Source organism: Bradyrhizobium sp. 4 (assembly GCF_023100905.1).
In the GTDB taxonomy this organism is placed as follows: Bacteria; Pseudomonadota; Alphaproteobacteria; order Rhizobiales; family Xanthobacteraceae; genus Bradyrhizobium.
Map to the genome: position 1 here is coordinate 7418050 of NZ_CP064686.1, position 57671 is coordinate 7475720.

Genomic DNA, 57671 nt, shown 5'->3' on the forward strand with positions numbered 1-57671 from the left:
TCGACGATGTCGACGGCATCGAGCGTATCCGCGTGCACAAGGGCGTCGCGCCCGAGATGAATGCGCCGACCGTGCGTCAGATCAGCATCCCGACCACGATCGCCGGCGGTGAGTTCAGCTCGATCGCAGGCGTCACCGACCGCACCGCCCATGTGAAACAGATGCTGCGGCATCCGCTCAGCGTTCCGCGCGCGACCATCCTCGATCCTGCCATCACCGTGCACACGCCGGAATGGCTGTTCCTCTCGACCGGCATCCGCGCCATCGATCATTGCGTCGAGGCGATCTGCTCGCGCGAGACGCATCCCTATGCCGACGCGCAGTCGGTGAAGGGCCTCGCGATGCTCGCCGACGCGCTGCCGCGGGTGAAGGCTGACCCTGCTGACCTCGACGCGCGCATGGATGCGCAGATCGGCACCTGGCTGTCGATGGGCGCCCTCGCCGCCGGCGTGCCGATGGGGGCGAGCCACGGCATCGGCTACGTGCTGGGTGCAGCCTTCGACGTGCCGCATGGCTACACCTCCTGCATCATGCTGCCGGCCGTGATGCGCTGGAATGCGCCCGACAATGCCGAGCGCCAGATGATCGTCGCGGCCGCGATGGGCTTTCCCGGTCACAAGGCGGCCGATGTGCTGGACGCCTTCATCCGCTCGCTCGGCGTGCCGCGCAGCCTCGCCGATGTACGCGTCTCGCCGGAGCATTTCGACGCCATCGCGGACGCTGCGATGCGCACGAACTGGATTCCGCGCAACCCGCGCAAGATCGACGGCCCCGCTCAGGTGCGCGAAATCCTGCTTCTTGCCGCATGATCTAAAGCCGGAGGACCGATGTACCCAGGTCAGCATGCCCGCCTGCGCCCGCTCCAGCCCGCCTTCATCATGGCGGCGACTGGCGAGGCCGTCACCTATCGCGAGCTCGATGCGCGCAGCAATCGGCTGGCGCATTTGTTCCGCAAACACGGCTTGAAGCGGCTCGACCATTATTCGATCTTCATGGAGAACAATTCGCGCTACCTCGAAGCCTGCGGCGCGGGCGAGCGCTCCGGCCTCTACTACACTTGCATCAACTCGTTCCTGACGCCGGGCGAGCTCGCTTATCTCCTGGTCAACAGCCAGTCGAAAATCCTGATCACGTCGGTTGCGAAGCTTGAGATCGCGCGCGAGGCGATCAAGGTCTGCCCCGACATCAAACTGTGCATCGTCGCCGACGGCCCGGGCGAGAGCGAGCGCATCGTCGGCCTCACCGAGGTGACCGCCAATCTGCCGAAGACGCCGATCCCGGACGAATGGCTCGGCACCGCCATGCTGTATTCATCGGGCACGACGGGACGGCCAAAAGGGATTCTGCGACCCCTTCCGGAGGAGCCGCCAAAGCACAATCTGCCGTTGTTCGATTTCCTGACCAAGCTTTGGCGATACCGCGAGGGCATGATCTACCTCTCGCCGGCGCCGCTCTATCACTCCGCGCCGCAGGCCGCCGTGAACCTCACGATCCGGATGGGCGGCACCGTCATCATCATGGAAACGTTCGATCCCGAGCGTTACCTCCAGCTCGTGCAGCAATGGGGCATTACTCATACCCAGTTGGTGCCGACGATGTTCTCGCGCATGCTCAAGCTGCCGGAGGAGGTGCGCACGCGCTATGACCTGTCGTCGCTCGAAATCGCGGTCCACGCCGCCGCCCCCTGCCCGGCCCTGGTGAAGGACGACATGATCAAATGGTGGGGACCGATCATCCACGAATATTACGGCGCGACCGAAGGCCTTGGCTTCACCGCCTGCGACAGCGCGGAATGGCTCGCCCATCGCGGCACCGTCGGCAAGGTGCTGCTCGGCGAGCTCCATATTCTCGACGAGACCATGAAACCATGCCCCACCGGCACGCCAGGACAGGTCTGGTTCAAGACGGCCTCGCCTTTTGAATATTTCAACGACCCGGAGAAGACCAAGGAGGCGCGATCGGCCGACGGCAGCATGAGCACGGTCGGCGACGTCGGCTATGTCGACGAGGACCGCTTCCTTCATCTAACAGACCGCGCGACCTTCATGATCATCTCCGGCGGAGTGAACATCTATCCGCAGGAGTGCGAGAATTTATTGATCACCCATCCAAAGGTTGCGGACGCCGCGGTGTTCGGCGTGCCCAATCCCGACCTCGGCGAAGAGGTGAAGGCGGTGGTGCAGCCGATGCCCGGCATCGTGCCGGGCGAGGCGCTCGCCGCAGAGCTGATCGCGTTCTGCGGGGCGTCGCTGTCGCGGCAGAAGGTGCCGCGCTCGGTCGATTTCGAAAAGGAGTTGCCGCGGCTGCCGACGGGGAAGCTGTACAAGCGGCTGCTGCGGGACCGCTATTGGGGGAACAAGGCGTCCATGATCGTGTGAGGGGCTTGGCCGACGCGCGCCACACACTTGGTGTCGTCCCGGCCTAGTGCGCAATTGCGCACGGGGGCCGGGACCCATAACCACAGCGAGTGGTTTGGCGAAGATTCGTCGTTTGGTACTCCTGATGACTGTATCGATAGATCACGCGTTATGGGTCCCGGCCCCCGTGCGCAATTGCGCACTAGGCCGGGACGATGGTGGAGTTAGTGGCCAGAGATTGGGCTCCCTCACTTTGTGAGAGAAAACCCCTGCGGCCGTCCGTCATCCGAATTGCCAAGAGAGTAGCAGACCTTGCCGGTTGCCTCACCGCGCGCGCGTCGCTATCGTCCCCTCAAACAGGCCGCAAAAGGCCTAAAAGACAAGATGTCCAGGGAGGACGAGGATGCGGAGCGTACGAGCGCTCGCCGCGACGGCGGCGCTATCTTTGCTTGCGTTTTCGACCATTGCACTCGCCGGCGAGCCCAAGCAGGGCGGCATTTTGCGGATGTACCACCGCGACAGTCCCGGCAACGCCTCGATCCACGAAGGCGCGACCTACTCGCTCAACGTTCCCTTCATGCCGGTGTTCAACAACCTCGTCATCTACAAGCAGGACGTGGCGCAGAACAGCATGGACACCATCGTGCCCGAGCTCGCCGAGAGCTGGGCCTGGGTCAACGACAACAAGACACTGACCTTCAAATTGCGCCAGGGCGTGAAGTGGCACGACGGCAAGCCGTTCACCTCGGCGGACGTCAAATGCACCTTCGACATGCTGATGGGCAAGTCGCAGCAGAAGTTCCGGCAGAACCCGCGCAAGAGCTGGTACGAACAGGTCAACGATGTCTCCACCAACGGCGATCTCGAGGTCTCCTTCAACCTGAAGCGGCCGCAGCCTTCGCTAATTGCACTGCTCGCCTCGGGCTACACGCCGGTCTATCCCTGCCACGTCTCACCCGGCGACATGCGCACGCACCCGATCGGCACTGGCCCGTTCAAGTTCGTCGAGTTCAAGGCCAATGAATCGATCAAGCTGACTCGCAATCCCGATTATTGGCGCAAGGGGCGGCCCTATCTCGACGGCATCGAGTTCACCATCATCCCGAACCGCTCGACCGCCATTCTCGCCTTCGTCGCCGGCAAGTTCGACATGGCCTTCCCGACCGAAGTGAGCATCCCGCTTCTCAAGGACGTCAAATCGCAGGCGCCGAACGCGGTCTGCGTGGTCGAACCCAACAATGTCGCGACCAACATCATCGTCAATTCGTCTGCGCCGCCGTTCGACAATATCGACATCCGCCGCGCCATGGCGCTGTCGCTCGACCGCAAGGCCTTCATCTCGATCATGTTCGAGGGCCAGGGCGACGTCGGCGGGACCATGCTGCCGCCGCCGAATGGGCTGTGGGGCATGCCGAAGGAGATGCTCGAGACCATTCCGGGCTACGGCCCCGACATCAACGCCAACCGCGAGGACGCAAAAAAGCTGATGCAGAAGGCCGGTTACGGACCGGACAAGCATCTCGCGGTCAAGGTCTCGACCCGCAACATCCCGGTCTATCGCGATCCCGCGGTGATCCTGATCGACCAGCTCAAGAGTATTTATATCGACGGGGAGCTCGACGTGGTCGAGACCGCAAACTGGTTCCCGAAGATCGCGCGCAAGGACTACATGCTCGGGCTCAATTTGACCGGCAATGCCGTCGACGATCCCGACCAGTCCTTCTACGAGAATTATTCCTGCGGCTCCGAGCGCAACTACACCAATTACTGCAACAAGGAGATCGAAAAGCTGTTCGATGTGCAGTCCCAAGAGACCGACATCAACAAGCGCAAGAAGCTGGTGTGGGACATCGACAAGAAGTTGCAGGAGGACGTCGCCCGCCCGATCATCTTCCACGCACGGACCGGCAGTTGCTGGCAACCTTACGTCAAGGGCGTGACGGTGATGTCCAACAGCTCCTACAATGGCTATCGTTACGAGGATGTCTGGATGGACAAGTAGCGCGGGCGACTGACGGGTTCGACGGGAGGCGATGCATGTTTGCCTATCTGGTGCGGCGCCTGTTGCTGATGCTCGTGACCCTGTTCGGGATCTCGATCGTCATCTTCTTCCTGCTGCGCATCGTCCCCGGCAACATCGTCGACATTCTGTTTGCCGCGGCCGGCTATATCGATCCCGCCGACAAGGCCAATTTGGAAAAAGAGCTCGGCATCGACCAGCCGCTGGTGGTGCAATATTGGCACTGGATCAGCGGCTTCCTGCGCGGCGATTTCGGCTACTCCTACGTCTCCGAAAAGCCGGCGCTCCAGGAGATCCTGCCACGGATTCCGATCACCGCACGGCTCGCCGGGCTGGCGCTGTTGTTCTCGGCGTCCATCGGCATTCCTCTGGGCGTGATCAGCGCAGTGAAGCAGGGAACGAGGCTCGACTACGCGTTACGTGTGGTGAGCCTCAGCGGATTGTCGCTGCCATCGTTCTGGCTGGGCCTGCTTATCCTCACCGCCTCGGTCGCGATGTTCAACCAGATGCCGATCTTCAACCCGAATCCGGCGACCTGGCTGGAAGCCTTCGCGACCTATGCCGTGCCCGCCGCCGCCGTCGGCTTCCGCAGCGCGGCGCTGACCATGCGCATCACGCGGTCCTCGATGCTGGAGGTCCTGCGGCAGGACTATATCCGCACCGCGCGTGCCAAGGGCGCATCGGATGCCGCCGTGAACTATCAGCATGCGCTGAAGAATGCGATTCTGCCCGTCATCACCGTGATCGGCATCGAGGCGGCGTTCCTGATCGGCGGCCTCATCGTGACAGAGACGGTGTTCAACATCCCCGGCGTCGCGCGCTTCCTGGTCGAGGCGATTCGCTGGCGCGATTATCCGATCGTGCAGAACCTGGTGATGCTGATTGCCATCGTCGTGGTAAGCGCGAACTTCATCGTCGACATGCTGTACGCCGTGTTCGACCCGCGCATCAGGTACACGGATTAGGAGAACCTGTTGGCCGCAATCGACTATGACGTTGAACTGAGGCGCGCCGGGGCGCACGCGACCGTCGGCTGGCGGCGCGTGCTGTTTTTGGCGCAGCGGCATGTGCTGGGCGCGGCCGGGCTCGTCATCATGACCCTGTTCGTGTTCACCGCGATCTTCGCCGACTTCATCGCGCGTTACGATCCGCTGACGATCGATGCCGCCCGGGCACTGGCGCGTCCAAGCCTGGCACACTGGATGGGGACGGATTCCTTCGGCCGCGATGTCTTCAGCCGCATCATTCATGGCGCGCGGATCTCGCTCGCGGTCGGCATCGGCTCGACCGCACTCGGTGGCTCGATCGGCGTCATCGTCGGCCTCACCTCCGGCTATCTCTCCGGCTGGGTCGATCTCGTGTTTCAGCGTGTCTCCGATGTCCTGCAGGCGCTGCCGCTGCTGGTGCTGGCCCTGATCATGACCGCGGCGCTTGGGCCGTCCTTGCCGAACGTCATCATTGCGATCGCCATTCCGCTGATCCCGACCGTCTCGCGCGTCATCCGCGCCAACACGCTGGCGCTGCGCGAGCTGCCATTCATCGAGGCCGCCAAGTCGATCGGCATGAGCGAGGTACGCATCGCGCTCCGTCACGTGCTGCCGAACACGCTGGCGCCGCTGATCGTGCTTGCGACCGCCCAGCTCGGCTCGACCATCCTCACCGAAGCCTCGCTCTCCTTCCTCGGCCTCGGCATTCCCGAGCCGTACCCGTCGTGGGGCCGCATGCTCTCTGAATCCGCCGCCGAATATGTCCGCACCGCGCCCTGGCTGGTGATCTTCCCGGGCATCGCCATCAGCCTCGCGGTGTTCGGCGCCAATCTGTTCGGCGACGCCTTGCGCGACATCCTCGATCCCCGGCAGCGCGGCTGATGACTGACAAATCCGATCTCGTGCTCGAGGTGAAAAACCTGAAGACGGTGTTCTTCACCAACTCCGGTCTGTTCAAGGCCGTCGATGATGTGTCCTTCACGGTGAAGCGCGGCGAGACGCTGGCGATCGTCGGCGAATCCGGCTGCGGCAAGAGCGTCACTGCGCTGTCGCTGATGCGGCTGGTGCCTGATCCCCCCGGCCGCATCGTCGGCGGCTCCGTCACGCTTGAAGGCACCGATCTTCTGACGCTGGACGAAGCAGAGATGCGCGCCGTCAGAGGCAACCGCATCTCGATGATCTTCCAGGAGCCGATGACCTCGCTCAATCCGGTGATGCGGATCGGCGACCAGATCGTCGAGGCCGTGCGGCTGCACCGGAACATGTCGAGCAAGGAGGCCCGGGACATCGCGATCGAGATGCTGCGCCTGGTGCGCATCCCTGAACCGGCTCGGCGCGCGCGGGAATATCCGCATCAACTGTCCGGCGGCATGCGCCAGCGCGCCATGATCGCGATGGCGCTGGCGTGCCGGCCGGCGCTGCTGATCGCGGACGAGCCCACGACCGCGCTCGACGTCACCATCCAGGCGCAGATCCTGGCGTTGATCCTGGACCTTCAGAAAGAGCTCGGCACTGGGCTCGTGCTGATCACCCATGATCTCGGCGTCGTCGCGCAGACCGCGCAGCGGGTCATCGTGATGTATGCGGGACGGAAGGTCGAGGAAGCGAGCGTCGAGGCACTGTTCGCCGCGCCGAAACATCCCTACACGCGCGGATTGATGGCCTCGATCCCGGCGGTGCCGGCGCCGGGCGTCGCCGCGCCAGCACGGCTGAACGAAATTCCCGGCACGGTGCCGTCGCTGGTGCGGCTGCCCAAGGGTTGCGCGTTTGCGCCTCGCTGCAAGCTCGCGATCAAGCGCTGTGAGGCCGAATATCCGCCGCTCACCGATTGGGGCGGTGGCCATCTCGCGGCATGCTGGCGGGCGGCCGAAGTGGCGGAGGTGGCATGACCGAGGCGCTGCTCGAAGTCACCGATCTCAAGAAGCACTATCCGGTGCGCGCCGGTGTGTTGCGCCGACAAATCGGCACAGTGCATGCAGTCGACGGCGTCTCATTTTCGGTTGGGGTGGGCGAGACGCTGGGCCTCGTCGGCGAATCCGGCTGCGGCAAGTCGACGGTGGCGCGCAGCGTGCTGCGGCTGGTCGAACCGACCTCGGGCCAGATCCGCCTCGAAGGCGAAGACATCACGCATCTGTCCAAGTCCGCGCTGCGGCCGCACCGCCGTTCGATGCAGATCGTGTTCCAGGATCCTTTCGCCTCTCTAAATCCGCGGATGACTGCCGGAGACATCGTGGGCGAGCCGCTGTTCGTGCACGGGCTCGCGACCGGCAAAGCGCTGGAGGCGCGTACCGCAAACCTGTTCGAGCAGGTCGGCTTGCGGCCCGACCAGATGCACAATTTCCCGCATCAATTCTCTGGCGGCCAGCGCCAGCGCATCTGCATCGCCCGCGCGCTGGCGCTGGGGCCGCGGCTGATCGTCTGCGACGAGCCGGTCTCCGCGCTCGACGTCTCGATCCAGGCGCAGGTGATCAATCTCCTGATTGACCTGCAGCGCGAGCACGGTTTCTCCTACCTCTTCATCGCGCATGACCTCGCGGTGGTCGCCCATATCAGTCACCGCGTCGCCGTGATGTATCTCGGCCGCATCGTCGAGATCGCCGACAAGGACGAGCTGTTTGCAAATCCGCGCCATCCCTACACGCAGGCCCTGCTCGCCTCGGTGCCGGTCGCCAATCCGCTCGCCAAAAAGCTCGTGCCACTGGTCGACGGCGACGTGCCAAGCCCGGTCAATCCGCCGCCGGGATGCGCATTTCACACCCGCTGCCGGTTTGCGATGGAGCGATGCAGGACGGAGCGGCCGGCGCTGGTGGATGCGGGCGACGAGCACCAGGTCGCGTGTTTGCTCAACGACGGGACGGGGCGACCAAATGCGATGCCGTAGGGTGGGCAAAGCGAAGCGTGCCCACCATTCAATCGCAATTGCCGCACGATGGTGGGCACGGCGCTGCGCGCCTTTGCCCATCCTACGATAGCTACGATTGCCGCTCTACCTCGGCCCGATCTCGGCCACGATCCGGCCCGTCGTCACCTGCTCGCCCTCGGCGACGTCGATCGCGGCGACCACGCCGTCGATGCCGGCCTTGTGGACGTGCTCCATCTTCATCGCTTCCAGCGTCATCACCGGCTGACCGGCACTGACGCGGTCGCCCGGCTGGACCAGGACGGCAACGACGCGGCCGTTCATGGCGGCACGAACCTTGCCGTCGCCGCCGTTGCTTGCGGCGGCCTTCGGCGCGGCGAGCGTGAGATCGGACGCCGCGAGCGGGATGCCGCGGCGCTGGAGGTGGAGCCGGTCGCCATCGCGCAGGAATTTGGCGCTGTCCATCACGCCGTCATGACGGAAGCGGATCATGTCGAGATCGAGCCGGTCGATCTCGAACTTGTCCTGCCGGCGGTCGCTGGCGACAATGTAGCTGCCATCGCGTTCGCGCCAGACTTCAAGCTCATACGCCTGGCCTGCGATCTCGATCTTCGCCGGTAGCGGGAACGTTGCCGCGAGGCTCCGTCCGCGGCGCCACGACGGTGCCTGCGGGTTCGTGGCATAGAGCAGCAGGCCGGCCAAAGCGACATCGAATGCGGCGTCCGTGCCCGGCGCCAGCAACTCGTCGCGATGCGCGCCAATGAAGGCCGTGGTCGCCTCGCCCTTGGCGAAGCCGGGATGACGCAGGCACGACATCAGGAACGCCTGATTGGTGGTCACGCCGAAAGCGGTGAGCTGTTCGAGGCCGACGATCAGGCGCCCCCTCGCCTCCTCTCGTGTCGCGCCATGGCCGATCACCTTGGCGATCATGGAATCGTAGAACGGCGGAATCTCGGAGCCGGATTGCAGCGCATGTTCGACGCGGATGCCATCCGGCACCTGCCAGCACGCCATGCGCCCGGACTGCGGCATGAAATCATGCGCGGCGTCCTCCGAGCACAGCCGCACCTCGATGGCATGGCCTGTGAAGCGAATGTCCTGCTGCTTCACCGGCAACGGCTCGCCGCGCGCGACGCGCAGCTGCAATTCGACGAGATCGAGCCCGGTGATCGCCTCGGTGACGGGATGCTCGACCTGGAGCCGCGTATTCATCTCCATGAAGTAGAATTCGCCGCTCGCATCGAGCAGAAATTCGAGCGTGCCGGCGCCCTCGTAGCGCAGCGCCTTCACCGCGGCGACCGCGACGTCGCCCATCTTCGCGCGCAGTTCCGGCGTCACAGCGGGCGACGGTGCCTCCTCGATCAGCTTCTGGTGGCGCCGCTGCACCGAGCAATCGCGTTCGCCGAGATGGATGGCGTTGCCATGGCTGTCGCCGAACACCTGAATTTCGATGTGACGGGGATTCTGGATGGCGCGTTCGAGGATCACGGTCGGATCGCCAAACGCCGCCTTCGCCTCGGACCGCGCGCTACGCAGCGCATCAGGAAACGACGACGCGTCCGTCACGAGCCGCATGCCGCGTCCACCGCCGCCGGCGACCGCCTTGATCATCACGGGAAAGCCGATCTCTCTCGCCTCCGCGAGCATGACCTCATCGCCCTGATCGGCGCCCTGATAGCCGGGCACGATGGGCACGCCGGCCTTTTTCATGATCTCCTTGGCACCGGCCTTGTTGCCCATTGTTTCGATCGCCTGCGGCGACGGGCCGATGAAGACGAGGCCGGCATCCTTGCAGGCCTGCGCAAACTCCTCGTTTTCGGCGAGGAAGCCATAGCCGGGATGAACGGCATCCGCGCCGCTGGCCTTTGCGGCCGCAACGATCGCGGGAATGTTGAGGTAGGATTGCCTCGGCAGCGGCTCGCCGATGCGCACGGCCTGGTCGGCCTGTTGCACATGGAGCGCGTCGCGATCCGCATCCGAATAGACCGCGACGACACCGAGCCCGAGCTTCCGCGCACTGCGCATCACCCGTAACGCGACCTCGCCGCGATTGGCAATCAAGACCCTGAAGAACGGTCGGTGCTGCGTTGATCCGTTCCTCATGGGCGGGCCACCGAGAATTGCATCCGCTGGGGCGTGCGCGCATCGCCCTCGCGGCAAATCGCGAGCACTTCCGACAGCAGCGCGCGGGTGTCGCGCGGATCGATCACGCCGTCGTCGAGCACGCGCGCGCTGGTCGAGAACACGTCCATCTGGCCGTCGAACACGCCGACGATCTGCGCCTTCATGGCATCAAGCTTTTCCTTTTCGACCGGCTTGCCGCGGCGGGCGGCGGCGGCTTCGGTGACGATTGCCATGGTCTCGGCGGCCTGCTCACCGCCCATCACGGCAGTCTTGGCGTTGGGCCAGGAGAAGCAGAAGCGCGGATGGAAGCCGCGCCCGCACATGCCGTAATTGCCGGCGCCGAACGAGGCGCCGCAATAGATGGTGATCTGCGGTACCGTCGCCGACGTCACCGCCTGGATCATCTTGGAGCCGTGCTTGATCATGCCGGCTTCTTCGTAAGCTTTGCCGACCATGTAGCCGGTGGTGTTGTTCAGATACAGCAATGGCGTACGGGTTTGACAGCAAGCCTGGATGAAATGCGTCGCCTTGTTGGCGCCCGCGGGATCGAGCGGACCGTTGTTGGTGATGATGCCGATGGCTTGGCCCTCGATGCGGGCATGGCCGCAGACGGTGGCCGGGCCGTAGTTCGGCGCCATCTCGGTGAAGTCGGAATCGTCGACGATGCGCGCGATGACCTGCTTCATGTCCACGGCGCGCTTGTGGTCCATCGGCATGATGCCGAGCAGCTCGTCCTGGTCGTAGCGCGGCGGCTTGTATTGCGCAGCTCCCTGGTCCGGCCGCTCCCATTCCAGCGCCGCCATGATCTCGCGCGCGATGCGCAGGGCGTCGCGGTCATCCTCGGCCAGGTAGTCGCCAAGTCCCGACACCTGCGTGTGCATCTCGGCCCCGCCAAGTTCCTCCTCGGTCGCGATCTCGCCGGTGGCGGCCTTCAGCAGCGGCGGGCCGGCGAGGAAGGCGCGGGTGCGGCCACGGACCATGACGATGTAGTCGGACAGGCCGGTCTGATAGGCGCCGCCGGCGGTCGAGGAGCCATGCGTCACGGTGACGACGGGCAGCCCCGCCGCCGAGAGCCGCGCGAGGTTGCGGAAGATGTTGCCGCCGCGAACAAAATCCTCGACGCGATAGCGCAACAGATTGGCACCGGCGCTTTCGACCAGCTGGACATAGGGCAGCTTGTTCTCCAGCGCGAGCTCCTGCACCCGCAGCGTCTTGTCGAGGCCGTAGGGCTGGAGCGCGCCGGCATCGATGCCGGAATCGTTGGCGCTGACCATGCAACGGATGCCCGAGACGAAGCCGATGCCGGCGATGACGCCGCCGCCGGGCACGCTTTTGTCCGGATCCGATACGTCGAACATGAAGCCGGCGAGCGTGGACAGCTCGATGAAGGGCGCGCCGGGATCGAGCACCAGCGCGACGCGTTCACGCGGCAACAGCTGGCCGCGCTTGTGGAAGCGGTCTTTCGCCGCGGCTGATGCCGCACGCGTGCGCTCTTCCAGCGCGCGCATGCGGTCAATCAGGCCAAGCATGCCGTCGCGATTGGCGCGGTAGGCGGCGCTGCCGGGGGAGATGGCGTTTTCGAGAATGGACATAACTCAATCCTGCTCGTCATTGCGAGGAGCGAAGCGACGAAGCAATCCAGGCTGCATCCACCGAGAGATTCTGGATTGCTTCGCTTGCTCGCGATGACGGTTGAGGCGATAATTTACCTATTCGTCCCAAAAATCTTTCGCGCTTCCGCCGGGCTCGCTATCTCGCGGCCCGCACGGCGGGCGCAGGCGGCGATGGCCTCGATCAGCTGGCCGTTCGACGTCACCTTCTTGCCGTCGGCGAGATAGAAGGCATCCTCGAGACCGGTGCGCAGATGACCGCCGAGCTCCGCACAGCGCTGGTGCAGCGGCCAGATCTCTTCGCGGCCGATCGCGGTGACCTGAAATTGCGCCTCGGGACGCTTCAGCTTGATCAGGATCGGCAGCAGATCGGGATCCGACGGCATGCCGGAGGCGACGCCCATCACAAAGTTATACTCGAGCGGGCCCTTGTACATGCCGACCTGGCGGTACATGCCGACGCAGCGGACGATGCCGACGTCAAAACATTCGAATTCGGGGATGGTACCGACCGCGTTCATGACGTCGAGATAGTCCTTCACCTTCTCGACCGCATTGTCGAACATCATCGGCGGCCAGGCCCAGCTGTTGTCGGCCTTCACCTTCAGATAGTTCAGCGAGCCGGCATTGCAGGCGGCGATCTCCGGCCTGGTCTCACGGATGCAATCCAGCGCACCGCTGTAGTTCGGCCCGGAGACGCCGGAGGTGTGGTTGATGATCACGCCGGGGCAGGCTTCGCGGATCGCCTGCTGGATCTCCTTGCTGACGCTGACCTCCCAGGACGGCAGATGCCCCTTGTCCGGCGCCTGCTGACGCAGATGGATGTGCATGATGGACGCGCCGGCATCGAACGCAGCCTTGGCCTCGCGCGCCATCTGCTCGGGCGTCACAGGCACGTTGTGCTGCTTCGGGTCGGTGAGCACGCCGTTCAGCGCGCAGGTGATGACGGCCTTGTCGCTCATGCCTTGAATGTCTCGCACGTTGATAATTCAACGCTTGCGATCATGTGATGGGCGGCATGCGGCTTCTTGCGCGGAGAAGCTGGAATGGGGCCAGATGTCGTAAGGTGGGCAAAGGCGCTCTTGCGCCGTGCCCACCCTGTCTCAGCATGGATCGAAGAAGGTGGGCACGCTTCGCTTTGCCCACTCTACGAGAGCATCCTACGATGCCTCCGCAAGCCTCACCGTCTCGCTGCTGCGATAAATCGCAAGATCGCGCGAGCCGACGAAGATCGCGCGCGGCTTCAGGCCGTAGAAGCGGCGGATCGAGTGGCTGAAATGGGTGGAATCGGGATAGCCGATGTCCTGCGCGAGATGGGCCAGATTGAGGTCCTGGTTGGCGAAGTGCAGCAGATGCCGCGCGCGCTTCCAGGCGCGGAAGGAGCGGAACGAGATGCCGGTCTCTTCCTTGAACAGATGCAGGAAACGCGAAGCGGAAAGTCCGGCGTCCGCCGCGCACGTGTCCGCCGTCACGGGCTCACCTGTGAAGCGGCCGATACGGGCGACCGCACGCGTCACGCGGGGGTCGAGCACCCGGCGCGGCAGCGCTTCGCCAAAACACATCTCGTCGAATTCGGCGGTGGTGATGTCGCCGTAGCGACGCTGGCGCAGCAGCGTGTAGGCGGCGAGGATCTTGCGGGCATAGACGGCCTTGTCGGGTCCGGTGAGCCGCTCGGCCAAGACCTCGATCACGCCATCAGGCATGCTCTCCGGCTCCAGCGTGACGCTGATCGCGGTGCGATAGTCGCTGGCAATGGAATGCCGCTGGTTCGGCAGGGTGACGAACAGCTCGCCAGTGGCGAAGGCATCATCGATCGTCAGATGCAGGCTGCCCTTGACCGCGACATAGACGTGACAGCAGCCGGGGGTCCGCTTGCGGGGGCGGCCGAGCAGGCCGGCATAGAATACCCGCTCCGGCGTGATCAGCATCAAATGGTCGGATTCGCGACCGTTATCTTCCATTGGGATCCTCCTCGCGCGGCTCTTTGGCCGCTGCGGACGGAGGTCACCTTAGCGGAAATCTGGGCGCTGTCACGGCGGGATAGCGCTATCATGAAGCGCAAAACGGCGGCAGTCCGGGACGGATGGCGGACGACCTGGAACTCCTGGCGATATCGTCGTCCCGGCTTTCGCCAGGACGACAGCTAAGCCCTCACCCTTGGCGCGACGTTCTGCTCGACGCCGGCCTGTTGCTCCGCAGCAACCGCGCGCTTGAAACCATCCCGCTGCTGCAAGCGGGCCCAATAGGCTGCGACATTTGGCCCAAAATCCTTGGCGAGCCCGATAGTATCGGCGAGGCGGAGCGCGTAGCCGATCACGATGTCGGCGGCCGTGAAGCGGCCGGCGCACAAAGCCTCGGTAGTTGCGGTGGCTGCCTCGACGGCGCGCAGCCGGCCCAAGAACCATTTGGCATAGTCGCCGGCGACCTGCGGATTGCGGCGCTCTTCCGGCTCGAGCTGGGTGTATCGAAGCACCAGCGTCTGCGGGAAGGTTAACGTGGCGTCGCTGAAATACATCCAGTTCAGGAACGCGCCATAGGCGGGATCCTCCGGCCCGACCATCAGTGGCGTCGGTCCATGTCTGACGCCGAGATAGTGGCAGATGCCGGACGATTCCGTCATCCTGGTCTCGCCATCAACCATGAAGGGAATGGTGCCCAGCGGATTGAGCGCGAGGTATTCCTTGGCGAAGACCCGCGGCGGGAACGGCAGCATCTTCAATTCGTAGGGAAGTCCCATTTCCTCCAGCATCCAGAGCGGACGGAACGAGCGCGCGCCGTCGCAGTGATAGAGCGTGATCATCAGGAAATTCCTTTGCTGCCGGGCAGCGTGCCCATCATCTTGCACAGGACCATCAGCATGACCTCGTCGGCGCCGCCGCCAATCGATGTCAGGCGGCTGTCGCGATAGGCTCGGCTGACCGGCGTCTCGTTGGTAAAGCCCATTCCGCCCCAATATTGCAAGCAGGCGTCGGTAAGCTCGCGGCCGAGCCGCCCGGCCTTCAGCTTGGCCATGGTCGCCAGTTTTGTGACATCCTCGCCCGCCACCAGCGCCTCGCCGGCACGGTAGATCAGCGCGCGCAACAGCTCGACCTCGGTCTGCATCTCGGCAAGCTTGAAATGGACGACCTGGTTGTCGAGGATCGACTTCCCGAAGGCCTTGCGGTTGCGGGTGTATTCGATGGTCTCGTTGATGATGTATTCATGCGCCTTCAGGCAGGCGGCCGCGCCCCAGAGGCGCTCCTCCTGGAACTGGATCATCTGATAGGTAAAGCCCTTGCCCTCCTCGCCGATCCGGTTGCGCTTGGGCACGCGGACATTGTCGAAGAAGATCTGCGCGGTGTCCGAGGAGCGCATCCCCATCTTGTCGAGCTTTCGCGCGACAGTGACGCCCTTGGTCTTCATGGGCACGCAGATCAGCGACTTGTTGCGGTGAACGGGCCCGTCGCCGGTGTTGGCGAGCAGGCAGATCCAGTCGGCCTGAGTGCCGTTGGTGATCCACATCTTGCCACCATCGATGACGTAATCGTCGCCGTCGGAGCGCGCATTGGTCTTGATCGAGGCGACGTCGGAGCCTGCTCCGGGCTCGGAGACGCCGATGCAGGCCACATAGTCGCCAGAGATCGAGGGCGCCAGGAATTCGCGCCGCACTTCATCGGAGCCGAACCGCGCCAGCGCCGGCGTCGCCATGTCGGTCTGCACCCCGATCGCCATCGGCACCCCGCCGCAATTGATGGCCCCAAGCTCCTCCGCCATCATCAGCGCGTAGGAATAGTCGAGGCCGGATCCGCCGAATTCGACCGGCTTGTTCAATCCGAGAAAGCCGAGGCTGCCCATCTTCCTGAACAGCTCATGCGCCGGGAAGATGTCGGCCTGCTCCCATTCATCGACGTGCGGATTGATCTCGTTGGCAATGAATTTCTGTAAGGAACGACGGATCTCGTCGTGGTCGGCGGTAAACAGCATTGCTTCCTCTCGTCGTCACAACCCCATCTGCCGCGACGCCAGATCCTTCATGATCTCCTCGGTGCCGCCGCCGATGGCGTTGACCTTGACCTCGCGATAGATGCGCTCGGCCTTGATGCCGCGCATGAAGCCGGCGCCGCCAAAAATCTGCACGGCTTCAGAGGCGCAGAATGCCATGGTCTGGGTCGCCTGGTTCTTCATCATGCAGATTTCGGCGACCGGGCTTTCACCCTGCTCCAGCCGCCAGGCCAGCATCTCCAGCATCGCTTGCGACGCGGCGACCTTCTGCGCCATGTCGACGATCTTGTGGCGGATCACCTGGTGCTGCGCGAGCGGCTTGCCGAATGTCTTGCGCTCCTTGGCGTAGGCAATGGCTTCGTCGAGGCAGACGCGCGCGAACGCGGTGCAGCCCGCCGCCATGCCCATGCGCTCGCTGTTAAAATTCCGCATGATGATCTTGAAGCCCTGGCCTTCCTCGCCGATCAAGTTTTCCGCCGGTACGCGGCACTCGTCGAAATGCAGGGTCGCGGTGTCAGAGGCCCACCAGCCCATCTTCTTCAGCTTTGTCCGGGACAGGCCCGGCGTATCCCCCTCGATCAGGAGCAGGCTGACGCCGCCGGCGCCCTCACCCCCGGTGCGCACCGCAACGGTCAGATAGTCGGCGCGCATACCCGAGGTGATGAAGGTCTTCTCGCCACTCACGACGTAGTGATCGCCATCGTGCCGCGCCTTGGTCCGGAGGCTCGCAACATCAGAACCGCCGCCCGGCTCGGTGATCGCGAGCGCGGAGATTTTCTCACCCGCGAGCACCTGAGGCAGCACGCGCGCCTTAACCTCGGGGCGCGCGGCCCGCGCGACCGGCGGCGAACCGATCGTATGGCTCATCAAGCTGGCGCTGACGCCGCCGGCGCCGGCCCGCGCCAGCTCCTGGCTGGCGACGATCTTCATGAACTGGTCGGCGGCGATCCCGCCATATTCCTCGGGGAAACCGAGCCCCAAGAGCCCGATCTCGGCCGCCTTGCGATAGAGCGCGCGCGGGAATTCGCCGGCCTCGTCCCACTCGTGGGCGAAGGGCGCAATCTCCTTGTCGACAAAGCGGCGCATCACGTCACGAAAGCCGTCATGTTCGGCGGTATAGAACGGGCTCATCATCGCACTCTCGCCCTGCTGGCGGATTCGTCTCGTGCACCATGGCCGGAACTTTGACGGCTCACTTGCGCGGAGTGGCTGGCCAAGGCTCCCCTCCGAGCAGGCTCGCTCTAGCAACTCAACGCAAGACGATTTTCATCGGTCGCGCGCCAACTCCGGATCAAAAAAAAGGCGTGGTGCACAAACTCCGGCTGGCCCCAGGGCCATGCCGGGCATGGTGCATGGCAATAGGGACGCGGGCGGCACCAGACCGCCGAGGGAGGAATTTTTGGCCGTTCGTTACTACGACTGGATCGCCCATTATGGCCGCCGCACGCCGCACAAGGTCGCGGCGATCGACCTCGCGAGCGAGCGCCGCTTCAGCTATGCGCAACTCGATGCGCGCATCTCTCGTCTCGCCTCATTTCTGCGTCATACGCTGAAGGTCTCGCGCGGCGAGCGGGTCGCGGTGCTGGCGCTGAACACGACCGATACGCTGGAGGTGCAATTCGCCTGCGGCCGGTTAGGTGCGATCTTCGTGCCGCTGAACACCCGGCTCACCGTTCCCGAACTCCAGTTCATCACCGGGGATTGCGCCCCGAAGGTGATGATCCACGACACCGATCTCGCCGAAACGGCGTTTGCCGTGGCGAAGCTCTGCGGCATTGAGACGAGCCTGCTGCTTGGTCCCGGCGGGCCTTATGAGGCCGGCATCGCCGCTGCAAAGCCACTCGAGAAAATCGAGGAGGTCACCCTCGATGATGTCTCGACCATCATGTACACCTCCGGCACGACGGGTCATCCCAAGGGCGCCACCATCACCCATGGCATGACCTTCTGGAATTGCGTCAATCTCGGCGGCCCCGCCTGCATCGGGCCATCCTCGGTGCTGCTCACCGTGCTGCCGCTGTTCCACACCGGCGGTTTGAATTGCTACACCAATCCGGTGCTGCATGCCGGCGGCACCGTGATGATCATGCGCGCCTTCGATCCCGGCACGGCGCTTGGCCTGATCAGCGACCCCGCACAGGGCATCAACGTGTTCTTCGGCGTGCCCGCGATCTACCAGTTCATGGCCCAGCATCCGGCCTTCGCGACCACCGACCTCGGCCGGCTGATCGTCGGCGGTGTCGGCGGCGCACCAATGCCGGTGCCGCTGCTCAAGGTGTGGGAGGCGCGTGGCGTCGCGCTTCAGCAGGGCTACGGCATGACCGAGACCTCGCCGGCCGTGCTGGTGCTCGACCGCGAGGATGCTGCACGGAAAGCCGGCTCCGCCGGCAAGCCGGTGTTGCACACCGAAGTGCGCATCGTGCGTCCTGATGGCAGCGACGCCGATATCGGCGAGCTTGGTGAGCTCTGGGTCAAGGGACCGAACATCACGCCCGGCTACTGGAACAGGCCGGAGGCGAACAAGACGTCGTTCACCGACGGATGGCTGCACACTGGCGACGCGACACGCGTCGACGAGGAAGGCTTTTACTACATCGTCGACCGCTGGAAGGACATGTACATCTCCGGCGGCGAGAACGTCTATCCGGCTGAGGTCGAGAACGTCCTGCACCAACTCGACGCCATCGCGGAAGCCGCCGTGATCGGCATTCCCGATCCGCAATGGGGCGAGGTTGGCCTCGCCATCGTCGCGGCGAAGCCGGGCCAGCGGTTGACCGAGGCCGATGTCTTCTCGCACTGCGCGGCGAATCTCGCGCGCTTCAAATGTCCGCGCCAGGTCCGCTTCGTCGATGCGTTACCACGCAACGCCACCGGCAAGATCCACAAGCCGACCTTGCGCAAGGAATTCTCGATCACTTCCGAAGTCGACAAGAAAGCCGCCAACGCCTGATCAAAGCGCCCCTCGCGGGCGCTTTTCTTTTTTGAAGTGCCAAAGTCAGAAGAAACCCCAAAGAAGCCCCAAGGAATTTACATGAACAAGAAACTCTCCCTGTTTGCCGCGGCAACGGCGATGACGCTGTTTGCGACCCACTCCGCGTATGCCCAAAAAGCGTACGACACCGGCGTCACCGACACCGAGATCAAGATCGGCAATGTCGAGGCCTATTCCGGGCCGGCTTCCGCCTACGGCGTCATCGGCAAGACCGAGGAAGCCTATTTCAAGATGATCAACGACCAGGGCGGCATCAACGGCCGCAAGATCAACTGGATCTCCTACGATGACGGCTACTCGCCGCCGAAGACGGTTGAGCAGATCCGCAAGCTGATCGAGAGCGACGAGGTCTTCCTGGTGTTCAACGCGCTGGGCACGCCGACCCAGACCGCCGTGCAGAAGTATCACAATTCCAAGAAGGTGCCGCAGCTGTTCCTCGCCACAGGCGCCAGCAAGTGGAACGACCCGAAGAATTTTCCCTGGACCATGGGCTTCCAGCCCAGCTACCGCGTCGAGGCACAGATCTTCGCCAAGTATATTTTGAAGGAGAAGCCGGACGGGAAGGTTGCGATCTTCTATGCCAACGATGATTTCGGCAAGGACTACCTCGCCGGCATCAAGGACGTGTTCGGCGACAGGGCATCGAAAATGATCGTGGCGGAAGAGAGCTACGAGACGTCGGAGCCTTCGATCGACGCCCATATCGTCAAGCTCAAGGGGACCGGCGCCGACGTCTTCGTCAACATCGCGACCCCGAAATTTGCGGCGCAGGCGATCAAGAAGATTGCCGAGCTGGAGTGGAAGCCGATGCATCTCATGACCGATGTCTCGGTCTCAATCGGCGCGGTGATGAAGCCGGCCGGCCTCGAGGCATCCGAAGGCGTGCTATCGGCCGGTTATCTGAAGGACGCGTCGGATCCGCAGTGGAAGGATGATGAGGGCATGAAGAAGTTCATGGTCTTCGTCGACAAATACATACCCGGTGCAAATATTTCGGACGCCAATCTGGTTTACGCCTATGCCGCAGCCCAAACGATGGTGCAGGTGCTGAAGCAGGCGGGCGACAATCTGACCCGCGAGAATGTGATGAAGCAGGCAGCGAGCCTCAAGGACTTCGTCCCCGACACCCTGATCCCGGGCATCAAGATCAACACCTCGGCAACGGACTTCGCGCCGATCGAGCAGCTCAAGATGTGGCGATTCAAAAAGGGCCAGTGGGAGCTGTTCGGCGACATCATCAGCGCCGAAACCGGCGGCTAGTCGACTGAAAATTACCGAATAGCGGCCGAAGGGCCGCTATTCTTTTCAAGCGAGCGACGACGCTATTCCCGCGCTTTCGACCTCGATCATGTCGTGGCCGACGTCGATGCCTGCGACGGACAGACCGAGACGACGCGAATCGCCGACGCCCCTGAACGCGGGGCATGCCCAGGCGAGGGTGACGATGCCTGACGGCGGCAGATCGAGGCTCAGCGTGTAGCCATCATAACCGGTCACGACCGCCTCGGGCGCGACGGGCTTGCCGTCGAGATAGAATCGCGCGTCGATCGTATGCAGCGGCGCGCGAAGCGCCGGGCTTCGAACGCGGACGATGGTGCGGCCGGTCATCCCCTTGATCCGCACGGCAGCCTCCGGTTCGCTCCAGCGGAACGTGTGACCGGCGGAGAACTCCTCAGCATGGAATCCGGTCTGCGCGATAATCTGCTCCCCAAGAAGCCCGCCGGCAGACCGCGCATCTCGCCCGAGACGATGAATGCAATCGAGTCTCTGATGCCGGATCAGCGCGGCGATGTATCGCCGCATCCATCGCGCGATCGCCTCGCTCGATCCGGCGGCCGTCAGAACGACCAGCACGGCCCGCGCGTGCCATGCCCCCAGCCGCGCGAAGCCGCGCGCGCCGAGATCGCCGAGATCGCCGAGCAGCGCCGGCACGGACCAACGCCACAACGCCAGCAATTTCTCGCCAGGCCGTCTCCAGCCGCCGCCAGCGAGGCTGTAGCGCAGGAGCGCGTTCAATGCATTGCGGGCGAGCGACGTGCCGGCCTCGCTCCGCGAGCTCCACTCGATCGGAATGTCGAGCAGCTCGCTGCCGGGATCGTTGCGGGCCTCGCTCAGATAGCGAATCTCGCCTTGCACGAAGTCGAGCGTGAATTGCTTCAGCTCGTCGAGCTCGCCGACATAGTAGTGATGGAAGCGCGCCTCCTCGAGATAGCCGAGGGAATAGCCTCTCGCGTGATAGGCGGCGGCAAGCACCCATTCGGCGAAATGACCGAACTCCTCGCGCAGGCCGCCGCATTCCCGGTAGACGTCGCGCCGCGTCACGAAACACTGATCCAGGATCTTGCGCCAGGGATGCTGCTTCATACCGAACTCGATGTCGGCCTGGTACATGGCTGCCTCTGCCACGGATAGCCGGTTATGGCAGATCGGGATCGAACGGCAGGAAAAGCCGGCCCAGTCGGGATGAGCATCGATCGCGCGAATGCAGAGTTCGATCACGTCGGGTTCGGGCCGGCAGTGCGATTCCGTGAAGAACAGATAGCTGCCGCGCGCCTTCGTCGCGCCGAATGCGCAGAGCCCGATGTCGTGTTCGGAATCGGTGAATTCGAGGCGAGCCCTGTTGCCGGCCAACGCCTTCAACTGTTCGCGTGCCGTGAAATCCGGCGGCACGACCAAGATGATCTCGTAGAGCGATTTGTCGGCAGTCTGCGACGTCCAGCCGAGCCAGGACAGCTCCCACTGCCCGCGGTGAGATTCGAGCGGGATAATGATTGAGAACAGCGGAGATTCGCCGTCGTCGAGTGCGGGCGCGTCCTGCATGTCCCCTTATAGACGCATGCCGCGTCATTCCGGATAATTTCTTGCGGACTATACCGACAGAAACAGCGCGAACGATTCTTCCACCGTTCGGCGCAGATGCTTTTGGTACAGTTCGTGGTCGGCATCGCCGGGCGCGACCCGCCCCAGTGAGGGCTTCGCGAAGTTTCGAAGCGGCACATAGGCGATCGGCGCTGCGATCGGCGTCAGCTGCGAGCCGGGGCCGGCGCGGAGTGTCGAGATGATCCCGTACATTTCGCCGGCGACCGTCGGCCGCGACACCGTGATCACGCGATGCTGGCCGTGCTTGATGATGACGAGATAGATGAAGCCGGACTGATGCGGCACGGCGACCTCGCCGGTGTGTTCATAGGCGGCATCGGTCCGTTCCCCCTCGCGGAACACCAGTGCAGAGACTTTCGGCTCCCAGACGATCTCGGTGCGGTAGGCGAAGATCGCGTCCTTGTCGCCGAACGACGGTCGCAACGTGATGTAGACGTCCTCGAGCCAGGTCACCGCGCGATGTGCATAGGAGCCGAGGCTGTCGGGCGCGACATCGCTTGCGGCCGGAGGCGTCACCACGACGGCGCTTCTGCGCAGGGAAACGCCCAGCGCCTGCTCCAGCCGCACCGTGGTCGCCAGGGTGAACGGCCGTCGGCCGCCGAGCACCTTCTCGAGAGTCGACAGGCTGAGCTTGGCCTGCTCGGCCAGCGCCTGCCGGGAGATCCGGCGTCTGGCGAGCTCCTCGCGAATGGTCTCCGCAATCTCGCGACTCTGCTCGTCCGAAAGCTGCTTGTCGGTGAATTTGTCCTGCGTCTGCATCGTGGCCCTGCTCCAGGATGACATCCTAGCAGGGCGGACAAACCAGCACAAAACCGCACTTCGCCCCCCGGCGGCGGCCCGTGCGGGCCGGCCGCGACGGATCATTGCCGATCATTCTGCTCGCGCAATCGGGCCGTCCCGGCGGATGCTCATAGCCAGCAAACATCCTCGGAGCAGGCAAAATGGATACCTACGACACGATGGACAGCAACGAACACCCTTGGCTGGGCAGACTGATCGTGGTCGGACTTTTCCTTCTAGCGCAGGGCATCGCGGTGATGCTGGTCGCCTTCGTGGCGCTGCTGGTGAGCTTGGAGCCGGGCTGGTCGGCTACGACGGAGCAGGCCAGCCTGCTCCAGCCCGGCGATGCCAAATCCGGGTCTCTTCTCCTCAAGGAGGACGGCGCCTACACGGAAGCGATCCGCCTCGGCATCGACGTCGACATCACGGTATCAGGCCCGACGCTGCGCGCCCGCGTCACCCAGATCTTCCGCAATCCGACCAAGGATTGGGTCGAGGCGACCTATGTCTATCCGCTCCCCGCCGGCGGTGCCGTCGATTCGCTGAAGATGGTGGTCGGCAACCGCGTCATCGTGGGCGACATCAAGGAGCGGCAGCAGGCGCGCGTGATCTACGAAGAGGCGCGCCGGGCCGGCCAGAAGGCCGCGCTCACCGAACAGGAACGGCCGAACATCTTCACCAACTCGGTCGCCAATATCGGTCCCGGAGAAACCGTGTTGGTGCAGATCGAATATCAGGAACCGGTGCACCAATCCGGCAACGAATATTCGCTGCGCCTGCCGCTGGTAGTGGGGCCGCGCTACAATCCGGCGCCGATCGTCCAGAACGTCGATTTCCGCAACGACGGTTCCGGCTGGGGCGCGACGAATTCGGACCCGGTGCCGGACCGCGACCGCATCTCGTCGCCCGTGCTGGATCCCGCCCGGAATGCGCCGGTCAATCCGACCAGCATCACGGTGCGCCTGAACGCCGGCTTTGCGCTCGGCGAGGTCAAGAGCCTCCACCATAATTTCAAGGTCGAGAGCCCGGACAATACGACGCGAATTGTCACGCTTGCCGACGGTGCCGTGCCTGCCGACCGCGATTTTGAACTGACCTGGAAGCCGGCTGCCGTGAAGGCGCCGTCGGTCGGCTTGTTCCGCGAGCGCGTCGGCGACGCCGATTATCTGCTCGCCTTCGTCACCCCGCCCCCCGCCGAGCAGGCGACGCAGAAGCCACGGCCGCGCGAGGTGGTGTTCGTGATCGACAATTCCGGCTCGATGGGCGGCACGTCGATCGTTCAGGCCAAGGCGAGCCTCACCTACGCGCTCTCCCGTCTCCAGCCGTCCGACCGTTTCAACGTCATCCGTTTCGACGACACCATGGACGTGCTGTTTCCGGCTTCCGTGGCGGCGGATGCCGAGCGTGTCGGTGAAGCCACCTCGTTCGTCAGCGCGCTGCAGGCGCGTGGCGGCACCGAGATGGTGCCGGCGATGCGGGCCGCTCTGACCGACAAACTCGGCGACGCCAGCATGGTTCGCCAGGTCGTATTCCTGACCGATGGTGCGATCGGCAACGAGCAGCAATTGTTCGAAACGATCACGGCGATGCGCGGCCGCTCGCGCGTGTTCATGGTCGGCATCGGGTCGGCGCCCAACACCTATCTGATGACGCGCGCCGCTGAGCTCGGCCGCGGTGCCTTCACCCATATCGGCTCCGTCGAGCAGGTCGAGGAGCGCATGCGGGGCCTGTTTGCCAAGCTCGAGAACCCGGCCGTGACCGGGCTGAGCGCCAAGTTCTCCGAAGCCAAGGCCGACGTCACACCGACGATCATTCCCGACGTCTATCGCGACGAGCCGCTGGTGCTGGCGGCAAAGCTCGACACGCTGGCGGGCTCGGTCGAGATCAAGGGCCGCGTCGGCGACCGCCCATGGTCGGTGACGCTGCCGCTGCAAAATGCGGCCGAAGGCAAAGGCCTGTCGAAGCTTTGGGCCAAGCGCAAGATCAATGATGCCGAAGTGGCGCGCACCCTGCGCGAGATGACGCCCGAAGACTCCGACAAGGCGATCCTGGCACTGGCACTCGACCATCAGATCGTCACCCGGCTCACCAGCCTCGTCGCGGTCGACAAGACGCCGAGCCGTCCCGAAGGCGAGCCGCTCAAGCCCAGCGAGTTGCCGATCAACCTGCCGGCCGGTTGGGATTTCGCGAAGGTCTTTGGCGAACGACAGCAGGTCCCGGCGCAGCTCCGCGAGCGTCACGCCGATGCTCGCAACCAGCCGGCCACGAGGCGGCCGACGCCCGCTGCACCGGATACGATCCGCCTGCCCAAGACCGCGACCTCAGCCGAGCTGAAAATGACCGCAGGCCTGATCCTGATCGTGCTCGCCCTGTTCCTGTTCGTGTTCAACCGGCGTCAGACCTTGCTCACTGACGCCGCTTGAGAGAGGAGTCCCCCGAACTCCTCTGTTAGCGCGCGCGGCTACCCGTCTCACACCAACGGCCGCGCGCGCCTTTTTTGAACACGCCGCCTCAACCGAATTCGTCATTGCGAGCGAAGCGAAGCAATCCAGAAATCCCTCCAGGGAGGCAGTCTGGATTGCTTCGTCGCTTCGCTCCTCGCAATGACGGGAAGATGTGCCATGCCCCGCTTCATCTCTCCCCTGGTTCTCGCTCTGATCGGCGTCATCCTGTTCGGCGACGGCGCCTACATCCATGCCAAAGCGTGGCTCGCGCAGGTGCTGCTGGAGCGCGCGTTCGACCGGAGCGTTGCGACCGGCGAGATGGTCAAGCCATGGTCATGGGCCGATACCTGGCCGGTCGCGCGGATCGAGGTGAGGCGGATCGGCGCCAGCGCGATCGTGCTGGAAGGTACCAGCGGCCAGGCGCTTGCTTTTGGACCCGGCCATATCCTTCAAACGGCTGATGCGGGCGAGCGCGGAATTGCCGCATATGCAGCGCATCGCGACACTCATTTCCGTTTCCTACGGAATGTTGCCATTGGTGATGTGATCGATGTCACACGCAGTGACGGTAAACACTTTCGCTATCGCGCGGATTCCTCCGCTGTGGTTCGCTTCGATGCGTCGGGCATCGATGCTGCGGTACGGGATGTCGAACTCGTGCTCGCGACCTGCTGGCCGTTCGACGCCATCACGTCCGGCCCCGAGCGCTACATCCTGCATGCCACCTTGATCAGAGCCGATGAATAGCGGTTCGCAATCGGTTCCGTCCAAGAGCACACGCTTGATGGAACCGCTGAACTGGCGTCGTTGGCCAGAGACCTATAAGAATAGCGGATTGAATATTTTGCGCTGCATTGCGAGAAGAACGGGGATGGACGAGGAGTTCAGGCATCGTCTCGAACAGCTCGAAAATCGCGTCGCGCTCCTGGAGAGGAATCAGGATCTCATTGCCGCCGGGCAAAGACGTTCCTCGCTTCGGAGCCTCTGGCGGCGTCCGCCGATGTGGACCTTCGAGCAATATCCGCCGCGCCTGCTCAACCTGCCGACTTTCCCGCCTGCACCTGCGATCGATCCACGTGCGCCCCGTATCGCGATGGTCACGCCGAGCTACAACCAGGCGCAATATCTCGGCGCCACGATCGACAGCATAGTCAGTCAGAACTATCCGAACCTGTATTATCACGTGCAGGACGGCGCCTCGATCGACGGCACGCTCGATCTCCTGCAGAGCCGCGGCGAAAGCCTGAGCTGGAAGAGCGAACCGGACAAGGGGCAGTCCAGCGCCATCAATGTCGGCTTCGCCGGCACCGACAGCGAGATCATGGCCTATCTCAACAGCGACGACATGCTGCTGCCCGGGACACTTGCATATGTCGCAAATTACTTCATGGCCCATCCGCATATCGACATCGTCTACGGCCACCGCATCTTCATCGATCGTGAGGGACTCGAGGTTGGCCGCGCCGTGCTGCCGCCCCATGACGGCAAGGCGTTGCGATATGCCGACTACATTCCGCAGGAGACGATGTTCTGGCGAAAGCGCGTGTGGGACAGGATCGGGCCGATCGACGAGAGCTTGCACTACGCGATGGACTGGGACTTCATCCTGCGAGCGCAGGCCGCAGGATTCAAATTCGCACGCTTGCCGCGATTTCTCGCCTGCTTCCGAATCCATGATGCACAAAAGACGGCCTCTACTTATGCGGTCGGCGTCAGGGAAATGGGCATCCTGCGGCGGCGCGGTCTCGGCTTCGATCCGACACAGATGCAGATCCGGCGCGCCATCGCTCCTTATCTGGCGAAGCAGTTGGCCTATCACTACGCCTACAAGCTCGGCATGCTGAGATATTGAACGACCGCGCAAGCAGTGATCCGAGGATGTCGATCTCCAGGGCTTGACGCGCGCTCATTCCACCGCACGGCATACCCGCCCACGTGGTTGCCAGTCCGAAGAACTCGCCATAGAACAGAGCGACGCACCGCCAACAAGAACAACAGGTGAGGTCACACCATGGAAGCTCGCGTATCTGCCGCATCCGCTTCATCGCGCCCATGGTCTCCGCCGCCCGATGCCAGCGACATCGTCAAGGGCATCCACGCCATGCTGCATCCGCGCAACATCGTGTTGGTAGGCGCGACCGACAAGCCCGGCAACTATGCCGAGCGCATCTGGAACAATCTGGTCAAATACGGCTACGAAGGCGGGCTCTATCCGGTCAATGCCAAACGCGACACCGTCTGGGGTGTCCCCTGCTACAAGGACTTTGCAAGCCTCCCGGAAAAGCCCGACCACGTGCTGGTGCTGGTCCCGGCGCGCTTTGCCGTGCAGGTGATCCGCGATGCCGCCGCGGCCGGCGCGCGCTCGGCCACCATCGTCACCTCGGGCTTCAGCGAGTTGCAGGACGAGGAAAGCCAGAAGCTCGCCGCCGAACTGCAAGCGGCCGTGCGCGAGACGGGATTGGCGGTCACCGGCCCGAACTGCCTCGGCAATTTGAGCGCCGGCGAAAAGCTCTTCACCAATATCGACGACCGTATCGTCACCATGGAACAGGGCGCGGTGGCGATTGCCGGACAATCCGGTGCCATCGTCATGGCGATCCGCCAGGCCCTGGAAGATCGCGGCGTCGGGGTCGGCTACATGGTGACGACCGGCAACGAGGCCGGGCTCGAGACGCCGGACCTGATGCGCTATTTCGCCGAGGATCCGAGCATCAAGGTGATCGTGGTGTACCTCGAAGGCGTGCGCAACACCAAGGCATTCCGGGACGCCTGCAAGGCGGCCCGCGCCGCGAGCAAACCGGTGATCGCGCTCAAGCTCGGGGCGTCCGAGGGTGGCCGCGCGGCGGCGATGGCACACACCGGCGCGCTCGCGGGCTCGATCGAGACATTCGATGCCATTGCAACGCGCGAAGGCGTCATCAGGGTCGGCGGGCTCGACGAACTGATCGAGACCACCGAATGCTTCGTCCACGCCGCTGTGCCCAGGGGCGACCGGCTCGCTGCAGTGACGCTATCCGGCGGCAAGCGCGGCATGCTGATCGACGCCTTCGATGCAGAAGGCCTGAATTTTGCACCGCTCAGCTCGCACGTCGGTTCGGAGCTGGCAAAGATGCTCGGGCCGGGCTCGATCGTCGGCAACCCGCTCGACGCTGGCTTTGCCGCGGTGGTCGATCCCTCCGTCTACATGAAAACGATCGGACTCATGATCGACGACCCCGATATCGACATCGTCATCATCGATGCCGAGCTGCCGAAAGCGCCGCACGAGCTGCGCGAGCGCAATCTGCGCATCGTCGACGAGATGGCGAGCCGGGCCGGCAAGCCGGTGATCTATATCAGCGCGATGTCGATCGGCTTTACCGAGTTCACCAAGAGCTTGCGCAAATCGCTGCCGCATCTTGCGGTCATGCAGGGCATGGATCGCGCGGTGACTGCGATCAAGTCGCTGCTCGACTACGCCAAGCTGCGCAAGGAAGTGCCCGACATCGTCTCCAGCTCGAAGCCCGCCGCGCGTGCCGTGCTGGAGAAGGCGCTGAAATCGGCAACCGGCGCCGCGCTCGACGAGGTCGCCTCGAAGAAGCTCTTGAAGGCCTATAGCATCCCGATCTCGAAGGAGGCAATCGCACAGACGGCAGCCGAGGCCGTGAAGATTGCCAAGCAGATCGGCTTCCCAGTCGTGGCCAAAGTCGTCAGCGCCGAGATCCTGCACAAATCAGATATCGGCGGCGTGGTGCTGAATCTCACCAGCGCGGCCGAGGTGAAGAAGGCGTTCGCCGACATCACCGCGCGGGTGAACAAGTTGAAGGGCAAGCCGAATCTCGACGGCATCCTGATCGCGCAACAGGTCAAGGCCGATCTGGAACTCGTGGTCGGCGCCTCCCTCGATGCCGAGATGGGCCCGGTCGTGCTGTTCGGCACCGGCGGCATCGACATCGAGCTGATGAAGGACGTCGCGCTCGCCGGTGCGCCGCTGGACGAGGACGAGGCGCGGCTTCTGATCGGCCGCACCAAGGCCGGTATCAAGATGCGCGGCTATCGGGGCAAGCCGGCCTTGCATGAGGCCTCCGCGGTGAAGGCCCTAGTCGGCCTCTCCAACCTGATCGCGGATGCTGGTGACCGGATCGCCTCGATCGACGTCAATCCCTTCCTGATCAATGCCAAAACAGGCCTCGCCGTCGATGCCCTGATCGTGCTGAACAATGCTGCGGCCAAGCGCGCCGCTGGGCATTGATGTCGCTGAGGGCGGATCGTCGTTGCGCTTCCGCCTTCGCTCTTCGAGCAACACCGGATAAGTCGTTAACCCGCCAAGCCTAACATTGCCGCCGACAGCCTCTTCCGGGCTGCTTCCAACTTCCCCGTTTTGGCCGTAAAATCACCCCGGCATGGCACGCGCGAGCAATCTGGTGATCGGAACGGCGACGCTGGCGGTGATCGCCGTGGCGTTCGGCGGCGTGCTCGGCGTGCAGAAATGGCGCACCCTCCAAAGCCGCAGCCAGTTGCGCGTGGTATTCGAGGGCGGCTCCGCCAGCGGATTGCGCCGCGGCGGGCCGGTCAATTTCGACGGTGTTCCCGCAGGCCAGATCGTGTCGATCAAGCTGGACAATCCGCGCAAGGTCGTGGCGCTGGTGATGCTCGACAATACCGCGCCGATCCGCAAGGACACGGTCGCGGGCATCGAGTTTCAGGGTCTCACCGGCGTCGCCGCGGTCTCGCTGATCGGCGGCGCGCCCTCGGCGCCGCCAGTGCCGCTGGACTCGGACGGCGTCCCCGTGCTGACCGCCGATCTCAGCGACGCCGAATCCATCGTCGACACCCTTCATAGTGTCGACCTCACCATCGTCAGCAACGCCCCGGCGATCAAGGAGGGCCTGCGCACGTTCGAGAACTACACCGCCGATCTCCGGAGCAAGGGCGGCGAAATCGATTCCGTCATGGCCAAGGTCGACAGCGCCTTCGCGGGCTTCGACAAGGCGGTCACAAAGATCGAAGGCGTAGTGCCCGGCTTTGCCGACGGCAAGGCGGATGAACTGTTCGAAAAGATCCAGGGATTGCACGAACTCGCCGATACCATGAGGAAGAAATCGGCGAACTTCCTCGAAGACATCCGTCGCTCGCTGCTCGACGTCAGCGAGGCCGCCAACAAGATGAGCGGGACACCCACACCGGCCGCCGCTCCCCGCCCGCCGCGCAAGCCGGCGCAGCAGAAACGGTAGCGCCTACCAGGCGTAGCGGACGACGCCCTTGCCGGCGTAAGAGCGGGTGACATTCGAGAACTCCCCCTCGAAAGTCGCCGACGCAGACCAGCCGTTCATCCAGCTCATCTGCACTGCCGCTGTGGTCAGCGCGGAATCGTGCGCCTGGGCGGCGCCGTTCACCACGAACGCGGATCCCGGCAACGTCTGGAAGACCGCACCGACGGTGCGATCCGGATTGTAGTCATGTGCCCAGGCGACGCGGCCGCGTAGGGTCATCAGGCCGCCGGCTGCGGCGAATGACCTGTCCGCGCGCAGGCCGAGCTCGGTGCGGGTGCTGGTCGCGTCCTTGGCGGCATAATTCAGCGCGAAGACGTTGCTGCCGACCACAGCGAACTCCGAATAGCTCGGAAGACTGAACACGGTGGCCTGGAGCGCCGCATAGGGCGTGAGGCCGATCCACTGCGAGGCATAGCGATAGCCGCCCTCGATACGGCCCGAGAGCGCGTTGGCGCTGAACTGCGCACGCAACTGGTCGACGCCGGCGGCGGTGACGATGCGGTTGGTCGTGACGTCCTGCCAGCCATAGGCCAGCGCGGCCGTTATGTAGGCCGGTCCTGCGTTGTGACGCACGAAGGCGCCGGCCTGGAACAGGTCGGAGCGACCCCAGCCGAGTCCGTTGACGTTGAAGCCGGTCGCCCCGCCCGCGAGCGCGAAGCCGGCGATCGTGGACGGCGAGAAGCGGTAGTCGAGGCCGACGGCGGTGCCGTAGACGCTGCTGCTGGTGTTGTTTGAGCCGAGGCCGGCATTGCCGTCGGTGGTCTGCGAGCCACCATAGCCGGCCGCCCACACGTCCCAGCGTTGTTCGAAACTCGTCGGCGGCGTCTTGCTATGGATCGAGGCAAGAGCGTCGCGCGTGTTCCTGTCGCGTGTGCCCTTGCCGGTCGCCGCATACGCATTCGCGCTCGTCTCGTCGGCGAAGGGCGTCGCACCCGGCGTCCCGTTGCGCCCCGCGCCAAACACGTCGGTGAGCAGGCTGAGGAACAGGTTCATCGCGTTGAAGGTCGTCTGCTGCGTGCCCGTCGCCGACTCGCCGGAGGCCTGTGTCAGCCCCGTCGGCGAGAGATTCGCGAGAGCCACGGGGAGGCTGCCGGTTCGATTGAAGACGCTCGTCAGGGCGTTGGCGACATTCTGCTGATTGACGTTGAGACCTGTACCGTAGTTTAGCGAGAGATCCAGAAAGACGTTGTTGGGATCGTAGCTGAGGCTGGCCTTCAGGTTCGAAGACAGACCCGCGACGACCGGATTGAATTTGTCGGGAAGCGTCGTCGAAGTGAGGATCGTGTAGTGCTTCGCGATCGAGCCGGTCGGGACGACTGTGACCGTGGCCCCATTGAGCGTGGAGGTCCCCGTGGCGACCGCGATGCCGTTGCTCGTACCTGAGACCTGCACCATGTACGTCGACGCCGTCGTGAAGGTGAGATCGCCGTTCACGTTGAGCGTTCCGGTCGGGTTGCCCGGCGACAGCGTGCCCCCATTGACGTTGATGGTGTTGACGCTGCCGACTCCGCCGAATGTACCACCGGTCGCGACGCTTATATTGCCATTGATGGTGCCGACCAGCGTGAGCGTGCCGCCCAGCACATTCCAGTCCTGATTGCCCGTGCCGGTCACCGTCCAGTTCGAATTGTCGACCTTGTTGAAGGTCGAGAAGCCGTCATACTGGAGAAGGGGGCCGATCAGGTCGAGGTTGAACGTATCCTTGCCGATGCCGCCGAGCTGGAAGGTGTCGGCGCCAGTGCCGAGCACCAGGCCATTGATGATGCTGCCGGGTCCGAGCGTCAGTGTGTTGGGGCCGCAGACACAAAACTCGATTGCAGCAATTCCGGCCCCAGCGTTGATGGTCCCCGAGTTGAAGACGTTGGCCCCGCCGTTCGCGCTGATGCCGACACCGCCAGCACCGACGGTAATGGTGCCGGTATTGACGATCTGGTTTGTCGTTGTGAACGAGCTCACGTCGATGCCTAAGCCGGAATCGCCGACCGTGATCGTACCGCCGTTGATGATGGTGTTGGAATCACCGAGGGCTACGATGCCCTCGGCGAAATCGGCCCCTGTGATCCGTCCATTGTTGCTGATCGTGGAGGACAGGCCCGTAAACGCGATGCCCGCAGCGCCCAGACCCACGCCGATCGTCCCGTTCTGGTTGATCGCGGCCCGATTGCCCTGCACCGCAATGCCGGCGGACGTGCCGTCGCCCGATTTGATCGAACCACTATTGGTCACCTTTGCGTCATCACCGAACAAGGCGATGCCGACGCCAAAGTCGCTCGCCGTGATGGCGCCGAAATTGCTGACGGTTTGAAAATTACCTTGCATAAAGATGCCAGCGGCACTCTGCCCGACCGAGATCCTGCCGCTGGCCGCGTTGGTGACGGTGTTGTTATCCATGATCGCAACGATGCCGCCGGAGAAGCCGGAGGAATCGCCGACCTTGATCGCGCCTGCATTGGTCACGGTCGTGCCACCGAACGAAGCGTAAATCCCGATTGAATCGTCAAGGCCGGTGATCGTGCCCGTCGCGGCGTTGGTGATCGTGTTGCTCTGGACCGCGAAGATGCCCGCGCCCGACGCGCCGATGGACAGCGCACCGCTGTTGCTAACGCTATTGTTGTTTCCTACCGAGATCGCGCTGCCGTGGTCGCCGGTGGTGACGGTCCCGGCATTGACAATGATGTTGTGATCGAGCGCGGAGATACCGAGGCCGTTATCAAGCACCGTGATGGCGCCGTTGTTGGTCACGGTGTTCGAATTGCCGCCATTGATGCCGGTGAGGCCCGAGCCCGCCGACACCGTGCCGTTGTTGGTGATGACGTTGGTGTCATTGACGTTGATCGCCGCCGTGCCGTTATCGTTGACGCTAGCGCCAGTCAGCACATTTACGGTCAGATTGGTGACGCCGCCGCCTGCCGCAAAGCCGTCGGCATCGGTGCCGCTACAGGTGACGGTTTGCCCGCTTGCCGCAGGGTCGGGCGCGCAGTCCGCCTGCGCAGGTATCGCCGATAGGCCGAGGCTGAGAACGACCACCACGACAGACGAAGCGACGGCGGCAAGGCGCAGCCCAATCCGACCAGCCGTCGGCGGCCCAAATTCCACTTTGATGCCCTCAGTCCAGCGCTCCTCAGCGGCGCCGCCGGCAAACTAGGCCGCCGGGCCCCTCCGTGGAACTACGGAATCGGTGGAATCGCTGGGGGGCAGCAAAACCGGACTGATTGAGCTGACCATGTTGCACCAGAGGCACGCTTTTCCGGCGCAGCCTGGTCGATCCACGAGGTGTGTGTGTGCGGTTCGGTCGCAGTATTGACCGTCGTTCACATCAATGACTGATCATCTGGGGCGGCGTCGCGTCCCAACGGGAGCGAGCGGCACGCCTTCACACACTGGTTTGGGCAACGGCTCAGTAATTGGTGGGCGCGGCTTCATTCGGGATGCCGTCGATCGGGCATTCGGCGGTCCCGGGCGTCGCGCGCGTCATCGCCTCGACCATGTCCCTTGTGCCCTCGGGATCGGCAATCCAGTTCTTGTAGAAATCATAGGGGCAGGCCGCGACGCCCCGCGGGCTTTCGCCGGAACTGATCATGCCGGTGTAACCGCGATGGACCAGCTTGTAGAGATGGTTCTGCGACTGGCCGTTGCGGCGCGCATCGCGGATCAGATGCTTCGACAACTGGGCATATTGGATGCCGTAGTCCTCCTCGCCGCACTCGCCGAGGGTGCGGCCGTCGAAGCCGATGATCGCGGAGTGACCGAAGTAGGAATAGACCCCGTCGAAGCCGGCAGCGTTGGCGACCGCGACATAGACGTTGTTGGCCCACGCCATCGCCTTTGAAATCAGGATCTGCTGCTCCTTGGCCGGATACATGTAGCCTTGGCAGCGTACGATCAGCTCGGCCCCCTTCATGGCGCAGTCGCGCCAGATCTCGGGGAAGTTGCCGTCGTCGCAGATGATCAGGCTGACCTTCATCCCCTTCGGGCCGTCGGAGACATAGGTGCAATTGCCGGGGTACCAGCCCTCGATCGGCACCCATGGCATGATCTTGCGATACTTCTGCACGATCTCACCCTTGTCGTTCATCAGGATCAGGGTGTTGTAGGGCGCCTTGTGCGGATGCTCTTCGTGGCGTTCGCCCGTGAGCGAGAACACGCCCCAGACCTTGGCCTTGCGGCAGGCCTCGGCGAAGATCGCGGTCTCCTCACCCGGTACCGCGCAAGCGGTCTCATACATCTCCGTGGAATCGTACATGATGCCCTGGGTGGAGTATTCCGGGAAAATCACCAGATCCATGCCGGGAAGGCCGGTCTTCATGCCCACCACCATGTCGGCGATCTTGCGGGCGTTATCGAGCACCTCGGCCTTGGTGTGCAGGCGGGGCATCTTGTAGTTGACCACCGCGACGCCGACGGTGTCGTTGCTGCTGGAGATGTCACCGTGAAGCATTTGAATTGCTCCTCTACCCTGTTTGAGATTGCCGCGTGAATCAGTGACTGATCATCCAGGGCCGCGCGGTCGGAAAACCCTTGGCGCCGCTCCTGGTCTTGCTCACCAGCCGCGCCGGCTTTTTCTTGTCCGGCGCGTTCTTTGACGAATTCTTGCCCGTGGAGCAGCAGCCGCAACCGGGACCGTGCGAGGCTTTGTATTGCGCCAGCGTCTGCGGCGCGTGGGTGCTGCGCTCGTTGACGGCGTGAGCTTTTCGTTTTTCCGACGGCATGCAGAAGAAGTTCGGGGCGGTCAGAATGACGCGCGGCGCCATGATTTCACATTGCGGACAGACCTGCGGATCGTCGCATTCGGCCATCGGGCGCATATCCTTGAACGGACCGCAATCGTCACAGAGATATTCATAGAGCGGCATCGCATCATCCCTACGCTGTTGTCTGTGAGAGAACTGCCGCGGCGGATGCGGGGCAGCAGCTACGCCGTCCCGCATGCCGTCGCGCAGGGATTACTTGTCCGGCGATATCGGCATCTGGATATCGCCCTTGATGTGCTTGATCGGACCCGCCGAGGACGGCATCACGTCGAAGTCGAAGATTTCCGTCGGCAGCCATAGTGTGGCGCAGGCATTCGGCACGTCGACCACGCCGGAGATGTGGCCCTGAACCGGTGCGGTGCCAAGGATCGAATAGGCCTGGGCACCGGAGTAGCCGAACTTCTTCAGATATTCGATCGCATTCAGGCAGGCCTGGCGATAGGCGATGGTGACATCGAGATAGTGCTGCTTGCCGGCCTCGTCGACCGAGATGCCTTCGAAGATCAGATAGTCCTTGTAGTTCGGTGTGATCGGCGACGGCTTGAAGATCGGATTCTTGACGCCGTACTTCGCCATGCCGTCCTTGATCACCTCGACCTTCAGATGCAGCCAGCCGGCCATCTCGATCGCGCCGCAGAAGGTGATCTCGCCGTCGCCCTGGCTGAAGTGCAGATCGCCCATTGAGAGACCGGCACCCGGCACGTAGACCGGGAAGTAGATCTTCGAGCCGCGCGAGAGGTCCTTGATGTCGCAATTGCCGCCATGCTCACGCGGCGGCACGGTACGTGCGCCTTCAGCGCCGATCTTGTCCTTGACGTCACCCTTGGCGCGGCCGCCATGAGCGGTCGGCGCGAATGGCGGGTTCGCCAGTCCAGGCACGCGGGTCGGGTTGGTCGCGATCAGTTCGGCCTCGCGCTTGTTCCAGGTGTCCAGCATCTTCGGATCGGGCAGACAGCCGATCAAGCCGGGATGGATCAGGCCGGCGAAGTTGACGCCCGGAATATGCCGCGACGAGGTGTAGAGGCCCTTGATGTCCCAGATCGACTTCTGCGCCAGCGGGAAATGGTCGGTGAGGAAGCCGCCGCCATTCTGCTTGGAGAAGAAGCCGTTGAAGCCCCACATGCTCTCCTTCATCGGACCGACATCGAGCAGGTCGACGACGAGCAGGTCGCCGGGCTCGGCGCCCTTGACGCCGATCGGGCCGGAGAGGAAGTGCACGATCGACAGATCGATGTCGCGCACGTCGTCGGCGGAATCGTTGTTCTTGATGAAACCGCCGGTCCAGTCATAGGTCTCGATGATGAAATCGTCGCCGGGATTGACCCAGGCTACGATCGGAATGTCGGGGTGCCAGCGGTTATGCACCATGTCATTTTCATAGGCCGACTTGGTGAGATCGACCTTGATCAGTGTCTCTGGCATCGAGATGCTCCCCTTTTATACGGTTGGTTAGACGGACAGATATTTCGAGACCTGCGCGGCATCGACGGCGTCGCGCGGATCGTCACGGACGATCTCGCCGTTCTCGATCACCAGCACACGGTCGGCGATATCGAGCGCGAAGCTCAGGACCTGCTCGGACACGACGATCGAAAGCCCCTTCTCGTCGCGGATACGCTTGAGCGTGCGCGCCATCTCCTTGATGATCGACGGCTGGATACCTTCGGTCGGCTCGTCCAGCAGCAGCACTTTTGGCTTGGTCGCCAGCGCGCGAGCGATCGCGAGTTGTTGCTGCTGGCCGCCGGAGAGATTGCCGCCACGGCGGTCCTTCATCTCCAGCAGCACCGGAAACAGTTCGTAGATGTCGCCGGGCACCTCGGTTCCGCCGGAGACCACGAGGCCGGTCTCGATGTTCTCCTTCACCGTCATGGTGGAGAAGATCATGCGGCCCTGCGGCACGTAGGCGAGGCCCTTGGCGACGCGCGCGTAGCTCGGCAAGGCACCGAGCTCGGCGCCCTCCATGGTCACCGAGCCGCTCTTCGTAGGCAAAATGCCCATCAGCGATTTCATCAGCGTGGTCTTGCCCATGCCGTTGCGGCCCATGATCGCCACGATCTCGTTGGGCGCGACCTTGACGTTGAGACCGTGCAGCACCTCGCTCTGGCCATAGGCGACGTGAAGATCAGAAATAGCCAGCATCGTCGCGCTCCTTAGTGACCGAGATAAACTTCGACGACCTTGGGATCGTTCTTCACCTTCTCCATGGTCCCTTCCGAGAGGATCTGGCCCTGGTGAAGCACGGTGACCTTGTGCGCGATGTCCTCGACGAACTTCATGTCGTGCTCGATGACGAGCACCGAGCGGTTCTTGATGATGCGGTTGAGCAACTCGGCGGTCTTGGTGCGCTCGGACACGCTCATCCCGGCGACGGGCTCGTCGAGCATCAGCAGGTCCGGATCCTGGATCAGCAGCATGCCGATTTCGAGCCATTGCTTCTGGCCGTGGCTGAGCTCGGATGCATAGGTGTTGAGCTTGTCCTTGAGGAAGATCATCTCGGCGACCTCTCCGACGCGTGACCTCACCGGCTGGTCACGCTGGAAAGTGAGTGAGCCGAATACGGTGCGGCCGCGCGGAAACGAGATCTCGAGATTCTCGAACACGGTGAGGTCTTCGAACACCGACGGCGTCTGGAACTTGCGGCCGACGCCGGCCTTGACGATCTCGTTCTCCTTCAGCTTGGTCAGCTCGGTACCGCGAAACTGGATCGAGCCTTCGGTCGCCTTGGTCTTGCCGCAGATCAGGTCGAGCACCGTGGTCTTGCCGGCTCCATTGGGGCCGATGATGACGCGGATCTCGTTCTCCTCGATGTAAAACGAGAGATCGTTGACCGCCTTGAAGCCGTCGAAGGAAACCGTCAGTCCGGAGACCGCGAGCAGGAATTCCTTCGGCTGATGACCGACGAGCATGATCTATCTCCTCACTGCCAGCTTGGCATCGGCATCGTGATGACCGACGAGCATGATGGTCTCCTCACTCTGCGGGTGCGCCGTCGGCAACCGAATTGTCGGTCCAGCCCGGCTTCTTGCGCGAGGCGAACAGGCGGTCGATGCGCGGCTGCACATAGTCGGCCCAGAGCCCCGACAGGCCGTTCGGGAAAGCGAGCACGACCGCGATGAACAGCGCGCCGAGACCAAACAGCCAGAGTTGCGGAAAGGATTCCGACAGGCTGGTCTTGGCGAAGTTCACCAGAATGGCCCCCCATATCGCGCCAAAGATCGACATCCGTCCGCCGACCGCGGTGTAGATCACCATCTCGATCGACGGCACGATGCCGACAAAGGACGGCGACATGAAACCGACATTGAGCGCGAACATGGCCCCGCCGATCGCGGCGAAAACCGCGGCCATACAGAACGCAAAGATCTTGAAGTTGGCGACGCTGTAGCCGGAGAAGCGGACGCGGTCTTCCTGTTCGCGCATAGCCACCAGGATGCGGCCGAGCTTGGTCAGGCGGATGAACTGCGCGATGCCGATGCAGGCGAACAGCAGCACCACTTCGACGAAGTACAGGATGACCTTGGCGTGGTCGGGACGGATGTCCCAGCCCTTCAGGGTGCGCAGGTCGGTCATGCCGTTGATGCCGCCGGTGTAGCCCTGCTGGCCCACGATCAGGATGGTGAGGATGGCCGCCACCGCCTGGGTGATGATGGCAAAGTAGGTGCCGCCGACGCGGCGCTTGAACATTGCAGTGCCGATGATCAGCGCGAAGATGCCGGGGACCAGGATGATGGCGAGGATGGTGAAGGCGAGACTGTGAAACGGCTGCCAGAACAGCGGCAGTGACGTGATCTGATTCCAGTCCATGAAGTCCGGGATGCCTGGCGTCGACTGGATCTTGGTATTCTCGACGCTGGAGGCCTCCAGCTTGAGGAACATCGCCATGCAATAGCCGCCGAGGCCGAAGAACACGCCCTGCCCCAGACTGAGAATGCCGCCGTAACCCCAGCACAGCACCAGACCGAGCGCGACGAAGGCGTAGGTCAGATATTTCGCGACGAGGTTGAGACGGAACACATCCAGCGAGAGCGGCAGGATCACGAACAGCACAGCGGCGAGCACGAGGAAGCCCATGAGCTCGGATCGATTGAAGAAGCGTGAGTTGATGACCATGACTTGCCTGCTTCTTGTTATTTGCGGACCTTGAGGGCGAAGAGACCCTGCGGCCGCAGCATCAGGATTCCAACAACGGCAAGCAGCGTCAGCACCTTGGCCATCGAGCCCGACAGGAAGAACTCGAGGGTTGATTGGGTCTGCGAGATCGAGAAGGCCGATGCGATGGTGCCGAGCAGGCTTGCCGCGCCCCCGAACACGACCACGAGGAACGTATCGACGATGTAGAGCTGTCCGGAGGTCGGCCCGGTCGAGCCGATCATCGTGAAGGCGCTCCCGGCGACACCGGCAATGCCGCAGCCGAGGCCGAAAGTGTAGCGATCCACCTTTTCGGTGTTGATGCCGACGGCTCCGGCCATGATGCGGTTCTGCACGACGGCGCGCACCTGCCGGCCCCAGCGCGATTTGTACATTACGTAGGCGACGCCCACGGTGATCAGGACGGTGAGGCACATCACGAAGACGCCGTTGATCGGCACTTCGATGCTGTCGGTCACGTGCAGCGAGCCAAGCATCCATTGCGGCAGCTCGACGCCGACCTCGCGCGCGCCGAACACGGAGCGATAGGCCTGTTGCAGGATCAGGCTGAGGCCCCAGGTCGCAAGCAGCGTGTCGAGCGGGCGCTTGTAGAGGTGCCGTATCAGCACCCATTCCACCAGCATCCCCAACGCACCGGATGCGACAAAGGCCAGGATCATCGCGAGGAAGAAGTAGCCGCTGAACAGGCTCGGCAAATAGGACTGGAAGAAGCTCGAGGTCATCCAGGTGACGTAGGCCCCAAGGATCATGAACTCGCCATGGGCCATGTTGATGACGCCCATCTGGCCGAAGATGATCGCAAGTCCCAGCGCCATCAAGACGTAGACGGAGAACAGGATCAGTCCTGCAAAGCCCTGCATGACGAAGATGGAGCCAAGGTCACCAAGCGAGTAGTCGCCGAACATCGATGTCCTCCGTCGGGAAAGGGTCCCGCGTCGCGAGCAGGTTCGCGACGCGGGGGTCTTGGGCGTGGATTTGCGGTCCACGCCAGGGAGAGGTTTTGTCTGAAAGGGAGACGGCGACGAACGCCGTGACTGACTGATAGCTCTCGTCTTACTGGTAGCCCTTGGGGAACGGATCCGGCTCGACCAGATCAGCGGTCTCGTAGATCAGTTCGAACTGGCCATCGAGCTTGGCGCGTCCCACCCGGGTCTTCGACCAGAGGTGATGATTTTCGTGGATGCGCACATAGCCTTCCGGAGCGCCCTTGAACTCGATGCCTGGCGATGCCGCCGCGATCTTGTCGATGTCGAAGGAGCCCGCCTTCTCCACCGTCAACTTCCAAAGCCAAGGGCCGAGATAGGCAGCCTGGGTGACGTCTCCGATCACGGTCTTCTCGCCCCACATTTTCTTGAACGCCGGGACGAAGGTCTTGTTGTTCGGATTGTCGAGCGACTGGAAGTACTTCATGCAGGCATAGGCACCCGCGATGTTCTCGCCGCCGATGCCGTCGATCTCGTCTTCCGTCACCGAGATCGTCAGCAGCGCCTGCTTGGAGAGATCAATACCGGCCGCCTTGAGCTGCTTGTAGAACGCGACGTTCGAACCGCCGACCACGTCGGTGAAGATCACGTCTGGCTTGGTCAGCTTGATCTTGTTGATGACCGAATTGAACTGGGTGTTGCCGAGCGGATAATACTCTTCGCCGACGACCTTGCCCTTCAGCACGTTCTCGACATGCTTGCGCGCGATCTTGTTCGAGGTGCGCGGCCAGATGTAGTCAGAGCCGATGAAGAAGAACGACTTCGCACCCTTCTCCTTGGCGATCCAGTTCAGGCCGGCGAGGATCTGCTGAGTGGCTTCCTGGCCGGTATAGATCACGTTCTTGGACTGCTCGAGACCTTCGTAGAAGGTCGGGTAGTAGAGCATGCCGTTGTACTGCTCCATGACGGGCAGCACGGCCTTTCGGGACGCCGAGGTCCAGCAGCCCATGATCGCCGCGACCTTGTCGTTGACCAGCAATTTCTTGGCCTTTTCGGCAAAGGTCGGCCAGTCGCTGGCGCCGTCTTCCTGGATGAACTTGATCTTGCGCCCGAGCACGCCGCCCATGGCATTGATCTGCTCGATGGCGAGCTTTTCGGCCTCGATCGAGCCGGTCTCGGAGATCGCCATGGTGCCGGTCGCCGAATGCAGGATGCCGACCGTCACCTCGGTGTCGGTAACCGCGAGGCCCGTTGTATTGACCGCCGAGGTCGCCGGGGCCTGCGCAAAAGATGCTCGCGGCAGCATGGTGATGGCCGGCACGGCCGCCATTCCCATCAATAATTTGCGCCGGAGCGGCGATAACAGGCCCTTGTTCGCTTCGTCTGACATGAGCACCCCACTGTTGTTCGAGGACACGCGATTGGTGCCGTGAGGATGGCTCGAATTTGTGCACTGCAAGCATACGCAAGATCGCGTATACTGCACCGCAAAATGACGACGTAGGCTTTTGGTACGGGTTTTGCGAGGGGTCCGGCGCGTTCGGGAGTAGGAGTGGGGCTGAAGTGGCAGGGCGGCAGCGAATAGATCGCGTCAGGCGCCAGTACAACCAATGGGTCGCCAACCAGACGCTGGAAGACTACGCGCTGCGCTTCACCGCCAAGAGCGCGCGCCGGTGGTCCGCCGCCCGCGTCGCCAACACTGCACTGGGCGCCATCTCCTTTCTCGCGCTGGAGGCGATCGGCGGCACCATCACCCTGAACTACGGCGTTACCAACGCCACCGCCGCGATCCTCGTCGTCTCCACCATCATCTTCTGCTGCGGCGTCCCGATTGCCTATTATGCCGCCAAATGCGGCATCGACATTGACCTGCTTACCCGCGGCGCCGGCTTTGGCTATATCGGCTCGACCGTCACCTCGCTGATCTACGCCTCCTTCACCTTCATCTTCTTCGCCATCGAAGCGGTAATCCTGGCGACCGCGCTCGAGATGTGCTTCGGCATTCCGCGCCCGATCGGGTACCTCATCAGCGCGGTCGCGATCATCCCGCTTGTCACCTACGGCATCACGCTAATCAGCCGGTTCCAGCTCTGGACGCAGCCGATCTGGATCATCCTGCACATCCTGCCCTTCGCGGCGATCGCCTGGGCCAACCCTTACTCGTTCACGGAGTGGCGCAAATTCGCCGGCGAGCACGGCGACCCCAGCGGACATTTCGATCTGCTGCTGTTTGGTGTCGCATCCTCCGTGGTGTTTTCGCTGGTGGCCCAGATCGGCGAGCAGGTCGATTTCCTCAGGTTTCTGCCACGCGACCGCCGCACGTCGCGAACGTCGTGGTGGGCCGCCCTTCTGATCGCCGGCCCCGGCTGGATCATCTTCGGCGCGCTGAAACTGCTGCTGGGCTCGTTTCTCGCCTTCTTCGCGCTGAGCCACGGCCTCTCCAGCGAGCTGGCGGCCGAGCCTGCGCACATGTATCTCGAAGCGTTTCGCTACGTGCTGTCGCAGCCGGACATGGCCTTGGCACTCACCGGCGCGTTCGTGATCCTGTCGCAGCTCAAGATCAACGTTACCAACGCCTATGCAGGCTCGATCGCCTGGTCGAACTTCTTCTCGCGTCTGACGCATAGCCATCCGGGCCGGGTCGTCTGGCTGGTGTTCAACGTGATGGTGGCGTTGCTGCTGATGGAGATCGGCGTCTACAAGGCGCTGGAGCAGACGCTCGCGCTCTACTCCAATGTCGCGATCGCCTGGGTTGGCGCGCTGGTGTCCGATCTCGTGGTCAACAAGCCGCTCGGCCTGCGCCCACCGCAGATGGAGTTCAAGCGCGCCCATCTCTACGATATCAACCCGGTCGGCGTCGGCGCGATGACGATCGCGACCATCGTCTCGATCGCGGCATTCTACGGCCTGTTCGGCTCGACCATGAAAGCGCTCGCGGCCTTCGTCGCACTGACGGTCGCCTTCGTCACCGCGCCCGTCATCGCCTGGCTCACCGACGGAAAATACTACATCGCGCGCAAGCCGAAGAGGAGCTGGGCCAATATCGAATCGATCCAGTGCTGTATCTGCGAGCACCATTTCGAGCCGGAGGACATGACCTCCTGTCCTGCCTATGCCGGCCCGATCTGCTCGCTATGCTGCTCGCTCGACGCGCGCTGCCACGATTTGTGCAAACCGCATGCGCGCGCGCAGGTGCAGTTCGCCGACGCGCTCGCCAGGATCTTGCCGCAGGCGATCTATCAGCGGATCAACTCGCAGTTCGGCCATTACATCGGGGTGTTCGTGGTCTCCGCGGGCCTCGTCGCGCTGGTACTGGGGCTGATCTACCTCCAGACCTCGGTCAGCGTGCCCGGCGAGAACATGCTCGTCTCCAACGTGCTCTGGAAGGTGTTCTTCTCGCTCAGCATCATCATCGGCGTGGTCGCCTGGCTGTTCGTGCTGGCGCAGCAGAGCCGACGGGCCGCCGAGGCCGAGACCCGGCGCCAGACCACGCTGCTGATCCAGGAGATCGACGCGCACAAGCGCACCGACGCCGAGCTCCAGCGCGCCAAGGAAATCGCCGAATCCGCCAACCTCGCCAAGAGCCGCTACGTGGTGGGCCTGAGCCACGAGCTGCGCTCGCCGCTGAATGCTATCAGCGGCTATGCCCAACTCCTGGAGCAGGACACCACGCTCAACACCAAGCCGCGCGACCAGGTCCGCGTCGTCCGCCGCAGCGCCGATCACCTCTCCGGCCTGATCGACGGCATTCTGGACATCTCCAAGATCGAGGCGGGGCGGCTGTACCTGTCGCGCGACGAGGTGCGCCTGACCGAGTTCCTCGACCAGCTCGTCGGCATGTTCCGCCTTCAGGCCGCCGCCAAGAGCATCGACTTCGTGTTCAGGCGGCCGGCGCATTTGCCGGTCGTGGTCTATGCCGACGAGAAGCGGCTGCGCCAGGTGCTGATCAATCTGCTGTCCAACGCGATCAAATTCACCCAGGCCGGCAGCGTGCAGTTCGTGGTGCACTATCGCAGCCCGGTCGCGGAATTCGAGGTGATCGACACCGGCCCCGGCATCCAGGGCGACGATCTCGAACGCATCTTCGCACCCTTTGAACGCGGTGCGCTCGGTGTCTCGCAGCCGCAGACCGGCACCGGGCTGGGCCTGACCATCAGCCGGCTGCTCGCCGGCGTCATGGGCGGCGACATCAAGGTCTCGAGCACGGTCGGCAGCGGCAGCACGTTCAAGGTCAAGATGCTGCTCTCGGAAGTCACCAATCCGCAGCGTATTGCGCCGGTGGAGGCCCCAATCTCAGGCTATCACGGCGCGCGCAAGACCATCCTCATCACCGACGACGATCCCGTGCATCGCGACCTCCTGCGCGAGGTGTTGACACCACTCGGCTTCATCCTGCTCAGCGCGCCCGACGGCCCCGGCTGCCTGGCGCTGGCCCAACACTGCCGGCCCGATCTGTTCCTGCTCGACATCTCCATGCCGGGCATGGACGGCTGGACGGTCGCGGAGACGCTACGCGCCAACGGCCACCATCAGGCGCGCATCCTGATGGTGTCTGCCAGCGCGCTCGAGGCCCACGGCACACCGCTGGCACAGCCTTTCCACGATGGCTATCTGATGAAGCCGATCGACATTCCCAGGCTTTTGGAAAGCATCCGCCAGCTTCTCAAGGTCGAATGGCAATACGGCTCGGAGGAGATCGCCGTGCCGCTGTGGCGGCCGGAGAGCGGCTCGCGACCGCCGGTACAACACATCGAGGCGCTGATCGGGCTCGGTCAGATCGGCTACGTCAAGGCTATCCAGTTGAAGCTGGACGAGATCGGCAGCGAGCACCCTGAACATGCCGACTTCGTCGCGGAAATGCGGTCGCTGATCGACCGCTTCGATCTCGACCAGTACATGGCCACATTGAAGACGTTGCATGCGTATGAGCACTGAGTCGAAAAAGCGCGACGTCGCGCTCGTTGTCGACGACTCCCCGGAGACGCTGCGGCTGCTTACCGACGCGCTCGACAGCGCAGGGATGACGGTGATGGTGGCGCTCGACGGCGCAGCCGCGATGCGCATCGTCGACCAGATCACGCCTGACATCGTGCTGCTCGACGCGGTGATGCCGGGCATGGACGGGTTCGAGACCTGCCGCCGCCTCAAGCGTGATGCGGGCCTTGCCAATGTCCCGGTGATCTTCATGACGGGGCTCGCCGAGACCGAGCACATCGTGCGCGGGCTGGAGGCCGGCGGCGTCGACTACGTGACCAAGCCGATCGTGATCGAGGAGATGCTGGCGCGCATCCGCGTTCATCTCGGCAACGCGCGGATGACGCAGAGCGCGCGCGCCGCGCTCGACGTCTCCGGCCGATTCTTGTTCGCGGTCAACCGCCAGGGCAAATTGTTGTGGGCGACCCCGCAGGCGCAAAAGCTGCTGGCGGACCACCACGGCGCGCAGGCCGAGGACGACTTCATCCTGCCAGTACCATTGCTGCAATGGCTGGAGCAGGCGAAGGGCAAGGGCAGCTCGAAGTCTCAGGCGGCTTCCTTGCCCGACAATCCTCAGCTCCGCCTGTACTACATGGGCGAGACCGCGCCGAACGAGTTCCTGCTGCGGCTCTCCAGGGAATCCGGCACCGCGCCGCCACCCGAGTTCACCAGCGAGCTTGGCCTCACCACCCGCGAAGGCGAGGTGCTGGCCTGGCTCAGCAAGGGCAAAACCAACCGCGACATCGCGCAGATTTTGGGCCTGAGCCCGCGCACAGTCGACAAGCATCTCGAGCAGATCTACTCCAAGCTCGGCGTCGAGAACCGGACTGCCGCTGCGGCGATTGCGACGAATGCGACAAGAAGGAATTCGTAGTTTTGCTGCGAATGAATTGGGACACTCCTCGCCCAACAAAAGATGTCGTCCCGGCCTAGTGCGCAATTGCGCACTAGGCCGGGACGACTGCAGAGTGTGTGGTCAGCGCGAGCGCCTCACCCGTACACAAACTCCCCGCCATCCAGATCCGTCTTCGGGATCTCGTCCTTTTCGGTCCAGTAATCCTGGCTGTGCTGCCATTCCGGCTTGTCGCCGCGCTTGGGCAGCAGGTCCATGTTGCGCATCATGTAGCCGGGGTTGAAGTTCTCCGGATCAATCCAGGGCAGGATCGGCATGTTGTGGTCTTCGGCGCGCAAGCTCACCTCGACCTTCTTCTTGCCTTTGGCCTTCATGTGACCGAGCAGACGGCAGACGAAGTCGGCAACGAGGTCGACGCGCAGCGTCCAGCTGGCGCGGAAATAGCCGAACACCCAGACCATGTTCGGCACGCCCGTGAACATCATGCCGCGATAGGTGACGGTGTCGCCGAAGGCGAGCGGCTTGCCGTCGACCTCGAAGGCGATGTCGCCGAGCGCCGCGAGATTGAAGCCGGTTGCGGTGACGATGATGTCGGCTTCGAGCAGCTTGCCGGATTTGAGCTGGATACCGTTCTCGACGAAACATTCGATCTCGTCGGTGACGACGGACGCCTTGCCGCTGGCGATCCCCTTGAACAGGTCGGCATCGGGCACGAAGGCGATGCGCTGCCGCCATGGCCGGTAGCTCGGCGTGAAATGGGTGTCGACATCGTACTCCGGACCGAGCACCGCGCTGATCTGGCCGATCAGCTCCTTCTTCACCTGCTCGGGCTTGGAGATGCAGAGTTTCGTGAAGGCATCCTGCTCGAACAGGATCTTTCGCCGGACAATCTCGTGGATCCAGGCCTCGTCGACCTGCAGCCGGCGCAGCTCCTCCGCGATCTCGATGGCGTTGCGGCCGAGACGGAAATAGGTCGGCGAACGCTGTAGCATCGTGACATGCGCGCATTTGTCGGCAATGTTCGGCACCAGCGTCGCCGCCGTCGCGCCGGAGCCGATCACGACGACCTTCTTGTTCGCGAGGTCGATATCATCAGGCCAGGTCTGCGGATGAACGATGCGGCCCTTGAAGCGATCGGTGCCTTTCCATTCCGGCGTATAGCCTTCCGAATGGCGGTAATAGCCCTGGCACATCCAGAGGAAGTTCGCCGTGAAAGTTTTTGGCCTGCCGGTGTCGGTCGTCACCGCCTCGATGGTCCAGAGGTTCTGCTCGCTCGACCAGCTCGCCGAATTGATCCTGTGCTTGTAGCGGATATGCCGCGCGATATCGTTTTCGTCGATCACCTCGTTCATGTAGGCGAGGATTTCGTCGGCGGTGGCGATCGGCGGCCCGACCCAGGGCTTGAAGCTATAACCGAAGGTGTGGAGATCGCTGTCGGAGCGGATGCCGGGATAGCGATGTGTGGTCCACGTGCCGCCGAACGTCGCCTGCGTTTCCAGGATGACGAAGCTCGCACCGGGAAGCTGCTTGGTCATGTGATAGGCGCTGCCGATGCCCGAGATACCGGCGCCGACGATCAGCACGTCGAAATGTTCAGAAGCCTGTTTGGCCGTGGCGTGACTGCGAACAGCGACATTCATTGTTGCTTCTATGCCTTGCTTGTTTTTGTGGCCGCCCTTGATTGGGCGGCGCGTTTCCTCTGCGACGGACGTGGTCGCCCAGCGCGCTTCCGCTTCAAGATGACATAGATCAGGACGCGGTCAAATCACAGCGTCGCACCCCAGCTCCGCGCAGTCTGCAATATCCAGTCGCGATAGAGCGTGAGCGGCGTGACGCCTGTCAGCCCGCCGCAGCCGGCGGCTCCGTTCGGCCCCGTGGACCAGCTGATCACGCCGACGAGCACGGCTCCGGCCGGCTTGTCCTCGAACACGGGACCGCCGGAATCACCGGTGCAGGCGCCAATTCCGTCGCGAACACCGTTGGTTACGGGGTCGACCAGCCGGATCTGGAGCGTGCCGGGCTGCCCCGTCGCAACGAGGCCGGCAACACGCGTCGCGCCGCCACTCTTGCCGTCGCCACGCACGGTGACGCCGATACCGGCGATGACGAAGCGGCTGCCGACCTGGATCGGAATATTCGGCGCACCGACCGGTACCGTCGATTTTCCCTTCAATGGAATTTCCAGCTGCAGCAGCGCCAAGTCGGCGGTAGCGCGATGCCCTTGCATCGCCTGCATGTTGAAACTCGGATGGATCGCGACGGTGCGGACATTCAGCAGTTGCGGCTGCCCGTCGGTGCCGCGATCGACGATCTTGTAGTCCGCGCCGGGCTGCACGCAGTGGGCAACGGTGAGCACCAGCTTTGGCGCAACCAGGGTGCCGGTGCAGAAATTGCCGCGCGAGCCGACGATGGTGACGACGGCGCGCGCGACACCATCGGCCTGCGGCGTGCCGCCGCCAACGATGGCATAAGCGGGCGTGGCGAGCAGCAGCGCCGCTGTAATGATCGTTGCAAGCTTTTTCATGGGAACACGCTTCGGCATCGGTGACGGCGTCGGGATGGCTTCGGACTGGCCCTTGCCGATAGCGCATGCTAGCGCTCTTGGAAAGGAATTGACGAGGGCGGGATCTTGACGATCGAGGCTGTGATCTTTGATTTTGGCGGCGTGCTGACGAGTTCGCCGTTTGAGGCGTTCACGCGGTTCGAGACAGAGCGTGGCCTGCCCATCGACATCATCCGGCGCACCAACGCCGCCAATCATCTGGAAAATGCCTGGGCCAAGTTCGAGCGCGCCGAGGTCGATATCGACACGTTCGATCATTTGTTCGCAACGGAGTCGCTGGCGCTCGGTGCGGAGGTGCGCGGCCGCGATGTGCTCCCGCTGCTTCAGGGCGATCTGCGCCCCGAGATGGTGGAAGCGCTGAAGCGCATCAAGGCGCAATTCAAGACCGGCTGCATTACCAACAATCTGCCGGCCAATGCGATCGGCAGCATAACCGGCCGCTCACTCTATGTCGCCGAGGTGATGGTGCTGTTCGACCATGTCATCGAGTCCGCCAAGATCGGCCTGCGCAAGCCCGACCCGCGCATCTACCAGATGATGGCCGAGACGCTGAAGGTCGATCCGAAGAATTGCATCTATCTCGACGATCTCGGCGTCAATCTGAAGCCCGCGCGCGAGATGGGCATGACGATGGTCAAGGTGACCAGCGGCGCCCAGGCGATCGCCGAGCTCGAGGCCGCGACGGGATTGAAGCTGAGCTAGAGCGTCATTCTCCGTCATTGCGAGCTGTCGCCGAACCAGACCTACTCCGCCGCGGCTGCGATCCGCTCCGGAAACGCCGCGGCAAGTGACGCGCGATCGGCTTTCAACACGCCGCGCTCGGTGATGAGGCCGGTGACGAGCCGCGCCGGGGTGACGTCGAAGGCATAATTCGCGACCGGCGAGCCCTCCGGCACGATGCGTACCGTCTCAAGCCTTCCGTCTGCGGTGCGGCCGGTCATGTCGGTGACTTCCGTGCCGCTGCGCTGCTCGATCGGGATGTCGCGGACGCCGTCATCAACGGCAAAATCGATCGTCGGCGACGGCAGCGCGACATAGAACGGCACGTTGTTGTCGTGAGCGGCGAGCGCCTTCAAATATGTGCCGATCTTGTTGCAGACGTCGCCATTGGCGGCAACGCGATCGGTGCCGACGATGGCGAGATCGACCATGCCGTGCTGCATCAGATGCCCGCCGGTGTTGTCCGGAATCACGGTATGCGCCACGCCGTGATGGCCGAGCTCCCAGGCCGTGAGCGAGGCGCCCTGGTTGCGCGGGCGCGTCTCATCGACCCAGACATGGACCTTGATGCCGCGCTCATGCGCGAGATAGATCGGCGCCGTCGCCGTGCCCCAGTCGACCGTCGCAAGCCAGCCGGCATTGCAATGGGTCAGCACATTGACCGTCTCGCCCGGCTTCTTCCTTGCGACGATCGCCTCGATGAGTTTCAGGCCGTTGCCGGCGATGCCGCGGTTGATCTCGACGTCCTGCTCGACGATCTCGTCGGCGCGCGCATAGGCAGCTTCGGCCCGCTCCAGCGGATCGATCGGCGCGAGGCTCGCGCGCATCTCGTCCAGGGCCCATTTCAGATTGATCGCCGTCGGCCGCGCCACCACGAGCGTGTCGTAGGCACGCTTCAGGCCGGCGTCGGAGGCGTCCTCGCGCATCGCCAGCGCCATGCCGTAGGCTGCGGTCGCGCCGATCAGCGGCGCACCGCGCACCAGCATGTCGCGGATGGCGAGGGCCGCGTCCTCGCATGAGGTCAGCTTCGCAACGATGAACTCGTGCGGCAGCCGGCGCTGGTCGATCGCTCCGACCGACCAGCCGTCGCGCTCGCGCCAGATGCTACGGAAATGCTTGCCGTCGACCTTCATGGCATTCTGCCTTTCGTATCACGTCCGCAAAATGCGCCCGGCCACCGCATCGAGCTTCTTCAGGAGCTCGGGATCGCGCGCCTCGGGCGCAGTGATCAGCGCGGTATCGAGCGCGCGGTCCGAGCCGATCGGGCACGGCTCATGCTCGCGCGGGAAGTCTTTCGCCAGCCGCGCCACCAGCGCTTTTGCCTTGTCGGCGTTCGAGCTCAGAACGCGGATGATGTCCTGCACGGTGACGGCGTCGTGATCGGGATGCCAGCAATCGAAATCCGTCACCATCGCGACGGTGGCGTAGCAAAGCTCGGCCTCACGCGCGAGTTTCGCCTCGGGCATGTTGGTCATGCCGATCACGGAATAACCAAGCGTCTTGTAGGTCGTGCTTTCCGCATAGGTCGAGAATTGCGGTCCCTCCATGCAGACATAGGTGCCGCCGCGCGCAAACGCGATGCCCTCGGCTTCGGCCGCCGTGGCAAGATGGATGCGCAGCCGCGGCGAGACCGGGTGCGCCATCGACACATGCGCGACGCATCCCCTCCCGAAGAACGAGCTCTCGCGCTTGTGGGTACGATCGACGAATTGGTCGACGAGAACGAAGGTTCCCGGCGGCAGTTCCTCCCTGAACGAGCCGCAGGCCGACAGCGAGATCAGGTCGGTGACGCCGGCGCGCTTGAGGACGTCGATATTGGCGCGATAGTTGATGTCGGAAGGCGACAGCCGGTGGCCCTTGTCGTGGCGCGGCAGGAACACGATCGGCAGGCCGGCAATGGAGCCGCGCCGCAGCGGTGCCGACGGCTCACCCCAGGGGCTTTTGATCACCTCTTCGCGAGCGTCCTCCAGCCCCGGCAGGTCGTAAATGCCGGAGCCGCCGATGATGCCCAATACCGCCTGCGTCATACCTGCTCCACCCCGTTCGCGCCTTCGCAATCCCGTGGGGAAGCTATGCCAGTTTTACGTCGGTTTTGGAACGGGTGATGGGGTCAGGAAGTGCCGTCAGGAGGATGCGCGCCAGCGCGCCTGATTATGCCGCGGCCGCCGACTGCAGCTGGGTCGCGACCATACGCTCCAGCGTCTCGATCGACTGGAAGTTCTCCGGTGTGATCTCGGACTGGGGAATCGTGAAGTCGAACTCGGCTTCGACGCCGAGCATCAGATTGACCATGTCCATCGAGGTCAGGCCGACGTCGACGAGCTTGGCCTGCGGCGTGACCTCGGCGGAGAGCGAGTTCTGGGCGAGGATGCCCTTCACCAGCTTGATGATGCGATTGCGCAACTCGGTATCGAAAGCCTGCATCGGTAAATTCCCATCTGTCGACAAAGGTCGGACTGGTTGCCGGCTACGATGGGCACGGCGGGCCGATCCCGCAATGGACACCACCATTACTTCGCGTTTCTTAGTAAACGATGACTCAGATTGTCTGGATTTCCGGCTTCTTACAGATCCCTAACGCGATCGCGGGAATCCGGACGATGCAAACAACCCGAACTTAACTGTTCGTTCGGAATTGGGCTTTGTTTACCCTCTATTTCATCGACGAATTTGAATTAAATCCGTAGCCTCATCTCATAAGCAAAGATGGTCGAAGGATCGCTCAAGCGGCATCGCGAATGATGCCGGCGATCCTGAACGGCAAACCGGAGGCGGACGAGTATGAACGTGCGTGAAGCAGTCCTCACTGTCGACGAGACGCAGACGAGCTTTCTCGAGCATGGTCCCTCCCTCGTCGAACGCGCCGCCCGGACCGCCACCGTGGCGGCAGCCGACGCCGACGGGGTCGATCGCGATGCCCGCTTCCCTCACAAGGCTTTCGAGGTTGCGCGTGAGCAGAAGCTGCTCGGCGTCATGATCCCGGCCGAGTTCGGCGGCTTCGGTGCCTCGATCCACGACGTCACCGATGTCTGCTACACGCTCGGACGCGCCTGCGCCTCCACGGCGATGATCTACGCCATGCACACGACAAAGGTCGCCTGCGTCGTCAGGCACGGCCACGGCATCCCCTGGATGGAAACCATGATGCGCCGGGTCGCGCGCGACCAGTGGCTGCTCGCCTCCTCCACCACCGAAGGCCAGAACGGCGGAAACATCCGCGCTAGCGCCGCCGCCGTCGACGTCGTCGGCGACACCGTCTCGCTGCTGCGCGACGCCACCGTGATCTCCTACGGCGCCGAGGCCGACGGCCTCGTGACTATTGCCCGCCGCGCCACCGACGCTTCTGCGTCCGATCAGGTTCTTCTGGCGCTCGCCAGGGACGATTATTCGCTGAAGCGGACGCTGGGCTGGGAAACGCTCGGCATGCGCGGCACCTGCTCGACCGGTTTCGAGCTGAAGGTCGACTGCCCGACCGACCGCGTCTTCCCGGAATCCTACGACAAGATCCACGCCCAGACCATGACGCCGTTCGCGCATCTGTGCTGGTCCTCGGCCTGGGCTGGTATCGCTGCAGCTGCCGTCACCCGTGCGCAGGCCTTCGTTCGCAAGGCGGCCCGCACCTCAGGCGGCCAGATGCCGCCGGCGGCCGCGCATTTCACCGCCGCCAAGATGTCGCTGGCCAAGCTGCGGGCGCTGATATCAGCCAATATCGACGCCTTTGCTCGCGCCGAGCACGACGAACGCGCGCTCGGCTCGCTCGACTTCCAGTCTTCGATCACGCTTCTGAAGGTGCAGGCCTCGGAGCTCGCGGTCGAGACCGTGATGCATGCGATGCGCACCGCAGGCCTTTCCGGCTACCGCAACGACGGTGAGTTCACCATGGGCCGCCACCTGCGCGACGTGCTGTCGTCGCCGATCATGATCAACAACGACCGCATTCTGGCCAATGCCGCAACATCGACCCTGATGAGCGGCGTGCCATTGAGCCTTCACGACTGACGTCCTTTTCCTAACTGACGCGCCTTGGCGACCAAACCAACAAGAACAATTTTGAGATAGCAGGACATCGAATCATGAACATTGCCGTCCTCCCCAATTCGCCCGAGACCGCCCCGCAAATCGCGGATCCGCTCGATCATCTCGCCGACAAGCTCTTTCATCCGATGGGCTCGGACGGCGTCTACGCCCGCACCGCGCTTTATGAGGGCATCGTCGAGCGGCTCGCCGCACTCATTACGAGCCATCGCGAGGCGGGCACCGAAGTGATGCGCTTCCCGCCGGTGATGAGCCGTTCACAGCTCGAGAAGTCCGGCTACCTCAAGAGCTTTCCGAACCTGCTCGGTTGCGTCTGCGGCCTGCACGGCACCGAGCGCGAGATCAACGCCGCGGTCAGCCGCTTCGATGCCGGCGGTGACTGGACCAGCTCGCTCTCGCCGGCAGACCTCGTGCTGTCGCCGGCGGCCTGCTATCCCGTCTATCCGATCGCGGCGAGCCGCGGCCAGTTGCCGAAGGGCGGCCTGCGCTTCGACGTCGCCGCCGACTGCTTCCGCCGCGAGCCGTCAAAACATCTCGACCGGCTGCAATCGTTCCGGATGCGGGAATATGTCTGCATCGGCAACCCCGACGACGTAGCCGATTTCCGCGAGCGCTGGATGGTGCGCGCGCAGGCGATTGCGACCGATCTCGGTCTCACCTTCCGCGTCGATTATGCCAGCGATCCGTTCTTCGGCCGCGTCGGTCAGATGAAGGCGGTGAGCCAAAAGCAGCAGCAGCTCAAGTTCGAACTGCTGATCCCGCTGCGCTCGGAAGAGCAGCCGACGGCCTGCATGAGCTTCAATTATCACCGCGAGCATTTCGGCACGACCTGGGACATCAAGGACGCCAATGGCGAGCCGGCCCACACCGGCTGCGTCGCCTTCGGCATGGACCGCCTGGCTGTCGCCATGTTCCACACCCACGGCACCGATCCTTCCGCCTGGCCCGCCAAGGTGCGGGAGATCATGGGCCTGCAGCCGCAGATCGCGGCCGATGCCCACGGCGAAGGCTGGCGCTAACGGAACGAGGCCGGCCATTTCCACGGGAAAGACGAGCGTGATCCATACCAAGGTCCGATGCCGCGAGATCACCGAGTCCGACGTCGATGCGGTCGCGGACTTGCTGACGCGCGGCTTCGTCGGCCGCTCGCGCGGCTACTGGATCCAGGGCCTGCGCCGGCAGGCCTTCCGACCGGTACCGGAAGGCTATCCGCGCTTCGGCTATATGCTCGACAACGACGGCACGCCGGTCGGCGTGCTGCTGCTGATCTACACGGCGCGGAGGGACGGCGATGAGACCGCCATCCAGTGCAATTTGTCGAGCTGGTATGTCGACCCGGCCTACCGCAACTACGCCCCGCTCCTGACCAAGATCGCGCAGCGCCACAAGGACGTCACCTATCTCAACATCAGCCCGGCGCCGTGGACCTGGCCGATCATCGAGACGCAGGGCTTTCGCGCCTATTGCCGTGGCATCTTCTTCTCGGTGCCAGCGCTCGCGCGCGTCCCACGCTGGAGCAAGATCGAGGTCATCTCGCAGCACGCCAAGACGATCGACGGGCTTTCCGATGCCGAGACCGATCTCTTGACGCGGCATGCGCGCTACAATTGCCTCAGCCTGGTCTGCCGCACGCCGAAGGGAACGTTCCCCTTCATCCTGCAACCGGTGCGCATCCGCCGTGGCATCATCGCGCCGCCCGCGATGAAGCTGATCTACTGCCGCAACGCGGCCGAATACACCGAATGCGCAGGCCGCATCGGCCGGCTGCTGCTGCGGCTCGGCAAGATCGCGGTCGCCGTCGATTCCAACGGCCCGGTTCCCGGCCTCGTCGGCATCTACACCGAGCGTCGCGGCCGCAAATATTTCAAGGGCCCACACCGGCCGCAGCTCGCCGATCTCACGGATACGGAACTCGTGCTGTACGGGCCGTAGGCCCGTTTGGGCCGGACATTCGATGTCATCCGGGCCTAACGCGCAATTGCGCAGGTCGACCGGCGCGACGGTACCTTGCTCCCCTTCACATTGGCGGCATCCCTGCATCGCCGGTCACCCTCCGTAAACTACGGCGCTTAAGGGAATTTTCCCGCCTCTTCGCTAGCCTCGGCGACTGAATTACATCGCGTTAAGTTCTATTGCCCGCCGAGACCCCGCCGCCCCATGACGTCGATCCGCGACAACGAGCTTGATGCACGCCGCGAGCAGGGCCCGAAGGCCCTGGTCGGGCTGAGCCAGCTTGCGCTCGACCACATGGAGCAAGGCGTCTGCGTCTACGATGCCGGCAACCGGATCGTGCTGGTCAATCAGCGCTACCTCAGCCTGTTCAACATGTCGGCCGAAATCGTGCGGGTCGGCACGAGCTACCGTGACGTGCTCGCCCACAGCGTGGCCCTCGGCAACATCCCTGCGGGGGAAGTCGACGCACTCTATGCCGCCCGCATGGCGCGGATCGCAGCCGGCCAGCCGTTCCGGACTCAGCAGACGCTCGCGAGCGGCCTGGTCATGGCGCTCGAGCTAAAACCGCTTCCCGGCGGCGGCTGGATGACGATCTGCGACGACGTCAGCCGCCTCGCCCGGGTCGAAGCGGAACTGCGCGTGCAGACCGAGCGCAGCCAGCACGCGCTCGCCAACATGTCGCACGGGTTGATCATGTACGATGCCGACAGTCGCGTCGTCGTCTGCAACGATCGCTTCCTGAGCCTCTACAATCTCGACCCGGACATCGTGAAGCCGGGCGTCTCGCACGACACGGTCATCGAGCATTGGATGTCGCGCGGCAACCTGCCGGGGATGTCGGCCGACGAATTCCACGACACCAGGCTGGAGGACGTGCGCACCAGGAAAGCGAAAAACCTGCTGGTGATGCGCTATGACGGCCGGATGGTGCAGGTGGCTTCCCGTTTTCTGCCCGACGGCGGCTGGGTGACGGTGCACGAAGACGTCACCGAGCGGCTGCAATACGAGGAGATGCTGAGGCAGCAGAACTTCATGCTCGATGCGGCGCTGGAGAACATGGCGCACGGGCTCGCCTTCTACGACAGCGAGATGCGCCTGCGCGTCTGCAACACCACCTACCGGAAGATCTATCGGCTCTCGCCGGAGGAAGCCACGCCGGGCACGCATCTCGGCGAACTGATCGAACGCTCGATGGCAAACGGCGCGTTCTCTTCCGAGTATAGCCCGCAACAACTCCTGGAAGCCGCCAGCGCAAGGATCGCCGACCGCAACTCCTCGCCGATACGCCGGCGGATGTCGAACGATACCACGATCTCGGTGCGCTATTGCGCTCTGGCCGAGGGTGGTTTTGTGGCCACCTACGAGGACATCACCGAGCGCGAGCACGCAGTCGAGGAGCTGAGCGAGCAGTATCGGCGCTTCGACGCGGCCCTGAACAACATGAGCCAGGGCCTATGTATGCTCGATTCGAGCTTGCGCGTCATCGTCTGCAATCGGCGCTACATCGAGATGTACGGATTGTCACCCGAATTGGTGAAGCCGGGTGTGTCGATGCGCGAGATCATGGAGCACAGCTGCGAGCTCGGCATCCATCCAAACACCACCGCCGCGCGGCTCTATGCCGACTATGTCGAGAGGCTGCGCGAGGGCGAGCACACACTGCACCGCTATTTGGGCGACGGCCGCATCATCAAGCTCAATCACAAGCGAATGGAGCATGGCGGCTGGGTCGTCACCTATGAGGATGTCACCGAACGCCACAAGGCCCAGGCCCGCGTGGCGCACATGGCGCGGCACGATTCACTCACCGACCTGCCCAATCGCACTCTGTTCCGCGAGAAGATGGGCGAGGGACTGAACCAGGTCGCGATCGCCGGCGGCGCGATGGCCGTGCTGTGCTTCGACCTCGACAATTTCAAGACCGTCAACGATCGCCTCGGCCACGCGGCCGGCGACCGGCTGTTGCGCTGGGTCGCGGCGCAGCTGAAGGAGAATGTCGGCGAGCACGACACCGTCGCGCGGCTCGGTGGCGACGAGTTCGCAGTTCTCCAGCGCGGGCCGCAGCCGCAATCGGCGGAAAGGCTCGCGCGCCGCCTGGTCGAGATCATCGGTCACCCGCCGCCGCTGGAGCACCAGTCGATGCATGTTGGCGTCTCCGTCGGCATCGCAATCGCGCCCGATCATGGGCTCGACGCCGACGAGCTGATGAAATGCGCCGACCTCGCGCTGTACCAGGCCAAGGCCAAGGGGCGCGGCGCCTATCAGCTGTTCGAGCCCGAAATGGAGAAAGAGGCTCGCAGCCGGCACGCGCTCGAGCACGATCTGCGCGGCGCGCTGGAGGCCCGTGAATTCCACCTGGCATTCCAGCCGCAGGTGCGGCTCGACACCACCGAACTTACCGGCTTCGAGGCGCTGCTGCGCTGGAAACATCCCTCGCGCGGCCTCGTCTCACCGGCGGAATTCA

General features: G+C 63.6%; 44 protein-coding genes (2 of these 44 only partly in view). 21 read left to right on the plus strand and 23 right to left on the minus strand.

What is annotated here, in order from left to right; all coding sequences use genetic code 11:
• From IVB45_RS35575 to IVB45_RS35605, 7 genes are all read left to right on the plus strand, one after another.
• On the plus strand, positions 1 to 809 hold the 3' portion of the coding sequence (locus tag IVB45_RS35575; RefSeq protein WP_247357558.1) for an iron-containing alcohol dehydrogenase. Its footprint begins 346 nt before the window's first position; only the last 809 of its 1155 coding nucleotides appear in the window; its start codon lies beyond the left edge, outside the window; its stop codon occupies positions 807 to 809.
• An 18-nt stretch (positions 810 to 827) separates the two neighbouring features.
• Positions 828 to 2378, plus strand: coding sequence for an AMP-binding protein (locus tag IVB45_RS35580; RefSeq protein ID WP_247357557.1), 1551 nt, complete (start codon positions 828 to 830; stop codon positions 2376 to 2378).
• A 382-nt stretch (positions 2379 to 2760) separates the two neighbouring features.
• Positions 2761 to 4359 (plus strand): ABC transporter substrate-binding protein, encoded by a 1599-nt coding sequence (locus IVB45_RS35585; protein WP_247357556.1) that lies wholly within the window; start codon positions 2761 to 2763, stop codon positions 4357 to 4359.
• Positions 4360 to 4394: 35 nt separating this feature from the next.
• Positions 4395 to 5342 carry an ABC transporter permease gene (locus IVB45_RS35590; protein ID WP_247357555.1) on the plus strand — a complete coding sequence of 316 codons (948 nt, stop codon included), beginning with the start codon at positions 4395 to 4397 and terminating at the stop codon, positions 5340 to 5342.
• Positions 5343 to 5351: 9 nt separating this feature from the next.
• Positions 5352 to 6245 (plus strand): ABC transporter permease, encoded by an 894-nt coding sequence (locus IVB45_RS35595; protein ID WP_018455966.1) that lies wholly within the window; start codon positions 5352 to 5354, stop codon positions 6243 to 6245.
• Positions 6245 to 7252 carry an ABC transporter ATP-binding protein gene (locus tag IVB45_RS35600; protein ID WP_247357554.1) on the plus strand — a complete coding sequence of 336 codons (1008 nt, stop codon included), beginning with the start codon at positions 6245 to 6247 and terminating at the stop codon, positions 7250 to 7252. The genes IVB45_RS35595 and IVB45_RS35600 overlap by 1 nt, the downstream gene beginning before the upstream one ends.
• A complete protein-coding gene (locus tag IVB45_RS35605) occupies positions 7249 to 8244 on the plus strand; it encodes a dipeptide ABC transporter ATP-binding protein (RefSeq protein WP_247357553.1) in 996 nt (331 codons plus the stop codon). Before IVB45_RS35600 ends, IVB45_RS35605 begins: the two co-directional genes overlap by 4 nt.
• A 105-nt stretch (positions 8245 to 8349) precedes the next feature.
• Here the strand turns inward: IVB45_RS35605 and IVB45_RS35610 are convergent, their stop codons facing one another.
• From IVB45_RS35610 to IVB45_RS35640, 7 genes are all read right to left on the minus strand, one after another.
• Positions 8350 to 10326: an acetyl-CoA carboxylase biotin carboxylase subunit gene (locus IVB45_RS35610; RefSeq protein WP_247357552.1), complete on the minus strand. Its 1977-nt coding sequence runs from the start codon at positions 10324 to 10326 to the stop codon at positions 8350 to 8352.
• Positions 10323 to 11939: a carboxyl transferase domain-containing protein gene (locus IVB45_RS35615; RefSeq protein ID WP_247357551.1), complete on the minus strand. Its 1617-nt coding sequence runs from the start codon at positions 11937 to 11939 to the stop codon at positions 10323 to 10325. Before IVB45_RS35615 ends, IVB45_RS35610 begins: the two co-directional genes overlap by 4 nt.
• A gap of 113 nt (positions 11940 to 12052) precedes the next feature.
• Positions 12053 to 12919, minus strand: a complete 867-nt coding sequence (locus tag IVB45_RS35620) for a 3-keto-5-aminohexanoate cleavage protein (RefSeq protein ID WP_027514515.1) — start codon at positions 12917 to 12919, stop codon at positions 12053 to 12055.
• A 198-nt stretch (positions 12920 to 13117) separates the two neighbouring features.
• A complete protein-coding gene (locus IVB45_RS35625; protein WP_247357550.1) occupies positions 13118 to 13918 on the minus strand; it encodes an AraC family transcriptional regulator in 801 nt (266 codons plus the stop codon).
• 182 nt (positions 13919 to 14100) lie between these two features.
• Complete coding sequence (locus IVB45_RS35630) at positions 14101 to 14757, minus strand: glutathione S-transferase family protein (RefSeq protein WP_247357549.1); 657 nt, start codon at positions 14755 to 14757, stop codon at positions 14101 to 14103.
• On the minus strand, positions 14757 to 15920 hold the full coding sequence (locus IVB45_RS35635) for an acyl-CoA dehydrogenase family protein (RefSeq protein WP_247357548.1): 1164 nt from the start codon (positions 15918 to 15920) through the stop codon (positions 14757 to 14759). Before IVB45_RS35635 ends, IVB45_RS35630 begins: the two co-directional genes overlap by 1 nt.
• A gap of 15 nt (positions 15921 to 15935) precedes the next feature.
• Complete coding sequence (locus tag IVB45_RS35640; RefSeq protein ID WP_247357547.1) at positions 15936 to 17072, minus strand: acyl-CoA dehydrogenase family protein; 1137 nt, start codon at positions 17070 to 17072, stop codon at positions 15936 to 15938.
• Positions 17073 to 17337: 265 nt separating this feature from the next.
• On the opposite strand from IVB45_RS35640, the gene IVB45_RS35645 reads away from it, so the two are divergent.
• Positions 17338 to 18888 (plus strand): long-chain fatty acid--CoA ligase, encoded by a 1551-nt coding sequence (locus tag IVB45_RS35645; protein WP_247357546.1) that lies wholly within the window; start codon positions 17338 to 17340, stop codon positions 18886 to 18888.
• Between the two features lie 81 nt (positions 18889 to 18969).
• A complete protein-coding gene (locus IVB45_RS35650) occupies positions 18970 to 20190 on the plus strand; it encodes an ABC transporter substrate-binding protein (protein ID WP_247357545.1) in 1221 nt (406 codons plus the stop codon).
• Positions 20191 to 20235: 45 nt separating this feature from the next.
• On the opposite strand, the gene IVB45_RS35655 is transcribed toward IVB45_RS35650, so the two are convergent.
• A complete protein-coding gene (locus tag IVB45_RS35655) occupies positions 20236 to 21750 on the minus strand; it encodes a hypothetical protein (RefSeq protein ID WP_247357544.1) in 1515 nt (504 codons plus the stop codon).
• 48 nt (positions 21751 to 21798) lie between these two features.
• Positions 21799 to 22569, minus strand: coding sequence for a helix-turn-helix transcriptional regulator (locus tag IVB45_RS35660; protein ID WP_247357543.1), 771 nt, complete (start codon positions 22567 to 22569; stop codon positions 21799 to 21801).
• Positions 22570 to 22751: 182 nt separating this feature from the next.
• Between IVB45_RS35660 and IVB45_RS35665 the strand changes: the two genes are divergently transcribed.
• The 5 genes from IVB45_RS35665 (at position 22752) to IVB45_RS35685 (ending at position 30247) form a co-directional block, all read left to right on the plus strand.
• Positions 22752 to 25013: a marine proteobacterial sortase target protein gene (locus tag IVB45_RS35665; RefSeq protein WP_247357542.1), complete on the plus strand. Its 2262-nt coding sequence runs from the start codon at positions 22752 to 22754 to the stop codon at positions 25011 to 25013.
• Between the two features lie 198 nt (positions 25014 to 25211).
• A complete protein-coding gene (locus IVB45_RS35670; RefSeq protein ID WP_247357541.1) occupies positions 25212 to 25781 on the plus strand; it encodes a class GN sortase in 570 nt (189 codons plus the stop codon).
• Between the two features lie 124 nt (positions 25782 to 25905).
• A complete protein-coding gene (locus IVB45_RS35675; RefSeq protein ID WP_247357540.1) occupies positions 25906 to 26886 on the plus strand; it encodes a glycosyltransferase family 2 protein in 981 nt (326 codons plus the stop codon).
• A 159-nt stretch (positions 26887 to 27045) separates the two neighbouring features.
• Entirely contained in the window at positions 27046 to 29265 is a 2220-nt protein-coding gene (locus tag IVB45_RS35680) for an acetate--CoA ligase family protein (protein ID WP_247357539.1), read from the plus strand.
• Positions 29266 to 29416: 151 nt separating this feature from the next.
• Complete coding sequence (locus IVB45_RS35685; protein WP_247357538.1) at positions 29417 to 30247, plus strand: MlaD family protein; 831 nt, start codon at positions 29417 to 29419, stop codon at positions 30245 to 30247.
• A 3-nt stretch (positions 30248 to 30250) separates the two neighbouring features.
• Here IVB45_RS35685 and IVB45_RS35690 read toward each other — a convergent pair whose 3' ends face one another.
• The 9 genes from IVB45_RS35690 to urtA all read right to left on the minus strand — a co-directional run bounded on the left by IVB45_RS35690 (position 30251) and on the right by urtA (position 41499).
• On the minus strand, positions 30251 to 33382 hold the full coding sequence (locus IVB45_RS35690; protein ID WP_247357537.1) for an autotransporter domain-containing protein: 3132 nt from the start codon (positions 33380 to 33382) through the stop codon (positions 30251 to 30253).
• A 301-nt stretch (positions 33383 to 33683) separates the two neighbouring features.
• Positions 33684 to 34724 (minus strand): aliphatic amidase, encoded by a 1041-nt coding sequence (locus tag IVB45_RS35695; RefSeq protein WP_247357536.1) that lies wholly within the window; start codon positions 34722 to 34724, stop codon positions 33684 to 33686.
• A 40-nt stretch (positions 34725 to 34764) separates the two neighbouring features.
• Positions 34765 to 35139, minus strand: coding sequence for a zinc ribbon domain-containing protein (locus tag IVB45_RS35700; protein WP_247357535.1), 375 nt, complete (start codon positions 35137 to 35139; stop codon positions 34765 to 34767).
• Between the two features lie 90 nt (positions 35140 to 35229).
• Positions 35230 to 36459: a formamidase gene (fmdA, locus tag IVB45_RS35705; RefSeq protein WP_007615916.1), complete on the minus strand. Its 1230-nt coding sequence runs from the start codon at positions 36457 to 36459 to the stop codon at positions 35230 to 35232.
• Between the two features lie 27 nt (positions 36460 to 36486).
• Positions 36487 to 37176 (minus strand): urea ABC transporter ATP-binding subunit UrtE, encoded by a 690-nt coding sequence (gene urtE / locus IVB45_RS35710; protein WP_027565997.1) that lies wholly within the window; start codon positions 37174 to 37176, stop codon positions 36487 to 36489.
• Positions 37177 to 37187: 11 nt separating this feature from the next.
• Positions 37188 to 37943: an urea ABC transporter ATP-binding protein UrtD gene (urtD, locus tag IVB45_RS35715; RefSeq protein WP_247357534.1), complete on the minus strand. Its 756-nt coding sequence runs from the start codon at positions 37941 to 37943 to the stop codon at positions 37188 to 37190.
• Positions 37944 to 38007: 64 nt separating this feature from the next.
• On the minus strand, positions 38008 to 39147 hold the full coding sequence (urtC, locus tag IVB45_RS35720) for an urea ABC transporter permease subunit UrtC (RefSeq protein ID WP_027565999.1): 1140 nt from the start codon (positions 39145 to 39147) through the stop codon (positions 38008 to 38010).
• Between the two features lie 17 nt (positions 39148 to 39164).
• On the minus strand, positions 39165 to 40091 hold the full coding sequence (urtB, locus tag IVB45_RS35725) for an urea ABC transporter permease subunit UrtB (RefSeq protein WP_018455942.1): 927 nt from the start codon (positions 40089 to 40091) through the stop codon (positions 39165 to 39167).
• Between the two features lie 148 nt (positions 40092 to 40239).
• Positions 40240 to 41499, minus strand: coding sequence for an urea ABC transporter substrate-binding protein (gene urtA, locus IVB45_RS35730; protein ID WP_018455941.1), 1260 nt, complete (start codon positions 41497 to 41499; stop codon positions 40240 to 40242).
• Positions 41500 to 41672: 173 nt separating this feature from the next.
• Here urtA and IVB45_RS35735 point away from each other — a divergent pair, with 173 nt between their 5' ends.
• Both IVB45_RS35735 and IVB45_RS35740 read left to right on the plus strand, forming a co-directional pair.
• A complete protein-coding gene (locus IVB45_RS35735; RefSeq protein WP_247357533.1) occupies positions 41673 to 45044 on the plus strand; it encodes an ATP-binding protein in 3372 nt (1123 codons plus the stop codon).
• On the plus strand, positions 45028 to 45957 hold the full coding sequence (locus IVB45_RS35740) for a response regulator transcription factor (RefSeq protein ID WP_247357532.1): 930 nt from the start codon (positions 45028 to 45030) through the stop codon (positions 45955 to 45957). Before IVB45_RS35735 ends, IVB45_RS35740 begins: the two co-directional genes overlap by 17 nt.
• Before the next feature lie 116 nt (positions 45958 to 46073).
• Here the strand turns inward: IVB45_RS35740 and IVB45_RS35745 are convergent, their stop codons facing one another.
• Positions 46074 to 47576: an NAD(P)/FAD-dependent oxidoreductase gene (locus IVB45_RS35745; protein WP_247357531.1), complete on the minus strand. Its 1503-nt coding sequence runs from the start codon at positions 47574 to 47576 to the stop codon at positions 46074 to 46076.
• 125 nt (positions 47577 to 47701) lie between these two features.
• Complete coding sequence (locus IVB45_RS35750; protein WP_027566003.1) at positions 47702 to 48460, minus strand: trypsin-like serine protease; 759 nt, start codon at positions 48458 to 48460, stop codon at positions 47702 to 47704.
• Positions 48461 to 48565: 105 nt separating this feature from the next.
• Between IVB45_RS35750 and IVB45_RS35755 the strand changes: the two genes are divergently transcribed.
• The gene (locus IVB45_RS35755) at positions 48566 to 49201 is read left to right on the plus strand and encodes an HAD-IA family hydrolase (protein WP_247357530.1); all 636 of its coding nucleotides are present in this window, start codon (positions 48566 to 48568) and stop codon (positions 49199 to 49201) included.
• A gap of 41 nt (positions 49202 to 49242) precedes the next feature.
• Here IVB45_RS35755 and mtnA read toward each other — a convergent pair whose 3' ends face one another.
• From mtnA to IVB45_RS35770, 3 genes are all read right to left on the minus strand, one after another.
• Positions 49243 to 50352, minus strand: a complete 1110-nt coding sequence (mtnA, locus tag IVB45_RS35760) for an S-methyl-5-thioribose-1-phosphate isomerase (RefSeq protein WP_247357529.1) — start codon at positions 50350 to 50352, stop codon at positions 49243 to 49245.
• An 18-nt stretch (positions 50353 to 50370) separates the two neighbouring features.
• Entirely contained in the window at positions 50371 to 51246 is an 876-nt protein-coding gene (locus tag IVB45_RS35765) for an S-methyl-5'-thioadenosine phosphorylase (RefSeq protein WP_247357528.1), read from the minus strand.
• Between the two features lie 124 nt (positions 51247 to 51370).
• Positions 51371 to 51643, minus strand: coding sequence for a phosphopantetheine-binding protein (locus IVB45_RS35770; protein ID WP_247357527.1), 273 nt, complete (start codon positions 51641 to 51643; stop codon positions 51371 to 51373).
• A gap of 357 nt (positions 51644 to 52000) precedes the next feature.
• Between IVB45_RS35770 and IVB45_RS35775 the strand changes: the two genes are divergently transcribed.
• From IVB45_RS35775 to IVB45_RS35790, 4 genes are all read left to right on the plus strand, one after another.
• Positions 52001 to 53218: an acyl-CoA dehydrogenase family protein gene (locus IVB45_RS35775; protein ID WP_247357526.1), complete on the plus strand. Its 1218-nt coding sequence runs from the start codon at positions 52001 to 52003 to the stop codon at positions 53216 to 53218.
• Between the two features lie 74 nt (positions 53219 to 53292).
• The gene (locus tag IVB45_RS35780) at positions 53293 to 54273 is read left to right on the plus strand and encodes an amino acid--[acyl-carrier-protein] ligase (protein WP_247357525.1); all 981 of its coding nucleotides are present in this window, start codon (positions 53293 to 53295) and stop codon (positions 54271 to 54273) included.
• Between the two features lie 37 nt (positions 54274 to 54310).
• Complete coding sequence (locus IVB45_RS35785; RefSeq protein WP_247357524.1) at positions 54311 to 55186, plus strand: acyl-CoA acyltransferase; 876 nt, start codon at positions 54311 to 54313, stop codon at positions 55184 to 55186.
• A 225-nt stretch (positions 55187 to 55411) separates the two neighbouring features.
• Positions 55412 to 57671, plus strand: partial view of a PAS-domain containing protein gene (locus tag IVB45_RS35790; protein WP_247357523.1) — the 5' portion only. The gene runs 608 nt beyond the window's last position; 2260 of the gene's 2868 nt are visible here — the first part of the coding sequence; its start codon is at positions 55412 to 55414; its stop codon lies off the right edge, out of view.

Coding starts and splice junctions, on each gene's coding strand:
- IVB45_RS35580 (WP_247357557.1), top strand. CDS start 828: ATGTACCCAGGTCAGCATGCCCGCCTGCGCCCGCTCCAGCCCGCCTTC.
- IVB45_RS35585 (WP_247357556.1), top strand. CDS start 2,761: ATGCGGAGCGTACGAGCGCTCGCCGCGACGGCGGCGCTATCTTTGCTT.
- IVB45_RS35590 (WP_247357555.1), top strand. CDS start 4,395: ATGTTTGCCTATCTGGTGCGGCGCCTGTTGCTGATGCTCGTGACCCTG.
- IVB45_RS35600 (WP_247357554.1), top strand. CDS start 6,245: ATGACTGACAAATCCGATCTCGTGCTCGAGGTGAAAAACCTGAAGACG.
- IVB45_RS35605 (WP_247357553.1), top strand. CDS start 7,249: ATGACCGAGGCGCTGCTCGAAGTCACCGATCTCAAGAAGCACTATCCG.
- IVB45_RS35610 (WP_247357552.1), bottom strand. CDS start 10,326: ATGAGGAACGGATCAACGCAGCACCGACCGTTCTTCAGGGTCTTGATT.
- IVB45_RS35615 (WP_247357551.1), bottom strand. CDS start 11,939: ATGTCCATTCTCGAAAACGCCATCTCCCCCGGCAGCGCCGCCTACCGC.
- IVB45_RS35620 (WP_027514515.1), bottom strand. CDS start 12,919: ATGAGCGACAAGGCCGTCATCACCTGCGCGCTGAACGGCGTGCTCACC.
- IVB45_RS35625 (WP_247357550.1), bottom strand. CDS start 13,918: ATGGAAGATAACGGTCGCGAATCCGACCATTTGATGCTGATCACGCCG.
- IVB45_RS35630 (WP_247357549.1), bottom strand. CDS start 14,757: ATGATCACGCTCTATCACTGCGACGGCGCGCGCTCGTTCCGTCCGCTC.
- IVB45_RS35635 (WP_247357548.1), bottom strand. CDS start 15,920: ATGCTGTTTACCGCCGACCACGACGAGATCCGTCGTTCCTTACAGAAA.
- IVB45_RS35640 (WP_247357547.1), bottom strand. CDS start 17,072: ATGATGAGCCCGTTCTATACCGCCGAACATGACGGCTTTCGTGACGTG.
- IVB45_RS35650 (WP_247357545.1), top strand. CDS start 18,970: ATGAACAAGAAACTCTCCCTGTTTGCCGCGGCAACGGCGATGACGCTG.
- IVB45_RS35655 (WP_247357544.1), bottom strand. CDS start 21,750: ATGCAGGACGCGCCCGCACTCGACGACGGCGAATCTCCGCTGTTCTCA.
- IVB45_RS35660 (WP_247357543.1), bottom strand. CDS start 22,569: ATGCAGACGCAGGACAAATTCACCGACAAGCAGCTTTCGGACGAGCAG.
- IVB45_RS35665 (WP_247357542.1), top strand. CDS start 22,752: ATGGATACCTACGACACGATGGACAGCAACGAACACCCTTGGCTGGGC.
- IVB45_RS35670 (WP_247357541.1), top strand. CDS start 25,212: ATGCCCCGCTTCATCTCTCCCCTGGTTCTCGCTCTGATCGGCGTCATC.
- IVB45_RS35675 (WP_247357540.1), top strand. CDS start 25,906: ATGGACGAGGAGTTCAGGCATCGTCTCGAACAGCTCGAAAATCGCGTC.
- IVB45_RS35680 (WP_247357539.1), top strand. CDS start 27,046: ATGGAAGCTCGCGTATCTGCCGCATCCGCTTCATCGCGCCCATGGTCT.
- IVB45_RS35685 (WP_247357538.1), top strand. CDS start 29,417: ATGGCACGCGCGAGCAATCTGGTGATCGGAACGGCGACGCTGGCGGTG.
- IVB45_RS35695 (WP_247357536.1), bottom strand. CDS start 34,724: ATGCTTCACGGTGACATCTCCAGCAGCAACGACACCGTCGGCGTCGCG.
- IVB45_RS35700 (WP_247357535.1), bottom strand. CDS start 35,139: ATGCCGCTCTATGAATATCTCTGTGACGATTGCGGTCCGTTCAAGGAT.
- fmdA (WP_007615916.1), bottom strand. CDS start 36,459: ATGCCAGAGACACTGATCAAGGTCGATCTCACCAAGTCGGCCTATGAA.
- urtE (WP_027565997.1), bottom strand. CDS start 37,176: ATGCTGGCTATTTCTGATCTTCACGTCGCCTATGGCCAGAGCGAGGTG.
- urtD (WP_247357534.1), bottom strand. CDS start 37,943: ATGCTCGTCGGTCATCAGCCGAAGGAATTCCTGCTCGCGGTCTCCGGA.
- urtC (WP_027565999.1), bottom strand. CDS start 39,147: ATGGTCATCAACTCACGCTTCTTCAATCGATCCGAGCTCATGGGCTTC.
- urtB (WP_018455942.1), bottom strand. CDS start 40,091: ATGTTCGGCGACTACTCGCTTGGTGACCTTGGCTCCATCTTCGTCATG.
- urtA (WP_018455941.1), bottom strand. CDS start 41,499: ATGTCAGACGAAGCGAACAAGGGCCTGTTATCGCCGCTCCGGCGCAAA.
- IVB45_RS35740 (WP_247357532.1), top strand. CDS start 45,028: ATGCGTATGAGCACTGAGTCGAAAAAGCGCGACGTCGCGCTCGTTGTC.
- IVB45_RS35745 (WP_247357531.1), bottom strand. CDS start 47,576: ATGAATGTCGCTGTTCGCAGTCACGCCACGGCCAAACAGGCTTCTGAA.
- IVB45_RS35750 (WP_027566003.1), bottom strand. CDS start 48,460: ATGAAAAAGCTTGCAACGATCATTACAGCGGCGCTGCTGCTCGCCACG.
- mtnA (WP_247357529.1), bottom strand. CDS start 50,352: ATGAAGGTCGACGGCAAGCATTTCCGTAGCATCTGGCGCGAGCGCGAC.
- IVB45_RS35765 (WP_247357528.1), bottom strand. CDS start 51,246: ATGACGCAGGCGGTATTGGGCATCATCGGCGGCTCCGGCATTTACGAC.
- IVB45_RS35770 (WP_247357527.1), bottom strand. CDS start 51,643: ATGCAGGCTTTCGATACCGAGTTGCGCAATCGCATCATCAAGCTGGTG.
- IVB45_RS35775 (WP_247357526.1), top strand. CDS start 52,001: ATGAACGTGCGTGAAGCAGTCCTCACTGTCGACGAGACGCAGACGAGC.
- IVB45_RS35780 (WP_247357525.1), top strand. CDS start 53,293: ATGAACATTGCCGTCCTCCCCAATTCGCCCGAGACCGCCCCGCAAATC.